The 56,158-nt window shown below is 58.6% G+C and carries 56 protein-coding genes (1 of these 56 cut by a window edge); 28 read left to right on the top strand and 28 right to left on the bottom strand.

What is annotated here, in order from left to right:
- Positions 1 to 25, bottom strand: the 5' end (the start) of a protein-coding gene (locus tag I2G40_RS03830; RefSeq protein ID WP_195544237.1) for an N-acetyltransferase. Its footprint begins 464 nt before the window's first position; only the first 25 of its 489 coding nucleotides appear in the window; it begins with the start codon at positions 23 to 25; its stop codon lies off the left edge, out of view.
- Between the two features lie 77 nt (positions 26 to 102).
- Between I2G40_RS03830 and I2G40_RS03825 the strand changes: the two genes are divergently transcribed.
- Positions 103 to 399, top strand: coding sequence for a hypothetical protein (locus tag I2G40_RS03825; RefSeq protein ID WP_195544236.1), 297 nt, complete (start codon positions 103 to 105; stop codon positions 397 to 399).
- Positions 400 to 447: 48 nt separating this feature from the next.
- Here I2G40_RS03825 and I2G40_RS03820 read toward each other — a convergent pair whose 3' ends face one another.
- Complete coding sequence (locus I2G40_RS03820; protein WP_195544235.1) at positions 448 to 1,152, bottom strand: class I SAM-dependent methyltransferase; 705 nt, start codon at positions 1,150 to 1,152, stop codon at positions 448 to 450.
- 63 nt (positions 1,153 to 1,215) lie between these two features.
- Positions 1,216 to 1,359, bottom strand: a complete 144-nt coding sequence (locus I2G40_RS03815) for a hypothetical protein (RefSeq protein ID WP_195544234.1) — start codon at positions 1,357 to 1,359, stop codon at positions 1,216 to 1,218.
- A 228-nt stretch (positions 1,360 to 1,587) separates the two neighbouring features.
- On the opposite strand from I2G40_RS03815, the gene I2G40_RS03810 reads away from it, so the two are divergent.
- Positions 1,588 to 1,989, top strand: coding sequence for a hypothetical protein (locus I2G40_RS03810; protein ID WP_118081369.1), 402 nt, complete (start codon positions 1,588 to 1,590; stop codon positions 1,987 to 1,989).
- Between the two features lie 128 nt (positions 1,990 to 2,117).
- Here I2G40_RS03810 and I2G40_RS03805 read toward each other — a convergent pair whose 3' ends face one another.
- Positions 2,118 to 2,933 (bottom strand): putative RNA methyltransferase, encoded by an 816-nt coding sequence (locus tag I2G40_RS03805; protein ID WP_195544233.1) that lies wholly within the window; start codon positions 2,931 to 2,933, stop codon positions 2,118 to 2,120.
- Between the two features lie 178 nt (positions 2,934 to 3,111).
- On the opposite strand from I2G40_RS03805, the gene I2G40_RS03800 reads away from it, so the two are divergent.
- A complete protein-coding gene (locus tag I2G40_RS03800) occupies positions 3,112 to 4,494 on the top strand; it encodes an MATE family efflux transporter (RefSeq protein WP_195544232.1) in 1,383 nt (460 codons plus the stop codon).
- 27 nt (positions 4,495 to 4,521) lie between these two features.
- On the opposite strand, the gene I2G40_RS03795 is transcribed toward I2G40_RS03800, so the two are convergent.
- The gene (locus tag I2G40_RS03795; protein WP_195544231.1) at positions 4,522 to 5,388 is read right to left on the bottom strand and encodes a LysR family transcriptional regulator; all 867 of its coding nucleotides are present in this window, start codon (positions 5,386 to 5,388) and stop codon (positions 4,522 to 4,524) included.
- 158 nt (positions 5,389 to 5,546) lie between these two features.
- Here I2G40_RS03795 and I2G40_RS03790 point away from each other — a divergent pair, with 158 nt between their 5' ends.
- Positions 5,547 to 6,449, top strand: a complete 903-nt coding sequence (locus I2G40_RS03790) for a DMT family transporter (RefSeq protein ID WP_195544230.1) — start codon at positions 5,547 to 5,549, stop codon at positions 6,447 to 6,449.
- Between the two features lie 88 nt (positions 6,450 to 6,537).
- On the top strand, positions 6,538 to 7,263 hold the full coding sequence (locus tag I2G40_RS03785) for a uracil-DNA glycosylase (protein ID WP_195544229.1): 726 nt from the start codon (positions 6,538 to 6,540) through the stop codon (positions 7,261 to 7,263).
- Between the two features lie 50 nt (positions 7,264 to 7,313).
- Here I2G40_RS03785 and I2G40_RS03780 read toward each other — a convergent pair whose 3' ends face one another.
- From I2G40_RS03780 to I2G40_RS03770, 3 genes are all read right to left on the bottom strand, one after another.
- Positions 7,314 to 7,994 (bottom strand): SDR family NAD(P)-dependent oxidoreductase, encoded by a 681-nt coding sequence (locus I2G40_RS03780; RefSeq protein WP_195544228.1) that lies wholly within the window; start codon positions 7,992 to 7,994, stop codon positions 7,314 to 7,316.
- Between the two features lie 9 nt (positions 7,995 to 8,003).
- Positions 8,004 to 8,726, bottom strand: a complete 723-nt coding sequence (locus I2G40_RS03775; RefSeq protein WP_229090641.1) for a VUT family protein — start codon at positions 8,724 to 8,726, stop codon at positions 8,004 to 8,006.
- A 155-nt stretch (positions 8,727 to 8,881) separates the two neighbouring features.
- Positions 8,882 to 10,495 (bottom strand): peptide chain release factor 3, encoded by a 1,614-nt coding sequence (locus I2G40_RS03770; RefSeq protein WP_055286676.1) that lies wholly within the window; start codon positions 10,493 to 10,495, stop codon positions 8,882 to 8,884.
- Positions 10,496 to 10,967: 472 nt separating this feature from the next.
- On the opposite strand from I2G40_RS03770, the gene I2G40_RS03765 reads away from it, so the two are divergent.
- From I2G40_RS03765 to I2G40_RS03755, 3 genes are read left to right on the top strand one after another with little or no spacing between them, the layout of a single operon-like run.
- Entirely contained in the window at positions 10,968 to 11,348 is a 381-nt protein-coding gene (locus tag I2G40_RS03765) for a GntR family transcriptional regulator (protein ID WP_195544227.1), read from the top strand.
- Between the two features lie 23 nt (positions 11,349 to 11,371).
- Entirely contained in the window at positions 11,372 to 12,253 is an 882-nt protein-coding gene (locus I2G40_RS03760; RefSeq protein WP_195544226.1) for an ABC transporter ATP-binding protein, read from the top strand.
- 11 nt (positions 12,254 to 12,264) lie between these two features.
- The gene (locus tag I2G40_RS03755) at positions 12,265 to 12,948 is read left to right on the top strand and encodes an ABC-2 transporter permease (RefSeq protein ID WP_195544225.1); all 684 of its coding nucleotides are present in this window, start codon (positions 12,265 to 12,267) and stop codon (positions 12,946 to 12,948) included.
- A gap of 87 nt (positions 12,949 to 13,035) precedes the next feature.
- On the opposite strand, the gene I2G40_RS03750 is transcribed toward I2G40_RS03755, so the two are convergent.
- The 3 genes from I2G40_RS03750 to I2G40_RS03740 all read right to left on the bottom strand — a co-directional run bounded on the left by I2G40_RS03750 (position 13,036) and on the right by I2G40_RS03740 (position 15,461).
- Entirely contained in the window at positions 13,036 to 14,340 is a 1,305-nt protein-coding gene (locus I2G40_RS03750) for a chloride channel protein (RefSeq protein ID WP_195544224.1), read from the bottom strand.
- A gap of 125 nt (positions 14,341 to 14,465) precedes the next feature.
- Positions 14,466 to 14,999: an LOG family protein gene (locus I2G40_RS03745; protein ID WP_195544223.1), complete on the bottom strand. Its 534-nt coding sequence runs from the start codon at positions 14,997 to 14,999 to the stop codon at positions 14,466 to 14,468.
- A 36-nt stretch (positions 15,000 to 15,035) separates the two neighbouring features.
- Positions 15,036 to 15,461, bottom strand: a complete 426-nt coding sequence (locus I2G40_RS03740; RefSeq protein ID WP_117746142.1) for a potassium channel family protein — start codon at positions 15,459 to 15,461, stop codon at positions 15,036 to 15,038.
- Between the two features lie 198 nt (positions 15,462 to 15,659).
- Here I2G40_RS03740 and I2G40_RS03735 point away from each other — a divergent pair, with 198 nt between their 5' ends.
- Genes I2G40_RS03735 through I2G40_RS03725 form a run of 3 tightly spaced genes read left to right on the top strand, consistent with a single transcriptional unit; the run spans position 15,660 to position 18,985 of the window.
- Entirely contained in the window at positions 15,660 to 17,318 is a 1,659-nt protein-coding gene (locus I2G40_RS03735; protein WP_195544222.1) for a substrate-binding periplasmic protein, read from the top strand.
- A 19-nt stretch (positions 17,319 to 17,337) separates the two neighbouring features.
- Complete coding sequence (locus I2G40_RS03730; protein ID WP_195544221.1) at positions 17,338 to 18,465, top strand: ATP-binding protein; 1,128 nt, start codon at positions 17,338 to 17,340, stop codon at positions 18,463 to 18,465.
- A gap of 40 nt (positions 18,466 to 18,505) precedes the next feature.
- Positions 18,506 to 18,985, top strand: coding sequence for a pyridoxamine 5'-phosphate oxidase family protein (locus I2G40_RS03725; RefSeq protein WP_195544220.1), 480 nt, complete (start codon positions 18,506 to 18,508; stop codon positions 18,983 to 18,985).
- 95 nt (positions 18,986 to 19,080) lie between these two features.
- Here I2G40_RS03725 and I2G40_RS03720 read toward each other — a convergent pair whose 3' ends face one another.
- Together I2G40_RS03720 and I2G40_RS03715 are read right to left on the bottom strand one after the other, a co-directional pair.
- Entirely contained in the window at positions 19,081 to 20,295 is a 1,215-nt protein-coding gene (locus I2G40_RS03720; protein ID WP_195544219.1) for a MalY/PatB family protein, read from the bottom strand.
- Between the two features lie 112 nt (positions 20,296 to 20,407).
- Positions 20,408 to 21,145, bottom strand: a complete 738-nt coding sequence (locus I2G40_RS03715) for an SAM-dependent methyltransferase (RefSeq protein ID WP_229090639.1) — start codon at positions 21,143 to 21,145, stop codon at positions 20,408 to 20,410.
- 141 nt (positions 21,146 to 21,286) lie between these two features.
- Here I2G40_RS03715 and I2G40_RS03710 point away from each other — a divergent pair, with 141 nt between their 5' ends.
- The 3 genes from I2G40_RS03710 (at position 21,287) to I2G40_RS03700 (ending at position 23,511) form a co-directional block, all read left to right on the top strand.
- Entirely contained in the window at positions 21,287 to 22,114 is an 828-nt protein-coding gene (locus I2G40_RS03710) for a TipAS antibiotic-recognition domain-containing protein (RefSeq protein ID WP_195544217.1), read from the top strand.
- Between the two features lie 51 nt (positions 22,115 to 22,165).
- A complete protein-coding gene (locus I2G40_RS03705) occupies positions 22,166 to 22,411 on the top strand; it encodes a glutaredoxin family protein (protein ID WP_195544216.1) in 246 nt (81 codons plus the stop codon).
- Positions 22,412 to 23,244: 833 nt separating this feature from the next.
- Positions 23,245 to 23,511, top strand: a complete 267-nt coding sequence (locus I2G40_RS03700) for a ribbon-helix-helix protein, CopG family (RefSeq protein WP_195544215.1) — start codon at positions 23,245 to 23,247, stop codon at positions 23,509 to 23,511.
- Between the two features lie 149 nt (positions 23,512 to 23,660).
- Here the strand turns inward: I2G40_RS03700 and I2G40_RS03695 are convergent, their stop codons facing one another.
- The 5 genes from I2G40_RS03695 to I2G40_RS09885 form a co-directional block, all read right to left on the bottom strand.
- Positions 23,661 to 24,614, bottom strand: a complete 954-nt coding sequence (locus I2G40_RS03695) for a tRNA dihydrouridine synthase (protein WP_195544214.1) — start codon at positions 24,612 to 24,614, stop codon at positions 23,661 to 23,663.
- A 53-nt stretch (positions 24,615 to 24,667) separates the two neighbouring features.
- Positions 24,668 to 27,922, bottom strand: a complete 3,255-nt coding sequence (locus tag I2G40_RS03690) for an ABC transporter ATP-binding protein/permease (RefSeq protein WP_195544213.1) — start codon at positions 27,920 to 27,922, stop codon at positions 24,668 to 24,670.
- Between the two features lie 253 nt (positions 27,923 to 28,175).
- Positions 28,176 to 29,147 carry a TlpA family protein disulfide reductase gene (locus I2G40_RS03685; RefSeq protein ID WP_195544212.1) on the bottom strand — a complete coding sequence of 324 codons (972 nt, stop codon included), beginning with the start codon at positions 29,145 to 29,147 and terminating at the stop codon, positions 28,176 to 28,178.
- 29 nt (positions 29,148 to 29,176) lie between these two features.
- The gene (locus tag I2G40_RS03680) at positions 29,177 to 30,079 is read right to left on the bottom strand and encodes a 4Fe-4S binding protein (protein WP_138374944.1); all 903 of its coding nucleotides are present in this window, start codon (positions 30,077 to 30,079) and stop codon (positions 29,177 to 29,179) included.
- The gene (locus tag I2G40_RS09885) at positions 30,072 to 30,143 is read right to left on the bottom strand and encodes a CD1871A family CXXC motif-containing protein (protein ID WP_254179316.1); all 72 of its coding nucleotides are present in this window, start codon (positions 30,141 to 30,143) and stop codon (positions 30,072 to 30,074) included. Before I2G40_RS09885 ends, I2G40_RS03680 begins: the two co-directional genes overlap by 8 nt.
- Before the next feature lie 147 nt (positions 30,144 to 30,290).
- On the opposite strand from I2G40_RS09885, the gene I2G40_RS03675 reads away from it, so the two are divergent.
- The 4 genes from I2G40_RS03675 (at position 30,291) to I2G40_RS03660 (ending at position 37,726) form a co-directional block, all read left to right on the top strand.
- Positions 30,291 to 30,983: a response regulator transcription factor gene (locus I2G40_RS03675; RefSeq protein WP_138374943.1), complete on the top strand. Its 693-nt coding sequence runs from the start codon at positions 30,291 to 30,293 to the stop codon at positions 30,981 to 30,983.
- Entirely contained in the window at positions 30,980 to 32,131 is a 1,152-nt protein-coding gene (locus I2G40_RS03670; RefSeq protein ID WP_138374942.1) for a HAMP domain-containing sensor histidine kinase, read from the top strand. Before I2G40_RS03675 ends, I2G40_RS03670 begins: the two co-directional genes overlap by 4 nt.
- Before the next feature lie 67 nt (positions 32,132 to 32,198).
- Complete coding sequence (locus I2G40_RS03665; protein ID WP_195544211.1) at positions 32,199 to 33,203, top strand: helix-turn-helix domain-containing protein; 1,005 nt, start codon at positions 32,199 to 32,201, stop codon at positions 33,201 to 33,203.
- Between the two features lie 155 nt (positions 33,204 to 33,358).
- On the top strand, positions 33,359 to 37,726 hold the full coding sequence (locus I2G40_RS03660; protein ID WP_195544210.1) for a hypothetical protein: 4,368 nt from the start codon (positions 33,359 to 33,361) through the stop codon (positions 37,724 to 37,726).
- Between the two features lie 112 nt (positions 37,727 to 37,838).
- Here the strand turns inward: I2G40_RS03660 and I2G40_RS03655 are convergent, their stop codons facing one another.
- Complete coding sequence (locus I2G40_RS03655) at positions 37,839 to 38,846, bottom strand: hypothetical protein (RefSeq protein WP_195544209.1); 1,008 nt, start codon at positions 38,844 to 38,846, stop codon at positions 37,839 to 37,841.
- A 415-nt stretch (positions 38,847 to 39,261) separates the two neighbouring features.
- Here I2G40_RS03655 and I2G40_RS09750 point away from each other — a divergent pair, with 415 nt between their 5' ends.
- From I2G40_RS09750 to I2G40_RS03635, 4 genes are all read left to right on the top strand, one after another.
- Positions 39,262 to 40,644 carry an ATP-binding protein gene (locus I2G40_RS09750; RefSeq protein ID WP_040358713.1) on the top strand — a complete coding sequence of 461 codons (1,383 nt, stop codon included), beginning with the start codon at positions 39,262 to 39,264 and terminating at the stop codon, positions 40,642 to 40,644.
- Between the two features lie 157 nt (positions 40,645 to 40,801).
- Positions 40,802 to 42,799 (top strand): DNA gyrase/topoisomerase IV subunit B, encoded by a 1,998-nt coding sequence (locus I2G40_RS03645; protein ID WP_138374938.1) that lies wholly within the window; start codon positions 40,802 to 40,804, stop codon positions 42,797 to 42,799.
- A 45-nt stretch (positions 42,800 to 42,844) separates the two neighbouring features.
- Positions 42,845 to 45,085, top strand: coding sequence for a DNA gyrase subunit A (locus I2G40_RS03640; protein WP_195544208.1), 2,241 nt, complete (start codon positions 42,845 to 42,847; stop codon positions 45,083 to 45,085).
- A gap of 248 nt (positions 45,086 to 45,333) precedes the next feature.
- A complete protein-coding gene (locus tag I2G40_RS03635; protein ID WP_195544207.1) occupies positions 45,334 to 46,428 on the top strand; it encodes a P-loop NTPase family protein in 1,095 nt (364 codons plus the stop codon).
- Positions 46,429 to 46,535: 107 nt separating this feature from the next.
- Here the strand turns inward: I2G40_RS03635 and I2G40_RS03630 are convergent, their stop codons facing one another.
- The gene (locus tag I2G40_RS03630) at positions 46,536 to 47,066 is read right to left on the bottom strand and encodes a flavodoxin family protein (protein WP_195503676.1); all 531 of its coding nucleotides are present in this window, start codon (positions 47,064 to 47,066) and stop codon (positions 46,536 to 46,538) included.
- Between the two features lie 321 nt (positions 47,067 to 47,387).
- Here I2G40_RS03630 and I2G40_RS03625 point away from each other — a divergent pair, with 321 nt between their 5' ends.
- The gene (locus I2G40_RS03625) at positions 47,388 to 48,308 is read left to right on the top strand and encodes a hypothetical protein (protein ID WP_195544206.1); all 921 of its coding nucleotides are present in this window, start codon (positions 47,388 to 47,390) and stop codon (positions 48,306 to 48,308) included.
- Between the two features lie 242 nt (positions 48,309 to 48,550).
- Here the strand turns inward: I2G40_RS03625 and I2G40_RS03620 are convergent, their stop codons facing one another.
- Together I2G40_RS03620 and I2G40_RS03615 are read right to left on the bottom strand one after the other, a co-directional pair.
- The gene (locus I2G40_RS03620) at positions 48,551 to 48,730 is read right to left on the bottom strand and encodes a hypothetical protein (RefSeq protein WP_195544205.1); all 180 of its coding nucleotides are present in this window, start codon (positions 48,728 to 48,730) and stop codon (positions 48,551 to 48,553) included.
- A 196-nt stretch (positions 48,731 to 48,926) separates the two neighbouring features.
- Positions 48,927 to 49,253: a winged helix-turn-helix transcriptional regulator gene (locus I2G40_RS03615; protein ID WP_195544204.1), complete on the bottom strand. Its 327-nt coding sequence runs from the start codon at positions 49,251 to 49,253 to the stop codon at positions 48,927 to 48,929.
- A 151-nt stretch (positions 49,254 to 49,404) separates the two neighbouring features.
- On the opposite strand from I2G40_RS03615, the gene I2G40_RS03610 reads away from it, so the two are divergent.
- Entirely contained in the window at positions 49,405 to 49,758 is a 354-nt protein-coding gene (locus I2G40_RS03610; protein ID WP_195544203.1) for a cupin domain-containing protein, read from the top strand.
- Between the two features lie 246 nt (positions 49,759 to 50,004).
- Here the strand turns inward: I2G40_RS03610 and I2G40_RS03605 are convergent, their stop codons facing one another.
- Genes I2G40_RS03605 through I2G40_RS03585 form a run of 5 tightly spaced genes read right to left on the bottom strand, consistent with a single transcriptional unit; the run spans position 50,005 to position 52,913 of the window.
- Positions 50,005 to 50,481: a flavodoxin gene (locus I2G40_RS03605; RefSeq protein WP_229090638.1), complete on the bottom strand. Its 477-nt coding sequence runs from the start codon at positions 50,479 to 50,481 to the stop codon at positions 50,005 to 50,007.
- Positions 50,482 to 50,495: 14 nt separating this feature from the next.
- A complete protein-coding gene (locus I2G40_RS03600) occupies positions 50,496 to 51,365 on the bottom strand; it encodes an aldo/keto reductase (protein ID WP_195544201.1) in 870 nt (289 codons plus the stop codon).
- A gap of 4 nt (positions 51,366 to 51,369) precedes the next feature.
- A complete protein-coding gene (locus I2G40_RS03595; RefSeq protein WP_195544200.1) occupies positions 51,370 to 51,696 on the bottom strand; it encodes a carboxymuconolactone decarboxylase family protein in 327 nt (108 codons plus the stop codon).
- Positions 51,697 to 51,709: 13 nt separating this feature from the next.
- Positions 51,710 to 52,141: a cupin domain-containing protein gene (locus I2G40_RS03590; RefSeq protein WP_195544199.1), complete on the bottom strand. Its 432-nt coding sequence runs from the start codon at positions 52,139 to 52,141 to the stop codon at positions 51,710 to 51,712.
- 22 nt (positions 52,142 to 52,163) lie between these two features.
- Positions 52,164 to 52,913 carry a dihydrofolate reductase family protein gene (locus tag I2G40_RS03585; RefSeq protein ID WP_229090637.1) on the bottom strand — a complete coding sequence of 250 codons (750 nt, stop codon included), beginning with the start codon at positions 52,911 to 52,913 and terminating at the stop codon, positions 52,164 to 52,166.
- A 105-nt stretch (positions 52,914 to 53,018) separates the two neighbouring features.
- On the opposite strand from I2G40_RS03585, the gene I2G40_RS03580 reads away from it, so the two are divergent.
- Positions 53,019 to 53,486, top strand: a complete 468-nt coding sequence (locus I2G40_RS03580; RefSeq protein WP_195544198.1) for a MerR family transcriptional regulator — start codon at positions 53,019 to 53,021, stop codon at positions 53,484 to 53,486.
- A gap of 436 nt (positions 53,487 to 53,922) precedes the next feature.
- On the opposite strand, the gene I2G40_RS03575 is transcribed toward I2G40_RS03580, so the two are convergent.
- A complete protein-coding gene (locus I2G40_RS03575) occupies positions 53,923 to 54,024 on the bottom strand; it encodes a TetR/AcrR family transcriptional regulator (RefSeq protein WP_229090636.1) in 102 nt (33 codons plus the stop codon).
- A gap of 195 nt (positions 54,025 to 54,219) precedes the next feature.
- On the opposite strand from I2G40_RS03575, the gene I2G40_RS03570 reads away from it, so the two are divergent.
- Genes I2G40_RS03570 through I2G40_RS03560 form a run of 3 tightly spaced genes read left to right on the top strand, consistent with a single transcriptional unit; the run spans position 54,220 to position 56,098 of the window.
- On the top strand, positions 54,220 to 54,948 hold the full coding sequence (locus I2G40_RS03570) for a lantibiotic protection ABC transporter ATP-binding protein (protein ID WP_195544197.1): 729 nt from the start codon (positions 54,220 to 54,222) through the stop codon (positions 54,946 to 54,948).
- Complete coding sequence (locus I2G40_RS03565) at positions 54,945 to 55,715, top strand: ABC-2 family transporter permease (protein WP_195544196.1); 771 nt, start codon at positions 54,945 to 54,947, stop codon at positions 55,713 to 55,715. Before I2G40_RS03570 ends, I2G40_RS03565 begins: the two co-directional genes overlap by 4 nt.
- A complete protein-coding gene (locus I2G40_RS03560) occupies positions 55,715 to 56,098 on the top strand; it encodes an ABC-2 family transporter permease (RefSeq protein ID WP_195544195.1) in 384 nt (127 codons plus the stop codon). The genes I2G40_RS03565 and I2G40_RS03560 overlap by 1 nt, the downstream gene beginning before the upstream one ends.
- Positions 56,099 to 56,158 lie beyond the last annotated feature (60 nt).

The following is a 56,158-nucleotide window of genomic DNA, read 5'->3' as shown; positions in this document are numbered from 1 at the left end:
CGGTATCGAGGGTTTTTCTGATCATCACGCGGCGACCTCACGTTTATTGGTATCACTTTGATTGAGCAATGATACCAACGTTTGGAGAAGGGCGCGAAGCAGATGGGAAGCAAAAAGCGAGCCGCCTGGTCAAAGGCCAAAAGCGAGTTTTTGAGCGCTGCTACCGGCGGCGATATGAGCGACCTGTTTGCACGCGAGGACGAGCGCCGCGACGCCCTGGACTCCGAGCGCGATGAAGCCTGGCGCTACAAATCGTGCGAGCGCAAAAACCGTTACGACACGCGCGCCGAGGCCGAGGCAGTTATGGCCGACTGCGAAAACCGCGGACGCCGCGGGCTGGCCTGCTACAAATGCGAATACTGCGGCGGCTGGCACTTGACGTCGCACCCTTGGAAATAGGCGCCGCATCGGCACGGCATTGACGGAGCGCCAGCCATCGCACGCAAGCTACGGGCGCGGCGGCACCAACACATCGTAGCGAACGGCCTTGCCCGCAAGTTGATAGCTCGGCTTAACGCCGGCAAGCAGCGGCCCCTTCACCGGCCGCTTGATAACGACCTTGCGCGGGCGCGCCGCAAGCGCAGCTTCGACCAGCGTCTCCTCATCGGCGCACGGCTGCTCCAGATGGTGTAAGAGTTGGAACTTCTTTTTCACCGCCGCGCTCTTGGTGCGTTCGGGAAACATGGGATCCAGATATACCACGTCGGGGGCGGCAAGCTCGCCCCGCCCGATCAGCTCAGCCGTATGGCGAAGGCCGGCAATGCTGTCCTCGCCCGCATGTAAGCGCATGCGCGACACGGCAGCCGCAAGCGCCGGATCATCTGCCGCGCGATCCAGGGCATCCTTGAGGAGCGCCGCGATCACGCAATCCTGCTCATACAGATCGACGGTAAAGCCCGCGGCCGCCAACAGCAGCGAATCCTCGCCAAAGCCTGCCGTAGCGTCAATCGCCCATGGTCGCTCGATGCCCTTTGTGCGCGCAGCCTTCACCAACAGCTCTTGCTGCAGACGGCCCTGCTTGAGTCGCGGCAGCATGCGGCCAAAATCGGCACGCAGCTCCATCGTGCCGTCGGTGAGCGTGAGGCCCTCGGACTTCCCGGTCAGCTCAAGCCCCGCGGCCCGAGCAACAGAAAAGGGATCGACGACGCCCATGGGTACTCCTTAACAATCAAAACGAATACGTGAGCGCCGTTTATGTCGGCACCCAACCGTCCGCTATTGTCCCACATGCGACATGGCCCACAGCATCGCAATGCAAAGTACCGCCATCAATCCCGTGCACACGGCAGCGATCACGGAATCGCCCATGCGCCTTCCCAACGACCGCGGCTCACGCACTTGCCCTGCTCCGTACATCATGACTCCTCCTTGAGACCAGCTCCTTGTTACGGCCTCATCATCGCAGCGCCGCACATGGGCTGCCATCGATTTGCCTTACAGCTGGCTTTCCTTTTTGAAAGGTTGGACCGTGCAGGCAAGAGACGCTTTCAAACGCATGCATCGCCCCGTTGAACTACAATGTGCTTCACCATATGTGCAGCACTTGGGGTGCGCCAGGTTGGCGTACTCGTATCGAAAGGACCAGCCATGAGCTCTGCTCGTAAGACTCTCAAAATCCTTGCCCTCGTCTACTTTGTTTTGGGCATCGCCAGCCTCGTCATCGCCGGCGTCGGCATCGCGACCGGCAACCTCGATTCCACGTACGGGTCGAACGCCATGCTCGCCGCGGTCGTGCTGGTCGCCAAGGGCCTCATCGATCTCGCCGCGGGCGTTGCGGGCATCAAGGGCGCCAACAAGCCTTCGCAGGTGGATGGTGCGTTTAAGCTCGGCATCGTTGCCGCAATCGCCACGATTGCGCAGGCCGCGCTCACGCTTCCCGCGCTCGGCGGCAGCTCCGTCAATATCGTCGCCTTTGTCATCGTGGTCTACGACCTGTTCTTTGTTCAGCAGGCACACGCCGTTAAGGCCGAGAACAAGGACCGCCTGTAAGCGCTCGCTTCTCATAACCTCTGCAGCCAAGCAACTAAAAAGGGCCGATCGCGCATCTCCGCGGTCGGCCCTTTACGTTTGCCCAGACAAAACCTACCAAAACAAACCTGTCCCTTTTTGGCAGGTTGTTAGCTGTGGCGGTACTCGGCGATGATGAAGTCGATGTCGGTTTGAAGGGTGTCCAAGTTTGCCAGGCGCTCTTTATCGGCAGGGCGCGTGCGGTAGTAGTACGGCGTCATCTGGAACACCGCCTCGATGTCGGCCTGGGTTTGGAGCGTAATGTTCGCAGACACCCGCCGCGTTCCGACCAACTCGAGCTCGGTGGTCTTCGGCAGCTTCTCATCGTTAAGGTACGGCGTGTCGTAGAGTACCTCCTTGAGCCCAAACAGATGACGGGCACCCGGCACCACGGTGTAGAGCGAGCCCTCTGGCGCCAGCACGCGAGAAAACTCACGCTCGTTAAAGGGAGCAAAGAGCTCGGTCACCATATCGAAGGTGCCATCGGCCACGGGGATGTCCTTCATGTTGGCCACGAAGTAGGTCGCATCGCCGCGCTTGGCGGCAAGGCGCACCATCTCTTTGCCCAGGTCAAAGCCGTAAGCATCCACGCCCGGCACCGCACCCATGGCGCTGGTGTAATAGCCCTCGCCACAGCAAATATCGAGCAACGTCATGGGGCAGTTCGTAGACGCGGCACGTCCAGACACCCGCTCGCGCACCAGCTCGACCATCGCATCGCGCAACGGCGCATAGTAACCGCGGTTCAGAAAGTCGCGACGGCTGCGTGCCTGCGACTTGGGATCGCCCATGGAGTCGCCGCTCTTGGACGAGCGCAGGAGATATAGATAGCCCTCGCGCGCACGGTCAAACCGGTGCCCACCCGCGCATGCAGCACCGCGTTCGTCATCCACCAGCGGCTCATGGCAAACGGGACACAACAACATGGCAACTCCTTAGCGCGAACAACACAACGCCCACCATTGTCGCACGCCTTCCCCGCCTAGTCATTGGGGACGTTCTTGAATGAGTAATCGTTTTAGAACGTCCCCAATGACTAGTCGATTAGGAGTATCATCGTCTGCGCAAATAAGCACAAAAGAGCATGTTAGAGATTGAGAGCGTATGGCTGACACCGTATCTAAGCACATTGACATGACCACCGGATCGCTGTGGCGCAATGTTCCCCTGTTCGCCTTCCCCGTGGCCGCCACGAGCATCTTGGAGCAGCTGTCGAACCTCATCGCCACGGTCATTATCGGTAACTTCTCGGGTGACCAGGGAACCCTCGCCATGGCGGCGGTCGGCTCCAATGTTCCGCTTACCAGTCTTATGCTCAACTTGTTTATTGGCATGTCGCTTGGCTCCAACGTGGTCATCGCCAACGCTATCGGCCGCAACGATCAGAACATGGTCAAACGCGCCGTCCATACCTCGATTTTAATGGCGCTCGTGGGCTTTGTCGTCATTGCGCTGGGCGAGATCTTTGCCGAGCCCATGCTCGCCGCGCTCAATGTTCCCGCCGAAACCATGCCGCTCGCTTCGCTCTACCTGCGCGTCTTTTTGCTCAGCATGCCCTCGATCTTGCTCTACAACTTTGAGGCCGCGATCTTCCGCTCCGTCGGCATCACCCGCATGCCGCTGCAGGCACTTGCCGTGTCCACCGTCCTCAACATTGGCCTGGATCTCATCTTTGTCCCCATACTCCACTGGGGCGTCGCGGGCGTCGCCATCGCCACCGCTATCGCCTACACTGTCAGCGCCGCCACGCTCTTTATCCGCCTGCTCAAGACCGACTCCGTCGTCCGCGTCACCCCGCGCGACCTGGCTATCGACCCCGTCGCCCTCAAGCGCATCGTCAAGATCGGCCTGCCCGCCGGCATCCAGAGCGCCGTCTTTGCCGTCGCCAACATCATCATCCAGTCTGCTATCAACAGCCTGGGCACCGAGGTCATGGCGGCATCGAGCGCCGCTATGAGCTTGGAGTACGTATGCTACAACCTGCTCAACAGCTTTAGCCAGGCTTGCACCACCTTTGTGGGACAAAACCACGGTGCCCGCCAGATCGACCGCTGCACCAAAACGCTCAAGGTCTGCCTGGTCGAAGGCGGTATCGTTGCACTCACCACGATCATCGTTATTGTCGGCCTGGGACGCGAGATCTTGTCGCTGTTCAACAGCGATCCCAACATCGTCTCGATCGGCTATATCCGCGTGTGTTCGATCTTCCCGGCGTACGCCTTTAGCATGTTCTACGAAAACATGTCCGGCTACCTGCGCGGCTTTGGTATCTCGCTCACGCCCGCCCTCATCACCATGATCTGCGTCTGCGGCATCCGTTTCTATTGGGTGTTCTGCGTGTTCCCGCACTTCCGCACCTTTGCGAACATCATGATGGTCTACCCCATCAGCCTGGGCACCACGGCGTTCTTTATGGTCGTGGCGGTACTACTTTGCCACCCGGCACGCACCTATCGCGCCACCCAAGCCAAAGCGACAGCCCGCTAAACACCGCACTCAAAGCCACGCCAGTCATTAATTGACAATATGCGAGCTCATATAGTCGATAAAGCGCCTCGTGGCGATGGGCATGGTATCCCAGCTGCGCCAGGCTGCCACTACGTCACGCGAGGGAGCGTGCACGATGGGCCGCACGCGAATATCGGCTCGCATGCCCTCCACAGTACGACGGTAGAGCATGCTCACGCCTAGACCCTCCTCCACCATCGCCATGATGGTGTAGTCGTCGGTGACCTCGCTCGTCACGTGCGGCGACAAGCCATGCGCCGCAAATGCATCGAGCACCAGGCTCTGTTCGCCCTCATCCAGCAGCACAAACGGCTCGGACGCTAGGTCGGCAAGCGTCACCTTTTCCTTTGCTGTCAGCGGGTGCGCAGTCGGTAACAGCGCCACCAGTTCGTCGTGATAGACCACGCGCTTCTCGAGCCCTGCGGTAAACCCACGCGCCGTAAAGCAAAAGTCAACCACGCCATCGTGCACCCACTGGGCGTTGCGCGTGTAATCGCCCTGCTTGAGGGTAAAGCGTACGCCCGGGTGCAGCGCCCCAAAGTCGCGGATCACGCGCGGCAACACGGTTCGACTCACGTTGGTAAACGTTGCAATGCGAATATCGGTCGACGAAAGCCCCAGCAGTTCCTGGCGCTTGCCCTCGAGCTCGGCCTCGGCGGTCACGATCTGGCGCAGGTACGGCAGATATTGCTTACCGTCGCGCGTAAGCGAAACGCCCTGCTTTCCGCGCTCGATAAGCGTGGTACCCAGCTCGCGCTCGAGTGCCTTGACGGCCTGGCTCACCGCACTTTGCGTATAGCCCAGCTCGTCCGCCGCGCCCTTAAGACTGCCGCAATCGACCACCATACATACAATCTGATACCGCGATGCCATCGTGCCTCCACATCGATGTAGCTGTAAAACGTTTTGCCAGGACTTTTCCCGCCAACATTAGCATTTCTTAATCATACTGAAGATACATTCGCTTTACTACATCCACATCTGGGAGCAGAATCCTTTTTGCGAAACCGTTCTGTAACAAAAGGAGTCCCATGGATCGCAAAAAAGCAATCGCGCTCTCATTTTCCGTTCCCGTCGCATGGGGCTTTTCGTACCCTCTCATGAAGATCGGCATGGACAGCATGAACGCCACGAGTATCGTTGCGCTGCGTTGCATTATCGCCTTTGTGGTCTGCCTGCTGCTCTTCCACAAGCGCGCGTTGCACATCAACCGCGACCTTATGGTCCGCGCCGCCATCATCGGCGCCATTATGGCAACCGAGCTCACCTGCATGTGCCTGGGCTCCAGCCTCACTTCTGCCTCCACCGCCGGCTTTTTGCAGAGCCTGACGGTCGTGATCGTGCCGTTTGCCAACGCCGCCCTGCTGCGTCGCGCCCCCGAGCGCAAGGTGCTCGTCGGCACGGCTATCGTCACCTGCGGCATGCTGCTGCTCTCGGGCGCCGACTTCACCAGCCTGAACCCGGGCGCGCTCATCATGCTGCTCTCCGCCTTTATCTATGCCAGCCACATTATCGTGGCCAAGCGCTTTGTCGAAGAAGTCGATCCGCTTGCTCTGGGCGTTTGGCAGCTGGGCTTCGGCGGCTTGTTCTCGGGCATCGCTGCATTCACCTTTGGCGGCTTCACGCTTCCCGGCACGCCCAGCGAGATCGTCGTTGTCGTCGCGCTCGCACTCATCTGCTCCGCCTACGGCTTTATCACTCAGACACTCGTGCAGCCCCACGTGCCCGCCGAGACCACCGGCTTCGCCTTCTCGCTCGAGCCGGTCTGCTCCGCCGTCTTTTCGTTCTTCTTGGTTGGCGAGGTCCTGAGCCCCATCGCCTTCTTTGGCGCCGCCCTCATCCTCACCGGCGTCATGGTGGCAACCGTCGAGCTTCCGCGCCTTCGCGCACATGGACAGGCTCGCATGGCAGGGGCGCCCGAGCGCGTCTCGTAGACCCCACTCTTCATACAGCCGTAGCATAAAGGCAACCGGTGCGCCTTTACAATAGATGCAAACAGAGCATCTGCCATAAAGGAGCCCCATGGACACCGCAACTTGCGATCGCAACATAGCAACTTGGTTGGGCGATGCGCCACAGCCGGTACGTGACACTACGAACCAGCTGCTCGAGCGTATCGCCCTTTTGCGTGCCGAGCAGATCATCTACCCGGCACAAGACGACATCCTCAATGCCCTCGCCTACACGCCTGCAGACCAGGTCAAAGTTGTCATTTTGGGTCAAGACCCCTATCACGGACCCAACCAGGCCATGGGACTGTCGTTTTCGGTCCCCGCGACGCAAACCAAGTTGCCGCCGAGTCTGCGCAACATCTATAAGGAACTCAAAGCCGATCTGGGTTGCCCCATTCCCGCCACGGGAGACCTAACACCATGGGCACAACAGGGCGTCCTGCTCCTCAACACTACGCTCACCGTGCGCGAGCATGCCGCCAACTCGCACGCCAAGCTGGGCTGGAGCACCCTGACCGACTACGTTATCGAACGCTGCTGCCAGCTGCCCCAGCCGGTAGTCTTTTTGGCATGGGGTCGCTTTGCCCAGCAAATGGTCGAAGGCAAGCTCGTCGCAACTGGTGCGGGCAAGGCAACCGGCAAGTTCTGCCTGGCCTCTACACACCCCTCGCCGCTTTCGGCCAACCGTGCCACGGCAGAACTCCCCGCCTTTATGGGGTCGCGCCCCTTCTCGGCAGCCAATCGGCTACTCGAACAGCACGGCTCGACCCCCGTCAGCTGGACTTGCCTCGACTAATAATCGATACATCAAAAACGCGCCCGACGGCTTTCCATCGGGCGCGTTTCCTATTCGGGCCAAATAAATTGTGTACGGCCGGCCTCGCCGCCATCGATCAACAGGCTCTGCCCGGTCATAAACCGGTTGGTCACGCCCACAAAGTAGATCCACTCGGCGATCTCTTGGGCGGTGGCCCAGCGCCTAAGCGGCGTGAGCTCCATAATCTGGCTCCACAGGTGTTCGTCTTCCATCACGCAACGGTTGAGCGGCGTGATAACGCCACCAGGGTCCACACTGTTGGCGATGGCCTGCGGTGCTAGGCGGTTTGCAAGGTTCTTGGTGTAGGCGATAACGCCGCCCTTGCTGGCGGCATAGGCGGGAAACTCCGATCCCGTATGCCCGCTCGCCGACCCCACATTGACCACGGATCTGATAGCCGGCGCCGGCTTGGCGGCAAGCCCCTCCCCCACAAAGGCGTAGCACTCGGTCACGTTGATGGTGCCACGCAGGTTGGCGGCGATATCATCGGCCGAATCCTGCGTACCGGCAACGTTCACGATTACCTGGGGCTCAAGATCGCCTGGAAACGAGTCCGGCTCGCGGACATCAACGATCAGATGGCGGTAGCGCTCGTGTTCGATCGCCGCCGGCAAAAGATCAAAGCCCACGACCTCGTGGCCCTCGTCTAAAAAACGCTGCACGCATGCGGCTCCGATACCGCCCGAAGCGCCCGTGATCAAAACCCGCATACTTGCTCCTTAGGCGGTTGCGTGGCGCTCGAGGTACTCGGAGCCCACGTTCTCGCGCTCCCAGCCGCGCACGACCTTGTAGCCCACGGGGCTCAGGAAGACCTCGCACAGCAGCTCGGCGACAGCGCCGGTCAGCGAGCACATAAGAACTTGCACCCAGGTCCAACCAAAGAACGTGTGGCTCACCACAATGGCAAAGACCAGGTTGTCGATAAACTGGCCAACACCTGTGGACACATAGGAGCGGAAGGCGAAGCTCGCAAAGTTATTCTTTTTGAGCATACGGCCGAGCGACTGGTTGAGCGTGGAGTTAACCACGGCAGAAACGAGCATTGCCAGCGAAGAGCCCAGCACCACGTACCAGGTGCCGCCGATGGTGGCGTTAAGGGCAGTGTTGACCTCGATCATACCCGTGTCGTAGTAAGCACCCCACATGCCGGGCGTGAGCGAGCATGCCCAAAAGCACAGGCTCACGGCAAGGTTGACCGCCAGTGCGAGGATAGAGATTTTGATGGATGCCTTGGCGCCAAAGCGCTTGCAGATCATGTCCTGGCACAAAAACGAAACCCAGCTCACCACAAAGCCGCAATCGAGTGCCAGATACGGCAGGCTGATAAGCTCTTTGTTGGCCAGCAGGTTCATCATGATGACGCTTACGAAAAACAGCGAAACCGTTGCCGCGGGAATGCTCCGCAACAGGACCTTGTAGTCCTCCATGACCTTCTTGATCATTATGTACTCCTTTGGTTTTAGGTTTAACGAGCAGGATATCGGACCCGAACTGCTCGGACGTCCCGGTCTTGAGACGACGTGGGTATGATAGCCGCTCGCGCGGCATAAGGCAAACAAACGGCGCGGCAGCCCCACAGGACCACCGCGCCAATGCGTTAAAAGGCTACGTTGCCAAACTCCGACAGGATCAGGTCGGGGTTGTGGTCGGTTGCCCAATCCACGTTCCACGGGCTCGTGAACAGCAGCAGCTTACCGCCGCGCATATCCTCGACACGCAGCGTGTCGCGCGTGAGCGAAAGGCCCGGGATATCGATAGTGTCGGGGTCGTTCTGGATCCAGCGGATGTCCGTATAGGGCAGCGGCTGGCGACGAACCTCAACACGGTACTCGGCCTTGAGGCGGCGCTCGAGCACCTCAAACTGCAGCACGCCGACCACACCCACGATGACGCTCTCCATGCCGGCACCCAGCTCGCGGAAGATCTGGATGGCGCCCTCCTGGGCAAGCTCCTCCATACCCTTGACGAACTGCTTGCGCTTGAGCGTGTCGACCTGCGTAATGCGAGCGAACATCTCGGGGGCAAACGTCGGGATTTGCGGATACTGCACGTGGCGCTTGCCGGAGCACACGGTGTCACCGATGCTAAAGATACCCGGGTCGAACAGGCCTACGATATCGCCCGCGTACGCCTCGTCAACAATCGCGCGGTCATCGGCCATCATCGACGTACCGGTGGCAAGCTTGAGCTTGCGGTTGCCCTGCACGTGGAAGGCATCCATGCCGCGCTCGAACTTGCCCGAGCAAATGCGCACAAAGGCGATACGGTCGCGGTGATTCTTGTCCATGTTGGCCTGGATCTTAAACACAAAGCCGCTAAAGTCGTCGCGGCAGGGATCGACCGGTTCGCTGGTGAGCGTATCGGTATAGGCGCGCGGCGTCGGGGCCAGACGCAGGAACTCCTTGAGGAAGGGCTCCACGCCAAAGTTGGTGAGCGCCGAGCCAAAGAACGCCGGGCTCAGCTTGCCGCAGGCCACGGCATCCAAGTCGAGCTCGTCGCCGGCACCATCGAGCAGCTCGATGTCGTCCATCAGGTTCTTATGGTTCTCCTCGCCGATGAGCTCATCCATGGAAGGATCGCCCAGCTCGGCCTCGACCTCGGCGACCTTCTTGGTGGCGTTGGCGTGGCCGTCGCCCTCAAAGGCAATGACGCGACGAGTCTGACGATCGAACACGCCGCGGAAGTTGCGGCCGCTGCCGATCGGCCAGTTCATGGGATACGTATTGATGCCCAGGACATTCTCGATCTCTTCCATGAGCTCAAACGGGTCGCGAGCCTCGTGGTCGAGCTTGTTCACAAAGGTAAAGATGGGAATGTGGCGCAGCGTGCAGACTTTAAAGAGCTTTTTGGTCTGGGCCTCGACGCCCTTAGCGCCATCGATGACCATGACCGCGGCGTCGGCGGCCATAAGAGTACGGTAGGTATCCTCCGAGAAGTCCTGGTGACCGGGTGTATCGAGGATGTTGACGCAGGCGCCGTTGTAGGTGAACTGCAGCACCGAGGAGGTAACGGAAATACCGCGCTCCTTCTCGATGTCCATCCAGTCCGAGACGGCATGCTTGGCCGAGCTCTTGCCCTTGACCGAGCCGGCGGTCTGGATACTGCCGGTATAGAGCAGCAGCTTCTCGGTAAGCGTGGTCTTACCGGCGTCCGGGTGGCTGATGATCGCGAATGTGCGGCGCGACGAGATTTCATCCGACAGGCTTGCCATGCGGATCCTTTCTTGCATTGAGTGCATTACGTCGATGTAACCGCACTATTGTAGCCGCGAAATCCCGCCATAGGGCACCTATCAGGACAAATTCATCAGTTGGGGCCTAGGGTAGCAGTCGATGGCGGCACTCCGCAGCAGTTTGTCTCGATCTGTAACATCTAGACGGTTTTTGAACCTCTACCTGTTACAGATTAAGACAAACAGGTGGGCGTCCCAGAAAGATCTCGATCTGTAACATCTAGCAGCCAAAAACTTCTCCAGTTGTTACAGATTGAGACAACCAAATGGGGTCCGCTAGCAAAATCTCAATCTGTAACAGGTAGCCGTCCAAACCGGTTCCAGATGTTACAGATTGAGATGAATGAACGAGCGGACAATCCCTATTTACCTCTTGCATAGCTGTGCATAGTGTATATATACTGTGCTTACCGGTTATATACACGTGTAGCCCATCAGCTAAGGAGCCGCTGTGGACATTATCCTATCCAATTCGAGCGACAAGCCCATCTACGAGCAAATAGCTTCGCAAGTCAAAGCTCAGATTCTATCGGGCACGCTCGCTGCGGGAGCCAAACTCCCCAGCATCCGTGCACTCGCGAGCGATCTTGGCGTGAGCGTCATCACCACCAAGCGCGCCTACGCCGACCTGGAGCAGCTCGGGTTTATCTGCACCGTGCAAGGCAAGGGCTGTTTTGTCGCCGACGGCAACCAAGAGCTCTTGCGTGAAAACCAGCTCTGCCATATCGAAGAGCTGCTCGCGAAAGCGGCAAGCCAAGCCGAGGCCCTGGGCGTCACGCGCGACAAGCTGCACGAGATGCTCGACCTGGTAGCCCCCGAAACCATGCAGTAGCCATCTGCAAGAAAGGCTATACCATGCAAAACCTTTTAGAACTCAAAGGCATCTCACGCCATGTGAGTGACCGTTTTTCGCTGCGCGACGTCACGCTTGCCGTGGAGCCTGGCCAGATCGTCGGCTTTGTGGGTGCCAACGGTGCCGGCAAAACAACGACGATTCGAGCCGCGCTTGGGCTTATCAAACTCGATGCCGGCGAGGTACACCTGTTTGAGCAGCACTGTGGCGCCGACGCACCCGGTGAGGCGCAGCGCTGCCTGCGTTCCCACATCGGTCTTGTCCTGGACACGTGCCCCTTCCCCTCCACGCTCAAGGTGGGCCAGATCGAGTCGCTCGTAGGCCCAGCGTACCCCACGTGGGACCGCGAAACGTTCGCCCGATTCATCAACCGATTTGGCCTCGATCCCAAGACAAAGGTCAAGGACCTCTCCCGCGGCATGGGCATGAAACTGCAGCTTGCCTGCGCACTCAGCCACAAGGCCAAGCTGCTCGTTTTGGACGAAGCCACCGCGGGCCTCGATCCCATGGCACGCGAGGAGCTGCTTGATGAACTGCTCGCCTTTGTTTCCGGCGGCCTGCACAGCGTGCTGCTCTCGAGCCACATTACGTCCGACCTCGATCGCGCTGCCGACCGCGTCATCTGCATCGATAACGGCTCGATTGTGTTTGACCTGCCGCGCGAGGACATTACCGACCGAGCCGGCATCGCCCACTGCACCCAAGCACAGGCCGCCGAGCTTATGGCTTGCGTCGAAGGTGCCCGCGCCGCCCGCCATGCCTACAGCGTGAACGTACTCGTACCCAACCGTCGCGAAACACTCGAGGCCTTCCCCGAGATTCCCTGCGATCGGGCAACCATTGATGACTATCTGCGCCTCATGCTGAAAGGGGCTTCGAAATGAAACGGGCCTTTATGTCCGAACTCGCCATCGTTCGCACGCTCATCCCGAGCATCGCGGGCGTCGGCCTGTTTATCTTCGTCGTGCTGACTCTTGCCAACGCGTCGGATGGCGATTCCGGCATGAGCGCTGGCGCCTGCGCGGTCAGTGCCATGTCGCCCATCATGGTCATGAGCTCGCTGGCCGGCTTCGACAATCAAAATGGCTGGGAGCGCTATCGGGCAACGCTGCCCTTCTCGCGCAAAGACATTATTTGTGCACGCTACCTGAGCGTTATTGTCTTCTCCGCCGTCATGGCATGTGCAGCTACGCTTTTGCGTATCGTCGCCATCCCGCTCTTCAACAGCGCGGGCATTCCTTCGACGGGACAGACGGTCTTTGAAATCGCAATCGCCTCGGCAGCCTCGATGCTCATTTCCCTCATGATGGTGTTTTTGGCGCAGCCGCTGTTCTTTCGATTTGGACACATGGAGGCGCTGCGCCTATCCGTCGGCCTGTTTGCCATGCTCGGGTGCCTTACCATGGCAACGTTGAGTTCCTCCAACCCCATCAGCAACTGGCTCATGTCGATTGCCGGAGCGAATCCCGATCCCGCCGTCCTTGGCTGTCTGTGCGCAGGAATTGCCGTACTGGCCCTCGCGCTATGCGTAATCAGCTGCACCGTCAGCACCAAGGTTTATCGAGTACGCGATCTGTAGCCACGCGAGTCTCAATCCACGAAGGACGCGATCGCCCCCCCCCGCAAATCCGTGACAAATGGCATGTCCTCGGCGTGCGCCACCGCGCTACTTGCGCAGCGGCTTGGGCAGCGGAATGCCGGAAGCGATAACGGCGGCGATGATCATGCAGACGATACCTTTGAGTGGGAAGCACATGAGCAGCAGGCCCACGACCATGACCGGCTGGCGCATGACCGCACCCATCGTCGATGCCGTGCAGACGGCGACGCAAAAGACCGGATCTGCGCCGGTGAGGATAGCAAGGCCATAGCCCAGGCTTACGCCCGAGAAGATAACCGGGAAGAAGTGGCCGCCGCGCCAGCCCAGGTTGATGAGGGCGGGGGTCAGCATGGCTTTGACAAGACCGGTCGCGATAAGCACGCCGGCGGGAATGGTCAGGTAGGTTTCCATGAGCACGTCGGCCTGGGTCTCGCCGGCAAACATGGTGTAGGGCAGGACCGTGCCGCAGATGGCGAGCGCCAGACCGGCCAGCATGGCTTTGACGACAGGACGCTCCCCTATTGCATGAGACAGCGCCTCGCTTGCGTGCTCGGAGACAAAGTACAGCCAGCCGCAAACGGTGCCGACCAACGCCAGCGGAATGAGCCAGGCAAGTTCCAGGTTGCCCACCTCGGCGGACTCGAACCTGGGCATGCCCATGCCGCCGCCCACAAGCTGGCCAAGCAGCAGGTAGGTGCCCAGACCGCCGGCAATCGCGATGCCATAGACCACGGTCTTTTGCACCTTGGGTAGCTTGATGGTGATCTCGCCGGACGTGGACTCATCGTCGGCGTCTTCGCCCTGGCCGTCGGCGCTACCGGCAAGCGGTGCTACAAAGCCAAAGACGGGCGCGGTAAAGAGCGCCGTCAGGGCAGCCTGGGTGCCCAGCAGCGTGAGCTCCCTAAACTCGGCGCCAAAGCAACGCATACGGTCGCCGACCCAGCTGCACAGACCCGCGATAACACCGGTCAGACCGGCCTCCGGTCCAATGCTGCCGCCAAACAGCAGCGGCAGCAACGCCGCGAGCGAAAGCTTGCCCAGGTTGTCGTACGGGTAGCGCCCGTCTTGCTTAACCTTAGCCATCACCTGGTTGAGGTCATCGGTCTTGGCGCCTGTCATCTTTTCGTACAGACCGATTAATAGGCCGCCCAGCAGGCAGACAAAAAACGGGTACGGCAAAAAGCCAAACGGGCCGCTGGCGAGCTCGGGCGAAGCGACGCCCAGCGCGTGCGGAATCTCGGTCCACAGATAGTCGATACCGTGCTCCATCGCAAAAAAGAACAGCCAGACCGCGGCACCTGCGAACGCACCGGTCACAGCAACGCTAACTAAAAACAGCGCGCGGTTTGTGGGTTTGGCAAGGTTATCCATCGGGTCCTCCCGCGGTCAAAGTCGACATAGTTATGTTTTATTGTAGAGCGAGCGTTGCCCGAACGAGCCAACCGTCTGCGCCGCAAACGGCACCATTGGGAGCCATAGCGGGACAGGCTCAAGACTCATCCGTTGATAATCGAGACAATCTCGCGCAAATCGTCGGCAAAGTAGATGCCGTGCTGGCGCCTCGGGCTCGAAAGCCCTTTATCAATCATGTGCCCGAGCAGCGCCTTGAGGTCGTTGTAGTAACCGTCCAGGTTATACAGGATGCACGGAGCGCTCAGGTGCCCCAATGACACCGCGGACATGACCTCGGCAATCTCCTCGAGCGTGCCCGTGCCACCGGGAAAGGCGATGAACGCATCGCCGAGCTCAATCATCTTGGCTTTGCGCTCGGCCATATCACTCGTCACGATGAGGTCGTCAATGCCGTCGTGTTGAAATTCGGCCTCTATAAAAAAGCTCGGCTCAACACCCGTCACGTGTCCACCTGCCTCGAGTACGCTATCGGCGAGAGCGCCCATCAGTCCCGACTTGGACCCACCGTACACGAGCGCCTGGCCGTTGGCGCCAATCCAGTTGCCCAGCTCCTGCACCGCGGGCAGAAACGCCGGGTCATTGCCGACGCTGGCACCCAGATACACGGTGATATTCATATTCAGTCCCCCTCATTGTGACGCGCGGCGCCCGCTCTAGCGTTGGCGGCGCCGATATTCGCGCACGCGGCGCGACAGATCGGCGAGCTGGTCGCGATCGAGCTCTTCCAAATGCTCAAGATCGTCCATAAAGCGCGCCATGGTGTCCTTTTGACGCATCTTGATGAGCGTATTGCAGTAGTTCACCGCCACGCCCGTGAGCATGGCGATGTAGAAGATGCTAATAACGCTCAAGACGACGGTAATAGCGCGGGCAACCGGTGTTTCGGCCGGAATGTCGCCAAAGCCGATGGTCGAGACCGTCTCGAAGCTAAACCAAAGTCCATCGCCAAAGGTGAGGGTCGTAGGCTCGGACAGCCAGACAGCCGTCGAGCACAGCAGGTAAAAGATAAGAAACAGACCCGTGATGCGCGCAAAGCCAGCCTGTCGCAGCACATCGGCAAGCGTCCTCAACTTGTTCATCGCGACCCCTTTTCCCAGACGCTCAATCACGTTCGCCCGGTATTGTCCCACAACCGGCAGCCAGGGACGTTCCTTTTGTGCCGGCAGAAAGGGACTGTCCCCAGCTGCCGGGCGGGAGCGTTTAGCGGTACAGCTGCCAACTGGGCAGGCTGAGCTGGTATCCTTATGCGGTAATGTCTCGATTCGTTAGGATTGCATGTGAGAGCTGCCACTGCCCTTCGTTCAGTTATATGTCGCGCCCTGACCATTGTGCTTGCCGCGCTTGCCGTGCTGAGTTCAATCGCGCCTGTTCAGGCTTTTGCCGATGACTCTAGTCAGCCAGTCAAGACGGTCCGCGTTGGTTGGCTCGTCAACAACGAGGGCTTCCAGGACGGCACCCCCGGCGAGCGTCTCTCGGGATGGGGTTACGAGTACCTCCAGACCCTGTCGTACTACACGCCCGGCTGGCGGTACGAATACGTCTCCGGCACCTTCACCGAGCTTTTGGACATGCTCGAGGCGGGCGAGATCGACCTCATGCCCAACATCTCCTACTCCGAGGAACGTGCCCAAAAGCTGCTCTTTTCCTCGAACCCCGAGGGCACCGAGCGCTACTTCATCTACGCCAAGCCCGATCGCGACGATCTGGCCAAGGGTGACCCCCAAGCGCTCCAAGGCCTTACCATCGGCTGCAACCCCGGCGTTATGCAAACCTTCGTTGGCCAGCAGTGGCTCGCCAACGAAGGCATTACCTGCACCTATAAAGAAATCAACACTGGCGGTGCCCTCTTTGACGCGCTCGCAAACAACGAGGTCGATGCCATCATCATGAACGACACGACCTCGTCACCCAGCGCCTCCCCCATGTTCTACATTGGTTCGAGCGACTACTATTTTGCCGTCCCCAAAAGCCGCCCCGACCTGATGGACGACATCAATGCCGCCATGTCGGCAATCGCCCGCGTCAACCCACGCTATATCGACGAAGTCAAATCTAACTACTCGGCCCAAAACAGCGGTTCATCATCGCTCAACGGCCCCGAACGTTCCTGGCTCAAAACAAATGACAACACCATCACGCTCGGCTACATTACGGGCAGACTCCCCTACTGCAACGAAGACGAAAACGGCGAAATGGAAGGCTCGCTCGCATCGCTTGCGACGACGTTGCACGATAAATTTGGCATTACGGTCAAAACCGTCGCCTTTGATAGCTACAAGATGATGTCAAAAGCCCTGTCAAAGGGAAGCATAGACGTTGTGCTGCCGGTATACCGAGATTACTGGTTTGCCGAGCAATCAGGCGTTGTGCAGTCGATATCGTTGGGGACCATATCCCTCACCGCCATCCACACCGGCAGCGACCTGAACAAAGACCTTCAGAACATCGCCTGTACCAAATCATCGTTTGTCAACAAAAATGCACTTGAAAGTCTGTTCCCCACAGCGACCGTGACCGAATACCAATCCGACGATGAAGCGTTCGACGCCCTCAGGAAGGGAATGGCGCACTGCATCGTCGCTCCCAGCTCACGCATAAAAACCATCGGTGACCGTCATGATCTCAAGGACTACGAGACGGTCGAGCTCCCTGACACCTGTGAGCTCTCGTGCTGGATTTCGCGCGGAAAGCCCGAGCTGCTGGGAATCATCAACAAGGGCATCATCAATGCCGGAGAATCGCTCTCCGCAAGCAATTACTCCTCCACGTCGTACACGACCCAGGAATCAGACACGCTTCAATTCCTTTTTCGCAACCGCACCGCCATTGCCGCTACCCTCATCGGTATGTTGTCGGTCGGCATCGTCCTGCTCATCTGGGCGCTCGTGCGCGCTCGAACCGAGCGCAAAAAAAGCCGACGCTGCCAACGCCGCTAAGACGGCATTCCTCACGCGCATGAGCCACGACATCCGTACGCCGCTCAACGGTATCCTGGGCCTTATCGAGATTGAGGAATTGAAGGAAGGCGATATCAAGGTCGCCCGCGAGAGCCGTGCCAAGGCGCGCGTTGCCGCCAATCACCTGCTCTCGCTGATCAACGACATCCTCGAGATGGGCAAAATCGAAGACCGCAAGCTAACACTGGAGCATGCGCCTTTTAACCTCAAAGAGCTCTGTGACAATACGCTGGTTCTGTGCAAGCTCCGCGCGTCCAGTAACGGCATCACCATGCAGGACAATAGTCTGCCGTACGCCACGGGGCCATACATGATCGGCAGTCCCACCCATATCCGACAGATCATGATCAACCTGTTAGACAACAGCATTAAGTACAACAAGCACGGCGGCTCCGTCACCTTTAGTTCAAAGACCAAGCCACTCGATAACGGGCGCGCACTCTTTTGCTTTAGCGTTTCGGATACCGGCATTGGCATGACTCCCAAGTTTTTACAGCATATCTATGAGCCGTTTGCCCAAGAAGGTGACGATGCGCGCAGCAAGTTCCAAGGAACCGGCATGGGCATGCCAATCGTCAAGTCGCTTATTGAACTGATGGGCGGCACCATCGAAGTCACCAGTGAGCTCCATGTGGGCACCTCGTTCTACGTGGAGATTCCGCTCGATATCGACGAGAATCCCCAGGCGCGGGCGAATACGGTTGAGAGTGCGCCCGACTGCTCGCTCACCGACATGAACGTGCTGCTCGCCGAAGACAACGAATTGAATGCCGAGATTGCCCAGACGCTGCTAGAATCCGAGGGCGTCGTGGTCACCCGCGCCGCCAACGGCAACGAGGTCGTCGATCTGTACCTATCGCATCCCGCCGGCAGCTTCGATGCGATCCTGATGGACATTATGATGCCGGACATGGACGGCTATGAGGCAACCCGCGCGATTCGTCTGAGCGAGAAGGTCGATGCAGCCGATATCCCTATCATCGCGCTCACCGCCAATGCCTTTGCCGAGGACGCCAAGGCGGCACACGATGCTGGCATGAACGCCCATCTGTCCAAACCGCTCGACTTTAACAAGCTCAAAAACATACTCGCCCGCATCAAGAAAAACGGATCCGTTTCGCTATAGTTTTTGCAGCAACCACGCACGACCAGAAAGGAAGCCAACGATGTTTAGGCCCTTACGTCGAAAGAAACGCGCCATCACTGACGAGGAAGCGCGCAAGTTGCTCGCCACCTGCAAGCGCGGCGTCTTTGCCGTCAACGGCGATGATGGCTACCCCTATGCCATTCCCGTCAACTACTTCTTTGACGCCGAGCACGACAAGATTTATTTCCATGGCGCCAAAGCCGGCCACAAGGTCGACGCACTCAAACGCGATGACAAGATCTGCTTTACCGTTTACGGTAACGAGTGGTATAAGGACAATGACTGGGCTCCCTACGTTATGAGTACCGTGGTCTTTGGCCGTTGTCGCCTGGCGAATGACACCCCCGCGTTTATCGAGGACAAAGTCCGCCAGCTCGCCCTTAAGTACTACCCTTCTGCCGAGGAAGTCGAAGAGGAAATCGCCAAGGACATTAAGGGCGTCCAGCTCTACGAGATTACGATTGAGCATCTTTGCGGCAAGCAGATTCAAGAAAAATAAACCTCCGCAGCAGGTCTGCGCCCAATGGTTACAGACGCATTACCATGCGGGGCCTTCTAGCCGACTTGGCAGAAGGCTCCGCATGCAGTGCGCGCTTACCGTGCATTAAAAACGTAGCGGTCCAGGCGGTCGCACGCTTCCCTCACGCGCGAAAGCGGCAGCGCCAGATTCACGCGAATGTGGCGGGGCCCGTGGAACGGGCGGCCGTCCTGATACCCCACGCCCACGCGCCCCCCCTCGTCGAGCAACCACTGAATATCGCGGCCATGCTCGCGGCACCACTCGGTGCAGTCCAGAAACACCATGTACGTGCCCTGCGGACGCGAATAGGACACGCCCCCAAAATGCTCGTCCACGTAATCGCAGAAGTACTCGATATTGCCGGCAAGCACCTGGTTGAGCTCGTCCACCCACTCGTAGCCTTGCGGCTGGTAGGCACCGATAAGCGCATGCATGGAGAGGACATTCATCTCGTTGTAGTGGGTCTTGTTAGACACAGCGCATATGCGGTCGCGCAGCGTCTCGTTGTAGATAATGTGGTAGCTGCCGACCAAGCCCGCCAGGTTGAACGTCTTGCTGGGCGCGTAGAGGGCAACCGTACGCATGCGGGCATCCTCGCTCACCGACTGCGTCGGGATATGCTTGTGCCCCGGCAGGATGATATCGGACCAAATCTCGTCCGAGATCACCACACAATCGTGCTGGCGATAGATGTCCATGGCGCGCTCGATCTCGTCGCGCTCCCATACGCGGCCGCAGGGATTGTGCGGCGAGCAGAACACCGCGGCATGGATGTGGTTTTGGGCGAGCTTGTGCTCCATGTCCTCAAAGTCCATACGCCACACGCCTTGATCGTCGAGCTTAAGCGGGCTGTGGACAATACGATAGCCCGCGGCTTCGATGGATTTGGTAAAGCCGATGTAGGTGGGGCTATGGACCAGCACCGCATCGCCCGGCTGGACATACGCGCGCAACGTCGACACGACACCGCCCAGCACGCCGTTTTCGTAGCCGATATGCTCCGGTGCCAAGCCCTCAACGCCATTGCGGCGCCTCTGCCATTCGATGATGCGATCGAAATACTCGGGACGCGGATTGAAGTAGCCAAACATGGGGTGCTGAGCGCGCTTGATGATGTACTCCTGGACCGTGGGCACCGTGGCAAAATTCATGTCGGCCACCCACATAGGGATGCGGTCGAAGCCCTCGTCGGGTGCGTTCGGAGCCATGCCGGGGATCTCGCCCCAAGAGTCAACGGCGATGGAGTCCATGCCGTGGCGGTCGATGATTGAAGTGAAGTCATATTTCATGCTGGACTCCCGTGCAGAGCGGAATGATTCGGTAGGCGTTATTGTCCACCAGCGTGGGCGGTTTTGGCGCGGGGTTTGGCGCTTAATTTGACGGGTGCGGACGAATGGCCGGTTAGTCTCGCGCGTCGTTGACGGCGACTACGGTTAGCTGGGTTTCATCGACCGTAAACGATATGTCGAGCCCGGCGTAGGCCAAGTGGTAAACGCGGTTTGGCTCGTGCTTGCTGCCCGCGCGGCGCGGATCTTGGCGAAGAACCTCGACCAGACCGGGGAGCTTTGCGGGCGGGACCATATCCTGCAGCGCCTGCGGGAACTCGACGTCGAGCTCTTGCCACGGAGCGTCCTCAATCCAGCCGCCGGTCGCATCCGGGTGACAGTCGGCAAATGGAATGTAGGGCTTAATGTCGTAGATGGGTGTGCCGTCACGCAGGTCGGCCCCCAGCACATGAATGATGGGGCCATTGTCGGTGAGCTCGACGCGATCGAGCTTGACGCAGGTAAGCCCAATGGGATTAGGGCGAAACGGACTGCGCGTGGCAAACACGCCCACGCGCTCGGCTCCACCCAGACGCGGCGGGCGCACGGTTTTCGACCACCTGGCATTGGTGCCGGACCTGTCTTGCGACTTGGCATCGGTAGCTATGTCCTTAGCCGTACCGCCGGGCGTTCCGTTTTCAAAGCGCCACAGCAGCCACAGGTGAGAGAAGAAGTCCAGACCCTCAACCGCTGCATTGGAGGCAAATTCCGGCTCAAAAACGATGCGTCCCTGCAGATGAGGCGCCAAAAAGCTGTTGCGCGGAATGCCGAACTTCTGCGGCAGGTCGGTATGTATGCGTGCGATAGGTTCCATGCCGGTCATTGTACGGCATGGAGGCGTGGGGCGCAGCGCGCAATTCTTCGCCGCGGTCCCCCGTCGTGCAACCAACGGTTGCTTGGAAGGGCGCCTGCCGCCGCGTATGCTTAAGCCATCAACCAGCAGAAAGGAGCCGTTATGGCCTTTGCAGAAAAGCTCATCGCCGTTCGTCGCGCCCATCACCTTACCCAGGAGCAGCTCGCCGCTAAGCTCTTCGTCACACGCCAAGCCGTCAGCCGTTGGGAACGCGGCGAGGTCACACCGGGCATCGACATGATGAAGCTCATTGCCGCCGTGACCGGCGAGCCCCTGTCTCACCTGCTCGAAATGCCCGAGCACTATTGCCAGAGCTGCGGCATGATACTCACGCCCGGCGACTGCGGCACCGATGCCACGGGCGCCGCGACCGATCATTACTGCAAGTGGTGCTACGACCACGGCCAGTACGCCTACGACACCACGATGGAGGCAATGATCGAGGACTGTGCCCCGCGCCTGGCGCAAAACACCGGCATGTCGCTCGACGAAGCCGTCTCGCTCATGGGCGCCGTCCTGCCGCAACTGGAGCGCTGGCGCTCCGTGCAGGAAAACGAAGAGCGCTACGGCGCCGAGGCACGGGCGCGCTATGGCGACGAGACCATCGACGCGGCAAACGAAGCGCTGCTGGACATGGACCCCGAGACATGGAACGACATGAAGGAACTTGAACGCGCTATTCTGGGCCAGCTCTCGATTGCCATGGGCATTGGCGACCCAGAGAGCAACGAGGCCCGCAAGCTTGTCACGATGCACCGTCGATGGATTGGCCTTAACTGGGGACACGAGCCCCAGAACGAAGCATACCTGGGCCTCGCCCACGGCTATCTTGCCGACCAGCGCTTTGTTGACTACTACGACAAGCCCTGCGGCACCGGAGCCACGGCGTTTCTGGTACAGGCCATCGAGTCGTCACTGGCCCGCGCATAGACCGCGGCGGCTTTGGGTATTTCAATCAAAACCTCAACCGATTGGAGACCTATGGCTACTGATCATGAGCTCACGCTGTACGTTATGACCGGCTGCCCGTACTGCATAAAAGTCAAGCGCTTCCTGGCCGATAACGGCGTGACCATTCCCGAGCGCAATATCTCGACCGATTCCGATGCCGAACAGACACTCATCGCCGTCGGCGGAAAACGCCAGGTTCCCTGCCTGTTCATCGACGGCAAACCACTCTACGAATCGAGCGACATCATCGCGTGGGTGCAGGAAAACCTGCTCTAGTACGCACGCTCTGTCCGTCCAGGGCCCCAACCCATACGACCCAAACATGTACGCCAGCATCCAAAGTCGACATTTTTCGACATCTTTGGATGCTGGCGTACAGCTTTTTGGTAGTCATGGACGCTCTTGGCCGGCTAATTGTTTGAGGAGACCTTTGGATTATGGCTGTTTGACGCCTCTGGAAAGGTTTCCGAGAGGGCTGTGGTCAAAAAAGGGCAAATATGAGTACTGCTACCTGTTTAGTAGCAGCGATTTTGATCACTTCAGGAACTATTCAACGTTCCACTCGTCCGCAGACGACGTTATTTCTCCTCATATGTTCAATAAAAGTAGCTCTTAATGGGAACAAATCTCATCAGGAGCTACAATTTATAGCAAATAAATGCAACTATAATGGCAACAGTACTCATATTTGCCCTTTTTTGACCACGACCCTCCAGAATAGCCGCTGAGGACGACACTAAATGACAAAATCCGGCACTTGGACGTTCTTATATGATTAGCCATTGAAGGACACCTAACGACTACTCCCATTCGCGACACACTGTGTCGCGAATTAAGCTGGTCCCATTATCGAAGACCAGTGAGAGCTCCTGCCCAGAATCTCGATAGCTTAATAAAGCGCTCCCCTCCGGAAGTTCAATGAGCATCCAAATTCCAGGCTGAAAAGCAAAGGAGTATCGAAGCCGTCAATGCTCATTTTCTATCGAACACGCGGGTCAAAACAAGCTAATTAGCCTGATAAACTGTTTGTTTTTTTGTCTACAAGACTGTATACAAAAAGATTATCCGTTGACCTGTGCTCGACATTATGCCGATCGATAGGAGACGCTATGGACGCTAAGCAGCTCGAAAAAAAGATGGGGTTTGCCCCCGGAGAGTTGGAGAAAGCCGCAGAGGCATACGAAAAAGATGAATGGCCGAAGGGTCGCACCATCAAGCTGGGAAGGCCGTCGATCTCCGATGAGCCAAGCGTTGTTTTATCGGCACGTGTGGGCGAATCGGTCCTTGAAGCCTTTGACGCAAAAGCAAAGCGCCATGGGCAAACACGCACGGAGCGACTCAGGGAGCTCATCACGCTCGATGCAATGATTGCCTAAACTCAACTCCCCCGCCGACCCAAACATATACGCCAGCATCCAAAGTCGACATCTTTCGACATCTTTGGATGCTGGTGTACAGTTTTTGCGGGTAGTCATCGGGGACGTTCTTAAATGACTAGTCGCTAAAGAACGTCCCCGATGTCTAACTAGCCGCGGAAGCGAGCTATGGGTGCGAGTGGCTGCTCGCGAAAGACCCGCTCGACGGCGGCGCGGTATTCGTCGACCTTTTTGGTCTTACGTACGAGCTTGTGAACGGTAGCGGGGTCGACGAAAGCGCACTTGGCGTAGAACCACCACTCCTTCATACGAAAGACCGCGTTACCGCCAATCTCTTCTGCATAGGCCGCAAACAGCGTGTCGTGGAAACGCTGCAGTTCGGCTGCCGTGGCAGCAGGGCCGCCCTTGACCATGCGAGCGAGAGCGGGATTCGCAAGCAAGCCACGCCCCAGCATCACATGGCGTGTCCCGGGATAGGCCTCCACCAGCGCATCCATATCCTCAAGATCAAAAATATCGCCGTTGTATGCCACCGGAAACGGCGCGCGTTCCAGCGTCTCGCCATAGAACTCTTTGCGCGGTGAGCCTGTATAACGGTCCTTCTGTACGCGCGGATGCACGATCAGCTCTGTTAGCGGCATGCGGCAATACAGATCGAGCACGCGCTCATACTCGTCGTCGTCCTCGAGCCCCAGCCTAGTTTTGACCGATACCGGCAACGGCGACCGCTCGCACACATCGCTTAAGAACGCCTCGAGCTCGTCGAGATTGCGCAAGAAACCCGAGCCCTTGCCCTTGGCGACAACCGTTCCCGAAGGGCAACCCAAGTTGAGATTGACCTCGCGGTAGCCCATGTCGGCGAGCACCTGTGCCGCCCACACAAACTCGTCCGCGTTCTTGGACATCAGCTGAGGCACTACGTTGAGCCCCTGGTTATTGGCAGGATCGATCTCCTTAAACGCCTTGCCGCCAAAGCGGTTTCCCACCCGCGGCGGCGGCAAAAACGGCGTGTAATAGCAATCGAGCGCGCCGAAGCACTCCGCATGCACGCGACGGAACACATGCCCGGTAATCCCCTCCATAGGGGCCAACGATAGAATCATCTACTCTTCTCTCATATCAACGAACGTGACAAAGGGGCTGTCCCTTTGTCACATTATTCGGAGCGCAGGGCTTCGACGGGGTCCTTCTTGGATGCGCTGCGGGCAGGCAGCAGGCCGGCAACGACCGTCAACAGCACCGAAATCGCGATGAGCACCAGCGCATCCCGCACGGGCAAGCTCATCAGATTGGGTACCTGTTTGGCAGCAAGCGCCCAGGTATTAACCGGAAAACTCACGAGCACCACGACGATAATGGCAAAGACGCCGGCGATGAGGCCTTCGATAAAGGTCTCGGCATTGAATACGTTGGCCACGTTGCGCTTCGACGCGCCGATCGCGCGCAGGATGCCAATCTCCTTTTTGCGCTCCAGCACGCTGATGTATGTGATGATGCCGATCATGATGGAGCTCACGACCAGGCTGATACTCACGAATGCGATGAGCACCAAGCTGATGGTGTTCACGATGCCGGTCACCGAGCCCATGATGATGCCCATGTAGTCGGTGTATGAGATTGCCTGTTCATCGTGGCCAGAGGCTTTGACCTGCTTGTTGTACGCGTCGATGTGATCGAGCACGCGCTCCTTGGCCTCAAAGTCGCGCGGGAAAATCTTGACCGAGATGGGGTCTGCCTCGTCCGCATAGCCCAACGTGGTCAGATTGTTGTCGTAGGTGAGCTTCGAAGCCTTGGCATAGCTCATCATGAGCGAACTCAGGTCCTCGGCGTCCATGTTGAAATGGATGGCACGAGCAAAGGCGCTCGCATCCACGTGCATGGCGCTCGTCAGGTTGGCAAAACTCGAAGACATCTGCGTCGCCATCTGGTCCATAAGCCCCGCTGCGCCCGCCTTGAGCTGGGACGATACCGTCGACGCTATCTGCTCGCTGATTGCCTTCATCACCTGATCCATAGCCTGCTGCAGATACGGAGCCAGCTGCTTTTGCACATAGTCGGTCATCGCCTGTTGCAGGCGCTCGGCCAGGGCATCGCCGCCGAGCGCCTTCAATTGAGCCAGGCATTGCTGGGCTGCGGCATCATGCTCAAGATACGTCGAGAATGCGGCAGCGAGCTTTGACGCGTCTTTAAGATCTTCGGGCGACAGCGCCTTAAACTGATCAGACTGCAAAAAGCCCTCAAACAGCTGGTTGGCTAGTGCTCCCACCTGCTGCATTTGCTCGGGCGTGAGTTCCAGACCGTCAAAGATACCCGAGAAATCTGGGGTTGGCGCTTTTGCCATGATGCTGCTGAAGTCGATGTCCTTGCCAACGCCCGAAAGGTCAATGTCCAGCCCCGACAGATCGATGCCAGAAAGGTCCATACCGCCGGCCGCACCCGAGAGTGCAGACGCATCAAACGAGAACGCGCTCTTGAGCGCCGCCTCGTCCACGCTGAACATGCTGCTCAGATCCACGCCTTGTTTGGCCTCGCCTTGCAGTTCGTCGAAGGTTTTGCCCGTAAAGACATCCATCTCGGGGTGAGCAAGCTGCTCCTGCACAATCTGCGAATTTGCGGCGCGTTCCATAAGCTGACGAGTCAGTGCATGCGTATAGGCAATGCCCGGGGTCAATGCGCTCGCGTTGGCCGTCTCGTTAGGTCGCACCACGCCCACAATGCGCACGTCAATACCGTCGGCAACCTTGGCCGTCATAAAGTCGGCATCGTCAGGCATGTCAGTCCATATGCCGGTCTCTTCGTTTTTGCGATACGCATCGGCCGGCGACAGCACCTTAAACGTCGTGGACAGCGCATCGTCGTAGGTAAATTCGGTGCCGGTCTCGGGCGTTTCGACCCCACCGTCAGCCGTCATAGCGCTGTTTACCAGATCGTTGAGCTCATTGATATCCAGCGCACCGATGCTGTAGAGCGTGTAGTCGCCCACCGTGCCACGGCTCGAAAGCACCATCACGGCTTCGTTAGCAGACGTAGGCCAATGCCCCGCCACGACATCGTACTGGCTGTCGAGCAGGCTCTGGTCGTCGATCATCTCGTTAAAGACCGAGGTTCCCATGGATTCCATGCTCACCGTTGCCGCCGAGCTCGCGCCTCCGCTCATGGCCTCGGTCATAGCGTTGGGCACCAGCCGAACAGGCTTCTCATCGCCCTTGCCGGCACGATAGACAACCGGCGATACACCGTAGCCGTACTGAATGGCGTTGACCTCTTTATCGATGCCGTCGCCACCGGCATCGAGCCATGCCTTAAAGCTTGTCATGTCGTTAGACTTAACGCTCGCAAACATATCCTTTACGGCCGTGACCACAGGAATCTTATCGGTTCCCTTAGCCTTGCCGCCGGCACTGTCGTCGGACGAGCCCTCGTTCTTGGACATATCGTCGTCCGTGGCCCCCTGTCCGCCCATCATGGACGACAGGTCGTAATCCTGCTTGGAAATGGTGAGCGGGTAGCTCGAGAGCGTATCCTCCTCGACCTTTTTGATGTAGCCGTTTACGCCGTTGGACAGCGCCAGAATCGCCGCGATACCGATAATGCCAATCGAGCCCGCAAAGGCAGTCATGGCCGTGCGGCCCTTCTTGGTCATGAGGTTTCGGGCAGAAAGCCCCAGCGCCGTCACAAAGCTCATCGAGGTTTTGCGCGTAGGCTTTGCCTCGCGACGCGCGGCCTTGGCAGCATCGAAGGGATCGGAATCGTCGGTGATCTTGCCGTCCGCCAGATTGACGATGCGCGTGGCATATTGGTACGCCAGCTCGGGATTGTGCGTGACCATGATGACCAGGCGGTCGCGCGCCACGTCCTTGAGCAGGTCCATGACCTGTACGGATGTCGTTGAATCCAAAGCGCCGGTCGGCTCGTCGGCAAGCACAATCTCGGGATCATTAATCAGGGCGCGGGCGATGGCCACGCGTTGCATCTGCCCGCCCGAAAGCTGGCTCGGGCGCTTGTTAACGTGCTCGCCCAGGCCAACTTTCTCCAACGCCTCGCGCGCACGTTGACGGCGCTCGGCATGCCCCACACCCGTGAGCGTGAGCGCCAGCTCAACGTTTTCCAAAATGGTCTGATGCGGAATGAGGTTATAGCTTTGGAACACAAAGCCGATGCGGTTGTTGCGGTAGGCATCCCAATCGCGGTCGCGGAAGTCCTTGGTCGAGATACCGTCAATCAGCAGGTCGCCAGAATCAAAGTGATCCAGTCCGCCGATAACATTGAGCATCGTGGTTTTACCCGAACCCGAGGGACCCAGAATGGCCACGAACTCGTTATCGCGAAAAGACAGGCTCACGCTGTCGAGCGCCACCTGCGTAAACGACTGCGTGACGTACCTTTTGCAAATTCCTTTGAGCTCCAGCATGGACGGCAACCTCTCCCACGCGGGCGCACTTGCCCGCTCTCCCCCGCCGTTCGTATTCGACGCGTTTGTCCTACTCTATCCCCATTTTTTGCCGGAGCCAGTGAGGAATGTAACGAACCGCGCCAAAAAACGAACGGGATGGCGCCCAAAAGAAGAGGTCCCGAGCGGGACCTCTATATGGTGGAGCTTATCTTGAAAAGCAGCGGACTACTTCGCACAACGGCACACGATCCTCGCTATGCTTTACGCGTTTTTACTGCTCGCTATTCGCAATCGCCTGGTCGATAAGCTTGTCGAGTGCTGCACGCTGCTCGGCGGAGCTGATGGCGCCCACGATGGGCTCCCCTACGATGTTGCCATTCTGATCGATGACATACGTTGTCGGGAACGAGAACAAATTTGACGTAAACTTACCGGCCTCGCTATCCGACTTGAACCAGATGTTCTTATATGTCACGCCCTTCTTGCTCAGCACGTCCTTGGCATCTGCAATCTCACCCTTGTTGCCATCAAGCGTAAAGGAATTGACGCCCACGACCTGGCCGCCCTTCTTGGCAAGCTCCTTATTCAGGTCCTCAAGGTCGCCCAACTCACCCACGCACGGCTTGCAAGTGGTGAACCAGAAGTTCATGACGGTGACCTTGTTCTTAGAGAACAGCTCGTCGCTGCTCACGTCGTTGCCATCCAGGTCTTTGCCCGTAAAGCTGGGGAACTTCGTCGCCTCGCTCGAAGCATTGGCACCAGCCGTCATGCCAGCGGTCGAAGCGTCGACGCTCTCGCCTGCGCTCGGCGTGCTTCCACAGCCGGGGAACTCCTTCTCCAAGCTCTCGAGCTTGTCCTCGATCTCCTTGATCTGCTGTGCACCGGCCTTGAGCGTCTTAAGCTCATCCGCCGTAAACTTATCCTTGGCGCCGTCGATGGTCTTGAGCAGGAAATCGCCGTAATTGCTGCCGTCCTCAATCATTGTCGAGTCTTTATTTGCCGCATTGAATACCTTTTCCCACAGCGCATTATCACTCGAAAAGATATCGTTCTCCTTCTGCATGAGCTTCGCATACAGCTCGGCGGCCTCGTCGGCATTGGCCGGCTTCTGCGCAGTGAGTTCTGCGATCTTAGGATCGGAGCTCGCAGATTCGCTCGCATTGCCACCGGGCGCCGAACATGCCACAAGGCACAAGGCCAATACCGGCACCATAAACAGGGCCGCAATCTTAGAAAGCTTCATAGTCATTCCTCCGTTTTGTCGAAGCTTGTTTACTTTTTATCGGCGGTCAAGGGAAGCTTTTCCGCCGACACATCCAGGCCATAGCGATAGCTGATGGCATCGACAGGACAGGCCCCGATGCACTTTCCGCACCGGATACATTCGGCATGATTGGGCGCGCGGACCACATCAACGTCCATCTGACAAACCCTTGAACACTTGCCGCACGAGACGCATTTGCACGCGTCAACCTGAATCCCCAACAAGGACACCCTATTCATGAGCGCATAGAATGCGCCGAGCGGGCAAATCCATTTGCAGAAGGGGCGATAGAACAAAACGCTCAGCACTACTACGGCAATGAGAACGGCAAGTTTCCAGGTAAAGAGCTGCCCCAGCGCAGATCGAATGCCGGCGTTGGCAATGGCCAGCGGAATGGCGCCCTCGAGCACGCCCTGCGGACAGATGTACTTACAAAAGAACGGGTCGCCCATGCCCACGTCGTTAACCACCAAGACGGGCAGCAGCACCACGGCAAACAGCAGCACGACGTATTTGATGTACGTGAGCGGCTTAAGCTTTTTTGTGGAGAACTTTTTGCCGGGAATCTTATGAAGCAGCTCCTGAAGCCAGCCAAACGGACACAGAAAGCCACATACAAAGCGTCCCAGCAGCACGCCGAGCAAAATGAGCGTACCGGTAACATAGTAAGAAAAGTTGAACTTGGATGAACCTACCACCGACTGGAACGACCCGATGGGGCACGCGCCCGATGCCGCGGGGCACGAATAGCAATTAAGTCCAGGTACGCAGACTGTTTTCCCCGCGCCCTGATAGATGCCGCCTTTGGCAAAGTTTGGCAGGTGAATGTTGGTGACCAGCGTCGCCGCCGCCTGAATGAGTCCGCGAAATCGGGCCAAAACATGCGACGCGGTGTTTGCTCTTTTATCCAATTCCGATACACTCCAAGCACAGCCTAATCGCTTTGGCCAGCACGGCATCCGCCTCGCCACGCATAACACCAAAGCACACCATGGCAATTCCGACGATCAACAAAGCGACCTGTACCATGGGTTTTACCGCTTTGAACAACTCGACCACTCCTTTCGTTACGCGACCATTGGACCATATCGACTATAAAATCCGTGTTAAGCGCGATTTGAAATGTGCAAGGAGACTGTTATGCGTATTTTGATCGTCGAGGACGAGCGGGCGCTGTGTGACGCAATCGCGCGCAGCTTGCGAAACCTGGCATACAGCGTCGACTGCTGTCACGACGGACGGGAGGCGCTCGACCTGCTGGGCGTCGAAGTCTTTGACCTCGTGGTACTCGACCTCAACCTTCCCCGTATCGACGGCATGACCGTACTCAGGGAACTTAGGAAAACCGACTGCGAGACCAAGGTGCTGATTCTGTCCGCGCGTGGCGAAGTATCCGATAAGGTCGACGGACTCGATGCCGGCGCCAACGATTACCTCACCAAGCCGTTTCATCTGGACGAACTTGCGGCAAGGATCCGCAGCCTTACCCTCAGGCGCTTCGCACAAAGCGACATAGTATTAACCTGCGGAAAACTCAGCTTTGACACCAAGGCGCGCATCGCTTCCGTGGGCAGCGAGGCCTTATCTCTTACACGCAAGGAAACGGGAATCTTGGAATACCTGATACTTAATCAGGGGCGACCGGTAAGCCAAGAGGAGCTTATCGAGCACGTTTGGGATAGCACCGTGAACAGCTTTAGCAACGCAACCCGCGTTCACATCTCGTCGCTCCGAAAAAAGTTGCGCAGCGCTTTGGGATACGACCCGATTCGCAATCGGATTGGAGAGGGCTACGTTATGGAGGATAGCGAATGAAAAGGCTTTCGCTGCAATGGCGCATAACGATCATGACGGCGCTGCTGACGTGTGCGGCGTGCGTGCTGACGAACTGCCTGGTCGGCTATACGGGCATGCGCTATATGGATGCCATCGGCAGTGACATCTCGGCCTTTAACGCTGCCGGCGCGGATTCGCCCCAGGTGTTCGACCCAACGAAAGCGACCCCCGATGACAAGGTCACGATCGTCGTAAACGACGCACAGGAATCTTTTGGCACGACAGCTTGGTACATCACGGCTGGAGTCACACTCCTTGGCGGCGTGCTGGCATACTTTGTGAGCGGCCGTGCACTCAAACCGCTACGGGCTTTTGCAGCCCAGGTTGAGCGCGTGCAGCCTGACAACCTAAGCGAAATCAGACTCAGTGAAGATGTGCCCACCGAGCTACAACGATGCAGCGCCTCTTTCAACGACATGATCGCCCGTCTTGGCGAAGGGTTCTCTGCACAGCGTCAGTTTACCGGCAACGCCGCACACGAGCTGCGCACCCCGCTCGCCCTTATGCAAGCACAGATTGAACTATTCATCTCCGAGCACTCCGGTTTGCAACCCGAAACAGCCGAGCTGCTCGGCCTGCTACAAGAACAAACCGAGCGCATGTCTCGAATGGCCAAGGTATTGCTCGAGATGAGTGAGCTCCGCAGCGTCCCTTGCGAGGACGATGTGGAACTTGGTCCTTTGTCCGAAGAGGTCCTCACCGACCTTGCGCCACTTGCCGAAAATAAGGGCATAGCCCTCAATTGTGCTGGAGACGCTTTAGTAATCGGGAGCGACACGCTCCTCTATAGGCTGGTGTTTAACCTGGTCGAAAATGCCATCCGTTACAGCCGCACCGGCTCGACTGTCAACGTCTCCATCTGCGACAACGACAGCCATGTGTTCCTGCGAGTCGAGGACCAGGGCCCGGGAATACCCAAGCAGTACCGTGAGAGCATCTTCCAGCCGTTCTTTCGTCTAGACAAATCCCGCAGCAGGGCATACGGCGGCGCAGGACTCGGACTAGCGCTCGTTTGGGAGATTGCAGCGCTTCACGGTGGCACGGTAGAGGTCGAAGAAAGTTCCGAGAACGGTACTACCATACTCGTAAGCCTTCCAAAACGATCCGCAGCGTTAACCGAACAGTAAAACGAAAGGGGTCCCGAGCAACAGGAGTACAATTGCTGCATTGTTGCCAGCTGTTGGGAGATGGAAGATGGACTGCGATGGCTACCCATGCGTTCCCATGCCGTTGATGTGCACCGCCTTTGTGCCGGGGCAGATTGACGCTGCGGTTGCAGGCATTTCCGACCCCGATTCACGCACCATCGCCACGGCAGAAGCGCTGTACTTTCGCGGACAGGCCGCCCTCGCTGCCAAGACGGCGCGCCCCTATCTTGACGCCACCGATCCCGCGCTGTGCTATTCCGCATGCTTTATCTGCGGATACGCCAGCCTGTCGCTCAACCGTATCGCCGACGCCCGCCGGTGCCTTGCTGGCATCCTCGATACGCCGGCTGACGAGGAGTCGCCCGCCGTCCACGCCACGCATATCCTGTTCGCCTCGGCCGCGAGCGTCCTGCTGCACTTGCCTTCCCCGTATTCCGCCGAAGAGTTTTATCCGCTTGCGGCGCATCTGCCCGAAGGTCTGCGCCTGTTCGCCAGCTACGTGATGGCGCATGCCCTGTACCTGCGCGGCGAATATGGCCGCAGCCTGGGCATGGCGGAAAACGCCCTGATCATGAAACAGGGAAGTTATCCCATCTCGGAGCTGTTCCTGCACTTGGCAGCTTCCATGGCATGCATGAGCCTCAAGGACATCGACGCCGCAAAAACGCACTTCGGAGTTGCTTGGAACATTGCGCGTCCCGACGGCCTTATTGAGCTCATTGGCGAGCATCACGGCCTTTTACAGGGGCTTATCGAGGCATGCCTAAAAACGCAATACCCTGACGACTTCGCGCGCATCATCGAGATCACGTACCGCTTCAGCTACGGCTGGCGGCGCATCCACAACCCCGATTCGGGCGAGGACGTTGCCGACGATCTAACGACCACGGAATTCACCATGGCCATGCTCGCCTGTCGTGGGTGGACCAACGCCGAAATCGCACGCCATATGGGAGTATCGCCGGGCACCGTCAAAAACCGCCTATCCGGCGTATACGCAGAGCTTGGCATCGGCACACGCGCCGAGCTGGTCGCGCATATGTTACGTTAGCGACCGGACTACCAAGCGCATCGAACGCGTTCCGGAACCCGGCGCTTCGCTCGATCAATTTGGACATTTTGACCCTTGAACGGCACTACCGCCACGGGGCGCCTTCTCGCAAAATTGGATTATTTCCACCGATACTTGCGGGATGGGAGCCCAAGATGCTTGATCGCCGTTCGTTACTTGTCGCCGGAGCGTCCTCGTTAGCGAGCATTATGATGCCGCGCGTGCCGGGAAGCGCAAACGCCTTCATATTGCCGTTCGCACCCACCGAAGCCCATGCCGACGAAAAAGACCCCTTCAGGGTGCTCGTTCTCTCGCGCACCATGTTCGGTGTGGTCGTGGTCGACGTCGCCAACAAGAATACGCCCATCACGGGTGCCCAGGTCACGCTCATATCGCGCTATGCCGCAGGCAAGCAGCTCACCGCCACGACCGATGACGAAGGCACGGCCATCTTTGAGGTCGCCCCTCTTTCAGAAGGCTACGTGGACGAGGCAACGCTTCTCGACGCGTACGACTTTAACGGCGGCATCTCCATTAGCATGGCAGGCTACCGCGATGTCGAGATTCCCCTTGCGCGTATCCAGGGCGGCACCGCTATTACCGCACCCACACGTCCGCTCTCCGATGGCGAGCCGTACTTTCGACAGCTCACGTTCGACGAATGGGACATCCAGTACGCCGACGCCACGTTTATGGCAATGCCAGCGGACGAAGCAGCAAACGACCAGCCCGACACGCACGCTTTTACCGTGCAGGCTCATCTGCCGCAGGGCGGGCAGGCAACGTTGCATATCAATAAAGTGATGCCCTCTGCGGGCAGCTCAACCGAAACCGTCACGCAGATCGGCCAGATCAAGGCCAGCGCATCGGGCGCGGATAATCTGGCGACGTTCACGCTCGAAGACACGTTCCTCGATGCAGCTTCGGGCCTTCTGGAGGAAGGGTGCAAGCTGCGCTTTATGCTCGACTACCAGGGCAAAACCTACACGCTCTCATCCCCTATGGCCGTTGTCACCGCGCCGGCCGCAAAGGCGGAATCGGGCTCGACCACCATCATTCCCACCACCATGGACCAAGAGATCACTCCGTTTGATTTCCCCGCGGCGTTTCCCGGTATCGGCGGCAATAAGTTCACGTGCTGGATGCCCACATTTCCCATTCTGTTCGATTTCTCGTTTGCTGGATACGTGCTGTTTGGCGGAGGGTACAAACCAGCTAGCTATATGAACGATTCGGGCAACCCTGATCCGGAATACTGGAAGAAATCGCCGCGCGAGTCGGGCGCCAAGCAGGCAAACCGCTACCTCGACGAGATGGAGGGGAAGTGGAATCAGTACAAGAGGATGAGTGCCGGTTCGGGCACCGATCCAAGAAACACCAAGCTCCTTCGCCACCATTGCACGCCGCTGTTCACGATGGATATCGCCACACAGCTGTACGGCTCGCTCGCCTACGATTGGGTGGGCAAAACCTGGGGTAACAACAACGACCCCGCATACGGCAATATTAAGGCCCTCTTCCAGGTAAGAACCGACCTCAATTGGACCGAGCAGTTTACCCTAGGACCGGTGCCATTTTTCCTAAACGTCAACCCCTGGGTGCTGGCAAAACTGGCGCTCGCCGTGGGTGCCCACACGCACGGCAGCGGCGCGGCGTTTTTTAAAAACATTTCGCTCGACTATTCAAACACGTCGGGCTCGTTCACCATCCAGATCGGACTCGCCGTCACCTTTGGCGCCGGCGTTGCAGGCGTCGCTTCGTCTGCCGTGCGCGGCGCCGCATCCCTCACGCTGTTCATTGGGTACGAGAAGGCGGATGGACACCAGCTTCCGCGACTGCGCGTAGGTGCAGACGTCGATGTCGATGTGATACTCCAGTTCGTAATGTTCAAGTGGACCACCAAGGCTTGGTCGGGGTCGTGGCCCACACTCATCGATTCGTGGAATATGTCGGTGAACAATGGCGACCAGTATGCGCTCCAGCGCTCTGAGCTCGCATTGGGTGGAGATACGCCTTACACGCTGGACGCCCGCTTCGGCACGCCCGGCAACATCGAGGCGGGCGGCGTTCCGCAATTTATCGCATCGGCCACCATCGTCACCAACGCCGAGCTGCTCGCACGCGCCGAGGTTAAGGCCACTGCCGTAAACGCCGCGCCTGTCGTGCGCGATTGGGATCGGGCGGTCACGCGCATTGAGCTCGAGGCGGATGCAGAAAGCGACGACACGGGACAGATCGAGCATTTCGTCCATGCACTGATAGAGAACGACGAAAACGCCGCGCCGATGTATGAGTACACCTACATCGGTCAGGCAACGAACACCGTTGCCGACCCGAACGCCGATTCTGCCGGCGTGTCGGAGGACGAGCGTGGCGGCATCAAGCCCTCGAGCGACAACGTGCTGTTTGCTGGCGTGCTCAGCGAAGCCCACATGAAGCTGGCAATGATTGCCGGCGTAGAATGCCTGTTCCGTATCGCCTCGGTGCGCTACGGCGACAATGGTCGCTCGCGCCTGGTGGTACACACAAAGGCAAACGGGACGTGGTCCGCTCCCACGCCTGTGGACTTTCCCCTTGGGTTTGGCGAGGGCGACGTGGAGCGCGACAGCATATACGATTACGACTTCGACGTAGTGGAATATACGGACGGAAGAGGAAACCAGGACGCCTACGTGCTGCTGGTCTCGGGCGAGCGCCCCGCCGGCGACAACACCCTTTTCGATACGGCGAGCACATCCGGCATACTGTCCGTTGTGCGCCTGCGCATAAGCAACGACGGAGTTCGCGTGATATCGCACACGTCGTGGCGCAGCATCTCGCGCGGCCGCCTTCAGGAGGATGGCTACCATTGCCTGCAGTGCCCACGCATCACGGTGGGCAAGACACTTGTCGACGGGCGCCTGTCGGGCGCCTACCTCCACCGCCGCGGAACCACCGCAGAAAAGACGCTCGGCAGCGAGGCCGAGGTTGCGCTGGAGTGCTTTACCCTGTGGTCGGACGTTTCGGGCGACAGTCTCACGTTCCGTCAGGTCCTCCGCTTTCCGCAGACACCGTCGAGCATCGAGCTCGGCGCGCCCGAGAATATCAACGGCAAAATGGTGGTGCCCATTGCATACGAGACCGCAGGCGGTTGTGGCTGTGCATCGTACGCCGTGATCGGCCAGTCCATTGCGAGCTGGGGCGTTATGTCGCCAGATGCCACAGTACCCCACGCGGTGCCGTGGCCGCAGCACACGGGCTTTTTGGCTACCGTCAACGAGCAACTGCAGCATATTACTTGGACGCGAGGCGCATCGGCATTTGCAACGCAGCCCGTGGGTGCCGCAGGCTGTGGCCCGGCATCGTTTAGCGTAAGCAACAACGGCAGGTGCGTGCTCTATGTAGAGAACACCGATGGCAAGGTGGGGCAAACCTACGACGAAGAAGGCAACCCGGTAGCAGTGATGGGCAAGCACTTCCGCATCTTCGCCAGCACCTTGGCAGGCGATCTGTTTACGGAGCCGTTCGTGATGTGCGAGCTGGACCATCCCGTCGATCAGATAACGACATTTTTGACGTCGGGGAGCATGCTCTCCGCGCTCGCCACGCACATTGTGAGCGCGGAGAAGAGCGAGGCAGAACTACACGGCATCGAAGTGCCCTTGGTGGCGTGTGCCACTCCGACGGGCGCAGTCGCTACCTCGGGCGCGGTGGTGCCCGGAGCAGCAGGCGAATCCTTCATGGTCACGGTGCGAAACGACGGCAACACCTTGCTGACCGCCGGCACAATCGATCTGTACCGAGAGGGCTCCAGCCAGCCGTTCTCCAGCGCATCCATCGGGTTCGGAGCGAACACACGCATGGCATCGATCTACGATCCAGAGCTTGCCGAGGACGCTTCGGTCAACGACATGGCACACGTGAAGTACGCGCTCGAAACGCTGGGCACACCTTTTGCAACGCACCCGCTGGTAGCCGACAGTGGCAACGCCGTGCTGGCACCGGGTTGCACGGCACAGTTCCGCATGAGCTTCGCTATCCCCGAGAGTTGGAGCGACGAAGTGGGCAAACGCGTAACGCTGTATGCGAAGGCGCGTAATCTGGTGGCGCTCGATCCCGTAACGCTCGAGGAAATTCGACCGGGCGCAAACTCGGCGCTGGGTGCCGTACTGCACGAGCTTCATGTGCCCGACGCGGCATGCGAACGCTCAGAAGTTCAGGTCGGCGTATGCGACAGCGCGGATACGACAGAACTTCACGACGCCCCGATGACAGCAGACGACGATGGCGGCTCGAGTGGCGGCGGTACCGACGAGGGCGGCGGCTCCGGCGGAAGGAGCTCCGGCAGTGGCAAGGACCACAGCAATAACAAGCGCTCCGGAAAAGCGGGCGCGCTCGCTGGCACGGGCGATGTCAATGCTCCCCTTACGGCAGCCGCTACAGCACTCGCCGCGGCAGGCGCCGGCCTCATCGCCTACAGCGCCCGCCGCACGGCGCTCGAAAAAGACACCGCCAATGAGGTCAATTCGGATAGGTCTCGCTAGCTCCTAGTTACTTTTGTGAGAGACGCCGACTCGGCTCATCGAACACCAAAAGGGGCTGGCCCCGATAACTCGGAGCCAGCCCTGAGTCGCCTGACATGGGAATCGCAACCCGCTACTTGAGCTTCAATGCCTCCATCATGGGCGCGGCGGCGTCCCAATCGATCTTCCAGCCAATCGACACGCGGACGGTCTCGCCCGTCGCGGGAGCCGTCGCAAACAGCGTATGGCCGTTGTCGGGACCGGTAAAGCGCAGCCACGTTATGCCGTTGTACTCGACCTGGTCGGTTGTTGTCTCCTTGCCTTCGTAGACCTGCTCTAGGCTTGCAACCTCTTCCTCCGGCGAGCGCGGGAAGATGCTGATGTTCAGGCGTCCTCCAGTCTCGTCGTGGAAGAAGTTTGCCTTTTCGCGCTCTTCGTCGGACGAATCCAGCGTGTACCCATCGGCGGCCTCGATGCTGTACGATGCGCAGTCGATGCCCGTTAAATCTGTCTTCTCGCCAGAATCGGCCACGCCGCCGGCCGCCTTGAACTCCTTGGTCTCGCATCCCGTGGTGTCAAAGTGCATGGCCTCATGATTCTTGGCGGGGGCATAAGCGTCTACGAACTCGACAGTGATGGGCCCGTAGTACGCCGTCTTGGGCGCCCAGAAATACACGTACTCAACGGTCTCGCCCGGGCCGATACCTGGCCTCTCGGAAAGGTCGATGCCCTCGTGCAGCTCATCGGGAGCCTCGCTTGCAACGTAGTCGAGCACGGCCGCCTTGCCGGAAGTAAACAACGGGTCGCCTGCCTCAAGATCGCCCTGAGCAGCATGCACGTTAAAGGAACTGAACGTCCTGTTCTTTGTGTTGTTGTTGGTGATCTTGATGTGCAGGTAAAAGCCGTCCTGCAGCTTGGCATCGCCGCGATAGAACGTACCGTGAGCCACCGACTCATAGGTAATGCCTGCCACCTCGACCGTCTGCGAATCATAGGCCCTGGGCTTTTCCTGCACAGGCGCGCTGCCGCCCGAACCGCCAGGCGAGCCGCTCGGAGCACTACCGCCACAGCCGGCCACTGTACACGCCAGCACGGCCGAAAGCGTCACGGTGGGAATTCCTAACAGCAGTTTCTTTGTCATGGGCCTCATCATTCTCACCGCTCCTTTCGGCTTGCAGCTCATCCATTGCCCGAGTCCCAAGTCGACCCCGTGGCATCGGCTTCCACTATGAGCGTATGACGAAACACGGCGCCGGCGAAGTGACCCGTGGCCCAAATAACGACCCACCAGCGTTCCTTATGGGCCAAAAGAACTCGCACATGCACGCCCCCGGCCCATAAAACGAGACGTCTGTCCCAATGTTCGATTCGATCCAACAATCCGCACGACACGTTTTCGACAACGTATCCAACCGCAAACGCAGCAAGACGCATTCGGCCGCCTTCAAATTTACTCGGGCAGAACCGACTCGGTTTTGTCCGAGTAAACTCGAGCATAAACTGATCCATGCGATACAATTAACTCGGACAAAACCGAGTCGGAAGGAACCGAGTAAGTGGAATTTATTGGCAGGGAGCGTGAGCTCGCCCGTATTAAGAAAACGCTCAAAGCACCCGAGCAGCGCAATGTTCTCATTTACGGCAGGCGTCGCGTCGGAAAAAGTGAGCTCATCAAGCAGGCGCTAACCGATTTGTCGGACGTCGCAACGGTCTATTACGAGTGCCGCCAAACCTCCGAGGCAGACAACCTCGAGAGTCTGTCCGTCCTTGTTGCTGAAGCGCTGAGCTTTCCTCCGCTCGCCTTCACAGGCATCCGCGAGCTCATCGAATTTCTGTTTGCCCAAGCTAAAGACAAGAACATTACCCTCGTTCTCGACGAATACCCCTACTTGAGAGATGCGGTTAAAGGCTTAGACAGCATTCTTCAGACCTCAATCGACGCCCACAGGGAAGACTCACGTTTAAACATTGTCCTGTGCGGCTCCTACGTTGAGATTATGAAATCCCTCATCGAGCATGAAAGCCCCCTCTACGGGCGAATTGATCTCGCGCTTGAGCTTAAGCCCATGGATTACTTTGACGCTGCGAAGTTCTATCCCGCGTTCTCGCCCGAGGACAAGGTGCGGCTCTATAGCGTTTTTGGCGGTATCCCCTTTTACAATCGCCTCATCGATCAATCCCAAAGCGTACGCGACAACATCATCGAGCTCGTCACGGAACCTGGCGCCCGCTTAGAAAGCGAGGTGCCGTCCTATCTCAACGCCGAGATCTCGAAGATGACCAACGCCAACGAAGTTTTCGGGGCTCTCGCACAAGGCTACTCCCGTTGGGGGGACGTGCTGGCACAGTCGCACGTCTCGAGCGGTCCGGCCATGGCAGACGTGCTCGACAAGCTCATGTCACTCGAAATCGTCCAAAAGCGTGCACCCATCAACGACCCTACGAACAAGCGCAAGTCTGGCTACTTTGTAGTGGATCCGCTTTCGCTCTTTTACTATCGCTATGTTTTCCGCAATGCCTCAGCGCGTCAGCTGCTCGACCCGGAAGTCTTCTATGATCGTCACGTCTTCCAAGACTTCGAGGAAAACTACGTTCCTCATATGTTCGAGGAGATCTGCCGTCAATACCTCGTGCGGCAGAACAGGACCGGCAAGATCGAACCGGCTTTCGACGCCATAGGCAAGTACTGGTACGACGACCCCGCAAACAAAACGAGCGGCGAATTCGATGTGGTAACGCAAGACCCCGAGGGCTACGCATTCTACGAAGCAAAGTTCCGCAAATCCCCCATCACGCAAAAAATGGTCGACGAGGAAATCGCCCAAGTCGAGGCAACGGGACTCAAGTGCCATCGCTATGGATTCTTCTCCCGTTCGGGCTTCGAAGCTGGCGAAAGCGATCGAACCGTCTTCATCGACCTGCCGCAGATGTTTGGATAGGACAGGACAGGTCCCTCCCGCATTCCAAGCATTCATTATCTAATCGAACGGTTGTTCGATGGATTTCGTGTTGGTTGGAATCGTCTGTGGGCTGGGCTATGCTACCTTGACTATCTATATGACTTAAACGCAGCAAAGGAGCACCGAGAGAGCGAGTATGGCAAAAAACACCGCAAACTATGGTAATGACAGTATCCGCCAGCTCAAGGACGAGGAGCGCGTACGCCTGCGCCCCGCCGTCATCTTTGGCTCGGACGGACTCGACGGCTGCGCGCATGCCGCCTTCGAGATCCTGTCCAACGCCGTTGACGAGGCGCGCCAGGGCTACGGCAAGCTCATCACCCTTACCGCCTTTCGCGATGGTTCCATTCAGGTAGAGGACAACGGCCGCGGCTGCCCGCTCGACTGGAACCCCTCCGAGAAGCGCTTTAACTGGGAGCTCGTCTTTTGCGAGCTCTACGCAGGTGGCAAATACAACAACAACCAGGGCGGCGACTACGACTTCTCGCTCGGTACCAACGGCCTGGGCTCGTGCGCGACCCAGTACGCCTCCGAATACATGGACGTCACGGTTTGGCGCGACGGCAACAAGTACTCCCTGCACTTTAAAAAGGGCAAGGTCGTTGGCGCCAAAAAGAAGGCACTCGAGATTGAGCCCAGCGACGAGGACCGTACCGGCACCACCATCAAATGGCGCCCCGATCTTGAGGTCTTTACCTCCATCAGCATCCCCCACGATTGGTATCGCGAGACCATGCGCCGCCAGGCCGTGGTCAACGCCAACGTGACCTTCCGCCTGCGCATTGAGGGCGACGATGGCGAGTTTTCCGAAGAGGACTTTTGCTATCCCAAGGGCATCGAAGACTACGTGCTCGAGAAGGTCGGTACCGACTACCTCACCGAGCCCTTCTTTATCGAGGCCGACCGTCGCGGTCGCGATCGCGAGGACCTGCCCGACTACAATGTAAAGATCACCGCGTGCATGTGCTTCTCGCGCACCATCATGATGCAGGAGTACTACCACAACTCATCGTGGCTCGAGAATGGCGGCTCGCCCGAGAAGGCCGCCCGCAGCGCTCTGACCAGTGCCATCGATGCTTACATTAAGCAACAGGGCAAGTACAACAAAAACGAGAGCGGCATTAAGTGGCAGGACGTCCAGGACTGTCTGGTGCTGGTGACCAACTGCTTCTCCACCCAGACGTCCTATGAAAACCAGACTAAGAAGGCCATCAACAACCGCTTTATCCAGCAGGCTATGACGGCCTTCTTTAAGGAGCGGCTCTCAACCTACCTAATCGAGAACAAAGACGCTGCCAACAAGATCATGGAGCAGGTGCTCATCAACAAGCGTTCGCGCGAGAACGCCGAGAAGACGCGTCAGAGCATCAAGACCAACCTACAGCAGAAGACCGACATGGCCAACCGCGTGCAGAAGTTCATCGACTGCCGCTCCAAGGACAAGAGCCGCCGCGAGATCTACATCGTAGAGGGCGACTCGGCAGCAGGCGCCATTCGCACCTCGCGCGATGCCGAGTTCCAAGGCGTTATGCCCGTCCGCGGTAAGATCCTCAACTGCCTGAAGGAAGACTATCCGCGCATCTTTAAGTCCGACATCATCATGGACCTCATGCGCGTGCTGGGCTGCGGCGTGGAGATCAAGGACAAGCGCATCAAAAACCTTGGTGCCTTTGACCTGGACAACCTCAACTGGAACAAGGTCATCATCTGTACGGACGCCGACGTCGACGGTTATCACATCCGTACGCTCGTGCTCACCATGCTCTACCGCCTGGTGCCCACGCTTATCGACGAGGGTTACGTGTATATCGCCGAATCGCCGCTCTACGAGATCAACTGCAAAGAGAAGACCTACTTTGCCTACACCGAGCTCGAGAAGAACGGCATCCTCAAGGAGATTGGCGACCAAAAGTGCTCCATCAACCGCTCCAAGGGTCTTGGTGAGAACGACCCGGACATGATGTGGCTCACCACCATGAACCCCGAGACGCGTCGCCTGATCAAGGTGGAGCCCGAGGACGTCACCAAGATGGAGACCATGTTCAATCTGTTGCTGGGCAACGACGAGGCAGGCCGCAAGCGCCATATCTCCGAGCACGGCAAGGAATACCTGGACCAGCTGGACCTGCAGTAACAGCAAATCGATAACGACGGCCCATAAGAAGTTCAAGAGGATATCGTGGCAAAGAAGAAGACGAAGAACCAGCCAAAGAAAAAGCAGGTCAACGCCGAGAACGTCATCGGCCTGCACTCCGAGGTCACCGACCAGCCGATCACGCAGACGCTCGAGGTCAACTACATGCCCTACGCCATGAGCGTCAACGTCTCGCGTGCGTTCCCCGAGATCGACGGCTTTAAGCCCTCGCACCGCAAGCTGCTCTACACCATGTACAAGATGGGTCTGCTCAAGGGCGAGCGCCAGAAGAGCGCCAACATCGTGGGCCAGACCATGAAGCTCAACCCGCACGGCGACGCCGCGATCTACGAGACGATGGTGCGTCTGGCCACCGGCAACGAGGCGCTTCTTGCCCCCTTCGTAGAGTCGAAGGGCAACTTTGGCAAGTACTATTCGGGCGACCTGAGCTACGCCGCCTCGCGTTATACCGAGGCCAAGCTCTCCCCCATCAGCGCCGAGATCTTCAAGGACATCGACAAGGACCCGGTCGACTTCGTCGACAGCTACGACGGTGCCATGAAGGAGCCGCGCCTGCTGCCCACCACGTTCCCCAACATCCTTGTCTCGGCCAACAAGGGCATCGGCGTCGCCATGGCGTCCGACATCTGCGGCTTCAACCTCAACGAGGTCTGCACCGCCACGATGCACTACCTGCAGGATCCCGACTGCGACCTGCTCGAGTACATGCCCATGCCCGACTTCTCGACCGGCGGCGAGATCATCTACCGCCGCGAGGAAATGGAGAAGATTATTGAGACCGGCCTGGGCAGCTTCCAGATCCGCTCCCGCTGGCGTTGGATTCCCGAAGAGCGCATCATCGAGGTCTACGAGATCCCCTACACCACCAAGATCGATGTCATCATCGAACGCATCGTCAAGCTCTCCAAGGAAGGCAAGGTCAAGGAGATCGCCGACATCCGCGACGAGACAGACCTTTCGGGTCTGCGCATCGCCATCGACCTTAAGCGCGGCGTCGACCCCGACAAGCTCATGGCCAAGCTCTATCGCTCGACCACGCTACAGGATTCGTTCTCGTGCAACTTCAACGTGCTCGTCGATGGCTATCCCCGTGTTATGGGCGTGCGCCAGATCCTGCACGAGTGGGTCAAGTGGCGTATTGAGTCCACACGTCGCCGCATTAACTATGACCTGGGCAAAAAGTCCGAGCGCCTGCACCTGCTGCACGGCCTCGAGGCGATCTTGCTCGACATCGACAAGGCCATCGCCATCATCCGCGGCACCAAGCTCGAAGCCGAAGTCGTGCCCAACCTTATGAAGGGTTTCGACATCGACGAGACCCAGGCCGAGTTTGTTGCCGAACTTAAGCTCCGCAACATCAACGAGGAGTACATCCTCAACCGCACCAAGGACATCGCCAAGCTCGAGGGTGAGATTGCCGAGCTTGAGGAGATTCTCTCGAGCGAAGACAACATCAAGAAGGTCATCAGCGATGAGCTGGCAGCAGTCAACAAGAAATATGTGATGCCGCGCCGCACGGGCAGGATCGAGCCCCATGAGGTCGTCGAGGTAAGCCTGGAGCCCGAGGTCGAGGAGTACCCGGTGACCATCATGCTCTCGCGCGATGGCTACCTTAAGAAGATGACGGACCGCGTGCTCAAGAAGGCGACCACGCTCAAGTACAAGGACGGCGATAAGCCCTTTATCGAGTTCCCGTCCTCCAACACCCACGAGCTGCTGGTCTTTACCAACAAGAGTCAGGTATACAAGTGCAAGGTCGCGACGTTTGAGGATACCAAGTCGGCCCAGCTGGGCTCGTACCTGCCGACCGATCTTGAGATGGAACCCGACGAGAGTGTCATCTGGGTCATCGACCCCGAGGACTACAAGGCCGACGTGCTGTTTGTCTTTGAGAACGGCCGCGTGGTGCGCGTCGCGCTTTCTGGATACGTCACCAAGACCAACCGCAAACGCCTCAAGAACGCCATCTACGGTGGCAGCAAGCTGCTGTATGCCCAGGTGCTCAACACAGATCGCGACATCGCGCTGGTCTCGAGCGACTATCGTTTGATGAACTTCAACACGTCGCTGCTCAAGACCAAGACGACCACCAACACGCAGGGCGTCCAGGCCTTTACAGCCAAGAAGGGTCGCTTGGTCACCACCGTCGGCACGACCGAAGAGATCCTTGGCGCCGGCGTCTCGGCCGAGAAGTTCACCGCGCAGAGCCTGCCCTCCGCCGGTGCCCTCATGAAGGAAAACGACATGCCGAGTTTGTTTGACTAGGTACCACGGCAACGAGACCGTTAGATACTTCGCAAAGCGACGAGGCCCGGAGCGCAACGACATTGCGCCCGGGACTCGTCGTTTTTCTTCTCAACTATTTCTTAACGCAGATTAATTGATTTCTGCTTATTTTTCTGCGTTAAAAAATGTCAGCGTCACTGCTTCGATGCCCTTTGGTCGGTCGTTAGCAAAACTTGCAAAAATTAGCAAAACTTGCAAAAATTAGCAAAACTTGCAAAGGAGACACCATGGAGTACAGCAAGAACCCCTTTACCCCGACGTTCGGAAGTATCCCTCCCTTTCTAGCGGGTCGCGAGCATATTCTGCGTGACATCAACCGTGGTTTTATCAACGGCCCGGGAGATCCAAACCTGTCGACTATTTTTACGGGCGCAAGGGGAACGGGCAAGACGGCGCTTCTCTCGCTCCTTTCAGAAACGGCGCTTGAACACGGTTGGATCGCAGCAAATGTCTCCGCCATGCCAGACATGCTCGAAGATATTATCGAGCGAACCAAAGAAGCCGCAGATAGCTACCTCTCACAGCCTCATGCGCGCATAAACGGCGTTCAAATTGGTCCAGTGGGCATCGATTGGACATATGCTCAAGAGGTCCAGGGCAACTGGCGCACACGCATGAATGGCATCTTTAAGCAACTCGAAAAACATGACATCGGACTTCTCATTACCATCGATGAAGTCACCGTCGATCTCGAAGAAATGCTTCAATTTGCCTCTGTTTACCAGCACTTTGTACGCGAAGGTAAAAAAGTTGCCCTACTCATGGCAGGACTGCCCTACAAAGTATCGGCGTTGCTGCGTAACGATTCCGTCTCGTTCCTCAGGCGTTCCCAATATCATCAGTTAGGACGAATCACTGACGTTGAAATTGCAAACGCGTTTCGCAAAACCGTTGAGGCCGGAGGACGTTCAATCACACCAGAAGCGCTCGAGAATGCTGTGAAGGCCGTCGACGGATTCCCCTACATGATGCAGCTCGTCGGATATCGCACTTGGGATGTTTCGGAGAACTCGCCCCAAATCAGTGCATCCGATGTCCAGCAGGGTTCCCTACTCGCACGCATGGAGCTGCGTGATCGCATTCTCGAAACGACCTATCGAGAGCTTTCCGATAAAGACATTGAGTTTTTACTCGCGATGCTGCCCGATTCTGGCCCCAGCAGGGTCTCGGAGATAGCCAAACGCATGGGCGTCGCTAGCAACTACGCAAGCCAATACAAACGCCGCCTTCTCGAGGACGGCGTCATCGGGGAACGTGGGCGTGGTCTCGTTGGCTTTGACATCCCCGCATTCAGGGAGTTCCTGAGCGAGAAAGTCTCCTAGCACGCGGAGATTGTCCATAAGGACATCAACGCATGGCAATCAGTAATCCTCTTGGTAAGGGAAGTAGGCTTTCCGCCAACGCTGATTGCCATGCGTTCTTCTTGTCCTTAGGCGAGTTTGCGAGCGAGCTCTCGCACCTCTTCCAACTTGGGCGAGGAGACCATGCTGTCACGCTCGGTCATACCGCTGATGGTGACAATGCCCTGGTCCTCCCACTTGCAGTACGCACAGGTTGACTTGTACATAGCGATCGCCGCATCATAGACGCCCTCGCTATGGCTATCGAGCAAAAGGGCCGTCTTGGTGAACGGGAAGCCCGTAGCACCGAAGGCATACAGGCGGTCGATGGCGGCCTTCTCCTGCGCAGTGATATCAAACCAGTAGATAGGCGAAGCGAAGACAACCATATCGGCGCCTTTCAGTGTCTCGAGCACACCGGCCATGTCGTCCTTCTGCACGCAGGCACCCTCATGGGCAAAGCAGTACTGACACCCCAGGCAACCAGCAATCTTCTTGCCGGCAACGCGGATGACCTCGACCGTATGGCCGGCCTCGCGCGCGGTCTCGGCAAACGCCTCGACCATGGTGTCGGTATTGGCGCCCTTGCGCGGGCTACCGCTCAATACAACGATATTCATAAGAATCTCCCTTCTTCATGCCGCAGGCGCGCGGCATACATTTCGTTGTAACCAAAACGGATGGAGCTATTCAGTCGTCTGCAGGCCACATCTCTCGTCAGTGTTCTCTAGACATAATCTCACCGCCTGATAACTCCTCGACTGTCTTGACTCTCTCTCCGAAAATTGAACAGCAAATCGTTGCTCGCAAAGTATCGACTGTGAGAAAATTAGCTTGAGCTTTCTCCCTGCTCGCATAAGCGTTCGCGTGAAAGAGCCTAGCCGCATCGGCCAGGCGCAATATAGATCCGCGGAAACCGGCCTACGAACAAGGAGCGTCTTATGTATGGACAGCATGTTGCACCGCAGACCCATAACAAACGGACTGGCCTGTCTATCCGCGACGTCAAGCGTCATGCAGACGCCAGAATCGCCGCCTTCGGAGTAAGCATTCTTGTGGCAGGACTGCTTTTGCTACCCTGCGCAGCACTGGCGACAGAAATGCCCGAAACCGATGTCGCAGCACCCATTACCTGCGACGAAGCCAACGTAGAAGGCAGCCTCACAGCTACCACCGTTGTCGACCATAACTATGACCTGGAGCTCCCTCCTGCCTTCATGTTGGTCCAGAATGAGGCGTTTGCATACGATTTCCCCGACAAACCCGAGGACTTCATCTACGGGCTTAACGACACCGTCCTTCTCTTCAAGATCGACACCGATACCGAAAGCCTTATAAAAACCGAGAACCCCAAAGAGGCCAGCGTCTCTATTGCCCTGACCATGATCGACAATCACGTTAGAGCAACCGCAGTCTTTACAGGCGGCTACGCCGACGACCAAATCCCTTACAGGCTGAACCTCATCAGCTCAACCCAACTTGGCACACACGTTGACCGCGACTTCGACAGCGGGCAGGGGATTGTGCACGAGACGCGGCACGATTACTACATCCGCTACGTCTTCGACAGCGACGTGCACTTGATTGTAACCGATACGAGCGGTTCCAAACCCGATCCAAGTGTTAAGCCGAGCCCAGAGGTCAAACCCGAACCGGAAACCAAACCCGAGCCCACACCGCAGCCCAAAGCAGAAAAGCCCGCGGCAAATCCCGTTTCCACCAAGGCAGTAGCGGCGGTTAAACCAGCCGGGACCACCCTACCCGCGACGGGCGACAACGGCGCGATGGCTGTCGCCCTGAGTGTTGCCGGTGGCGCAGTTGCAGCAGTTGGCATTTCCGCAACAAGGCGTCGCAGCCGCTAGCTAAAACAAATACGCCATTCACACAGGCAAACAACCAAGGTCCAACGAAAACAGTCCAGTCATCCGACCGTGCCGCACTCCAGTAGTTCGCAGAGGATATCAAGGAGGTGGCCCAGGCTTCCCTTGTCGCCCTCGAGCTGTGCGACAGGCAGATCAGGTTTGGGAAGTAGAACGGCCCTTGCGCGAGGCATGGATCGGGCAAGTTTGACTTTTATTCCCAGGGCCAAGCAGGGCCGGAGGTTTTATTGGCGGCTCTTGCGGGCGGCGCGAGTTTTGGCGAGGACGTAGGCATCGGGATCGTCTTTGAACCAGGGGCAACGGCGCACGCCGGAGACCATATGGCGGTGGGGGCAGCCGCCCATGCACATGGGCAGAATGTGGTGCGCGGATGATTGGGCGCGCCGCAGGCTGAGTGAAGCCATAACAACACTTCGCGCATCGAGCAGTTTGAGCCAGCGTGCGCATGTCGGCGCCATACCGGGAAGGGAGGGCCTTCTTGTGGGGCGGACGACCCCATTGCAGTCTCCTTCCGCTCTATAACTACGGAATCGACGGCAGCCGCAGGAGAATCGCTATCGTACTCGTAGCGGCTCTCCGCCCCCCTAAGCAGCGTGTCCGCTACGAAACGACCGTCTTGTAATAGGCGCCGAAGTCTGCGAGCGAGTCCATGATGGGCATCATCTGGCGGCCGAGCTCGGTAAGGCCATACTCAACGCGGGGAGGATTCTCGCCATAGTCATGGCGAAAGACCAGTCCATCATCCTCCATCTGCCGCAGGCTGTCGGTAAGCACCTTCTGAGAGATCCCCCCAAGGTTGCGGCGCAACTCGTTGAAACGCCAAGGGCGTACGCGCAAGTTACGGATAATGAGCAGCTTCCACTTGCCGCCAATGAGCGCAACCGCCGTTGCGACCGGACACTCCGGAAGCTCCTCTTTCGCCATCATGGGAGACCCAACCTCCTTGACCATACCGGTTTCATAAAATAGTACGCAGTTACAAATATGTGCGTACTCGTATTTGCATGCGCTTTCGCGTTGAATATATCTCACGCAGGAGATGCCTGCAAGGTAAATCAACCCCAAGAGAGGAACCATTATGGCTAATTATGCAAAGACCCACATCGGTAATGAGAGCCGTGTCGAGCTGCACGAAGTGCTCAGGCTTACCGGGGCAGAGGTGAGTGTCAACAATCTTCCCGCCGGCGCTGGCGTTCCGTTCGTCCATGCACACAAGGAAAACGAGGAGATCTATGACGTGCTCGAAGGCGCGGGCTCGGTCACGATCGACGATGAGGAAATCGAGCTTGCAGCCGGCGACTGGCTGCGCATTTCCCCCGCCGCACACCGCCAGTTCCGCGCCGCGTCCAACTCGGGTATCACATACGTCTGCATCCAGGTCAAGCAGGGGTCCCTTAATGCCTTCACGGCCGACGACGCTATCATGTTCTAATTCGCAATCGATGCGCAAGGGGCCAATGAAGCCCCGTCCGTTGGCCCCTTGCGCAAATCTGCTGACGCAAAACTACCCCACATCCCGGCCGGCTTCACGCAAAAGAGGCGGAGGCACGCTTTGTCGGTTCCGGAAATAAAAGCCAAGACAGTTACAATATAATCACTTCAAACTCAGGGCGTTGAGCTTTCGTTTTGCCCCAAACCCTTGCCAGCTCTGTGGCGGATGCCGAAAGCTGCAGATCGATTATCTGCGGATTGTATTAATCCATGCCTGAATATCTTTCTCAGAAGTACGGAGCATGGATTCATCGAACTGCACATCGAGGCCCGGCTTCACGATTGCGCCTTTGCAGGCTTCCCCAAAGTCCTTCAGCGCGTGTCCCAGCCAGCCGCCATTGGTGGCAAACGGATACACGATCTTCCCGGTCAGGTCAGCCCGCTCCAGGAAACTGCGCATGGCGGGCGCAAAGGTGTACCACCAGACAGGAGAACTCAGGATGATGGTGTCGTAATCTCTCCAGCCAATGTGCAGCGGCTTCAGTTCCGGGCAATAACCCTCGGCAATCTCACGCTGCCCCTGATTGACGACTTCATCATAATCGCCATCGTAGGGAACAACCGTATCCATACGAGCAATATCCCCGCCGATTTCTCTCTGGATCATCTCGGCGATGCGCTTCGTATTGCCTCCGTAGGAGTAGTACAGAATCAAGGTTTTCATTTCACGCATTCTCCTCATGCAAGAGGCTTTCCGCTGAACACGGGAAATGCGCTGAATTCACCATAGTTGGCGATGCGCTCCATGTTCTTGAGAGTTTCCATGTCTTCCTCGGAGATCGCGAAATCCACGTCCGCGTTGCTTTCCATGTGGGCGGGATCTGCCGTCTTGGGAAGCGCGACGGCTCCAAGCTGAAGGACATAGCGGATGCAGAGCTGGGCGGCAGATACGCCGTACTTCTCTGCCATCTTAACGATCGCCGGATTCTTCAGGGCCTCGCCGTGGGCGATGGGAGAGTATGCCTCCACTTGAATGCCCTGCGCCTTGCAGAAGTCCACCAATGCCGAATCGGTGTTGGTGATGTGCAGGAGGATCTGATTGACCATGGGCATCACGCGGCAAGAGCTCAGGAGGTTCTCAAGGTCATCTTGCAGGAAGTTGGACACGCCGATTACCTTGACCTTGCCCGCCGCCCGCGCATCCTCCAACGCACGCCAGACCTCCTTGTTCTCCTCGAAATAGCGCTTCTCCACACGGAACTCGCTCCACGGCTGGGGAGAGTGGATGATCATCTGGTCGAGGTAGCCGAGCCCCATCCTCTCCAGCGTCTCATCGATGGACTTCGCCGCATCCTCGTAGGTCTTCAGCTCTGCCGCGATCTTGCTGGCGACGAAAAGTTCTTCCCGGCGAACGCCGCAGGTGCGCACGCCCTCGCCGACGCCGCGTTCGTTTCCGTAGGCCTGCGCGGTGTCGATCAGGCGATAGCCCAGCTTTACCGCCTCGCGAACGGCTTCCGCCGCCTCGGCATCGTCGATGAACCAGGTGCCCAGTCCCAGCTTGGGAACCTGGACTCCGTTTGCCAACGGGTAGGTTTCATTCAAGATCATCGTTCTACTCCTCGCCCCAGACATCCTTTGCCATGCGGAAAACCGCCCACGCCTTGGGCCAGCCGCAGTAGAAGGCTGCATGGGTCACGACCTCCGCGATTTCTTCTTTTGTAATACCGTTCTTCTTTGCCTCCGTCAGGTGATAGCGGAAGCTCTCATCGGTAAGCCCCTGAGCCATCAGCGCGACGACGGTCACGAGGGAGCGGTCGCGGAGGCTGAGCTGCCCCTCTCGGCTCCAGACCTCTCCGAAGAGCACGTCATCGTTCAGTTCCGCGAATTTCGGGGCGAATTCGCCCAGGGCATCTCTGCCTGCCGTCTGCTTGACTGCCATGTTTCGTTCCTCCCTACAGCCTTGCGTACTCTTCGTGGGATACCGGCTCGCACCACTCGTTCTCGCAATTCTCGCCGGGAACCTCCACTGCGATATGGCTGAACCAGCTGTCCTTCTTCGCTCCGTGCCAGTGCTTGACGTTGGCGGGGATCATCACGACGCTGCCCTCGTGCAGGCTGACGGCGGCCTTGCCTTCCTCCTGGTACCAGCCCTCGCCAGCCGTGCAGAGCAGGAGCTGACCGCCCCCTTTGTCCGCGTGGTGGATATGCCAGTTGTTGCGGCATCCCGGCTCGAAGGTCACGTTGGCGGCGAACAGGCCGCCTTCCGGATCGGTCAGCGGATTCAGGAACGAATCGCCGGTGAAATACTGGGGATAGGCGTTGTTCGCCGTTCCCGTGCCGAATGCGTTGACCTTCTCGAACTGCTCTTTTCGTTCATACCTCATAATTGAAACCTCCTGCTTAGGATTATCGATTCACGCCATAGCGCAGCCAGACCGCCCCGCCGTCCATGGCCTTCGCCTCTTTCAGCGTGAAGCCAAGGGCCTTGCTCTCCGAAATGCCTTCTGCGGCTCGGAAAACCGGCGGCGTATCCGGGCTCCCGTCTGCCGCCGCCGCCAACACGATGCTGATCTCATCGCACATCCCCGCTTGCAGGAACGACCAGTTCAGCACGCCGCCACCGCCCAGCATCAGGGTCTCGATGCTGAATTTTTCTTTCAGCTTGGAAAGGGCCAGGCCGTGATCCAGCTCCGTTTCTCCCGCGATGATGTACGAGATTCCCAGCTTTCTCAAAAATGCCCTGTAGGCGTTGCCGACCTGCTCTGTCAGCACCTCGACGACATGGGCGGTGGTGTCCACATAGCGCAGGGCGCTGCTTTTCCACCCCAGCTTGCCATGGGGGTCCACGGAGACATAGAACATTCCGAAGTCCGGTTGCGCGATGAAATCACCTGCCGGAACGGCCGGCGCATCTTCGTCCAGGTCCGGCTTCCTGTAGAAGGTGAAGTTATCGTCCGTCGTCACCCTGCCGGACAGCCAGCCCTGGTGATGGTAAAAGGGCTCTTTCCCGAAGGCGATGTCATAGACGCATCGCCCGCCGCTCTGCCCTGCGGCGTTCCCATGTAACCGCCCATGATCTTTCCGTCCAAAGCGCACATCATGTGGCAGAAAACATACGGCCTGTTCACGTTCGATTCCCCTCCTTATGATTGACAAACATTCTGTTTGGAAGCATGCTTCCTTTGAACTTCATGTGCATCCTAGAACTTGAAGTTAACTTTAAGTCAAGGGGATTCTGGAATAATTCGGAGGGGTTTTCAGATGGTCTATACGGTGGGAGAGATGGCGAAGCTGCTGGGGGTTGCGGCGTCCACCTTGCGCTACTACGACAAGGAGGGGCTGCTGCCCTTCGTGGAGCGCTCCTCCGGTGGCATTCGCATGTTCCGGGAATCGGATATCGAATGGCTGCAGGTGATCGGCTGCATGAAGAAAGCCGGGATGTCCATCAAGGACATCCGGCAGTACATCGAGATGGCGCTGCAAGGAGACGGCACCATCGATTTGCGCCTTGCCATGTTCCGGCGCCAACAAGAAGTTCTGAAACAGCAGATGGCGGAATTGCAGCACACCATGGAGATGGTGGATTACAAGTGCTGGTATTACGAAACGGCGAAGGAAGCGGGTACGGTCGATGCCCCGCAGAAGATGGAGCTTGCCGAAGTCCCGGAACGCTTTCGGAAGATTAGGCAGGATCTGCGCACTGCGCCGGGGACTGCGGCAACGATATAACAAGACTGCTTAGGCAACGGCAGTCAACCGCTTGATAATCACGGTAACTTTACCGTTCAAAAAAGTACTACCAACAAACGACCACCCCGGCTATCCGCTGTTCGCGGAAGAGCAGGGGAGCTCTTGTCGCCGGGATGGAACCTTTTCAACTCGCAGAATAGCAGAATCGCCTCGCAAGCCAGAATCAGCACGGGACGGCAGCGGGCAGAACCGCCACCGCTTAATTACCCTCACGCTGTCACTGGCAGCCCTGATTAAATATGCTAGGTATCTCGGGATAATGCTATCGGTCGCATACGCGCAAGAGTGTCCGCTGATTGCAGCCGGTTGTTCCCCTTCCTACGCCAATGGTGTGCAGACATCTTCGATATTCTTGCTCGTTCTGGCGAAAATCGCGTCTCCAGGGTTTGCCTTTTTCGATTTAGCGTATTGCTCTTCAGATCATCGTGGTGTGCTCGTAGCCGCGCTCCACGAGGAGCCGATCGGCAACGTCGAGAATCTTCTCGACCGTCTCCTCCGGGTACTTATTGCGTGCCACGGGCACCTCCGTCCTTGTTATCGCGATAAACATACCATGAGTGGCGTACGGGTCGAGAAGGGCTGGCGCCAAAAGAGCCCAACGGCCGTTACGGCTTCGTTAGAAACGCGCCCCACCATGGATGGTGAACCCGAAAGGTAAGGCGCGCGGGCACGGCGACTCGGCCCGCGCACCCGGAAGAGAAAGGACGAACCCATGGGTTACATGCTCGAGACGCGCGGGCTCACCAAGCGCTTCGGCCGCGGCGACCAGGCGCAGGATGCCGTGGCCGACGTGAGCCTTCATATCCGCGAGGGCGAGGTGTACGGGCTGCTCGGCCCCAACGGCGCCGGCAAGTCGACAACGCTCAAGATGATCTGCGGAATGCTGCGGCCGACGGCCGGGGAGATCCTCTTTGCCGGGCACGCCTGGCGCCGCGAGGACCTCTACGCAATCGGCAGCCTCATCGAGGAGGCGCCGCTCTACCCCAACCTCACCGCGCGCGAGAACCTGCGCGTGCGCACCACGCTGCTGGGCCTTCCCGAGAGCCGCGTAGATGAGGTGCTCGCCGCCGTGGACCTCGCGGACACCGGGAAGAAGCGCGCCGGGCGCTTCTCGATGGGCATGCGGCAGCGCCTGGGGCTCGCGCTGGCGCTGATCGCCCGGCCACGCCTGCTCGTGCTCGACGAGCCCACCAACGGCCTCGACCCCATCGGCATCGAGGAGCTGCGCGACCAGATCCGCGGCTTCGCGGCGGCGGGCACGACGGTGATCGTCTCGAGCCACATCCTCTCCGAGGTGCAGCAGATGGCGGACACCATCGGCATCATCTGCGGGGGGCGCCTCGCCTACGAGGATGCGCTTCGGCCCGGGCAGGACCTCGAGGAACTCTTCATGAGCTTCTGCCGGGAAGGGCGACGAGCACGCGGGGAGGTGGCGGCATGACGGGCGAGAAAGGCGGCCTGCTCGCGGGCCTGCGCGCCGAGGCCCTGAAGTCGCGCCACGCGGCACCGGTTCGCCTGGCCGTGCTCATGGCGCTGCCGATGCCACTGCTCGGCGCGATGCCCTACCGGGGCGTGCAGATCTTCAGCGCGTGGAACTACTGGTACGCGCTCTTCCTGCCCGTGGCTCTCTCGCTCGTAGTGGCTTGCGTCGCGCGGGCGGACGCGCGCACGCGGATGCGGGGGCTTCTGGGCCTGGGCTTCCCGCTTAGGCGCGCCTGGTGGGCCAAGGCGCTCTGGTGCCTCGCGCTTTGCACGCTCTCGAACCTCGTGGTCTTCGGCATCTACCTCGCGGGATCGGCGTTCTCCTCGCAGGGCCTCACGGCCGCGGGCACGTTCACGATGCTCCTCTGCGCGCTCGCCAACACGGTGACCGCGGCGTGGATGATCCCCGCAGGGCTCTTCCTCACGGCGCGGCTCGGCATGCTCGCGGGCATCTTTTGCCCGCTCGCCACGCAGCTCGTGGGTGGGTTCGCCTGGTCGCTGATGCCGCTGCCGCAGCTCTTTCCGCCGTCGGCGAGCATGGTCATCCCCACGAGCTTCATCCCCGTGCTGCCGAGCGGCGAGCCACTCGCGGCGGACATGGCGCTCGGCGGGGCGCTCGCGGCGGACGGCATGCTCACACTGGCGGGCCTTGCGGTCTGCGCGCTCGCGTTCGCCGCGCTCACGGCGGCGGGCGCGGCCTGGTTCGCGCGCTCCGAGGAGAGGTGATGGCCGTGACACGACTCTCCGACCCGACGCCGCGTATGACTCTCCCGCGAGCCCTGCTCTCCGAGGCCCTGCGCCTGGCGCGCTCCCCGCTCGCGGTGGTGCACCTCGTCTGCGGCCTGGCAGCCGGTCTTGCCTGCGGCGAGTACTTCTCCATAGTCCGATGGGACCCGGCGCTGGGCGCGGACGCCTACGTCCAGTTCCTCGGCGCCCTCATGCCGCTCATGTCCGCCATCGTCTGCGGGCTCGCCGTGGACGAGGAGCGCGCTGCCGGGCGCCTCGCCAACCTCACGGCGGTCCCCTCGCGCGGGCGCGCCGTCGCGGCGAAGCTGCTCGCCCTTGCGGCGCTCGGCGCGGGCGCGCTGGCCGTGGATTGGCTACACTGATGTGGACAGTTCCGGGAGGGGCGCAGGAGACGGGAGGGCCGTATATGAGGGACCCCAGGC

This window comes from Collinsella aerofaciens, assembly GCF_015558785.1.
In the GTDB taxonomy this organism is placed as follows: domain Bacteria; phylum Actinomycetota; class Coriobacteriia; order Coriobacteriales; family Coriobacteriaceae; genus Collinsella; species Collinsella aerofaciens_P.
This window is presented reverse-complemented; position numbering and strand designations above follow the sequence as displayed.

What these genes read in the sequence shown, in the direction of transcription:
- I2G40_RS03665 (WP_195544211.1), top strand. Translation starts at nt 32,199, where the DNA reads ATGGACTGCGATGGCTACCCATGCGTTCCCATGCCGTTGATGTGCACC.
- I2G40_RS03770 (WP_055286676.1), bottom strand. Translation starts at nt 10,495, where the DNA reads ATGGCAAGCCTGTCGGATGAAATCTCGTCGCGCCGCACATTCGCGATC.
- I2G40_RS03630 (WP_195503676.1), bottom strand. Translation starts at nt 47,066, where the DNA reads ATGAATATCGTTGTATTGAGCGGTAGCCCGCGCAAGGGCGCCAATACC.
- I2G40_RS03580 (WP_195544198.1), top strand. Translation starts at nt 53,019, where the DNA reads ATGGTCTATACGGTGGGAGAGATGGCGAAGCTGCTGGGGGTTGCGGCG.
- I2G40_RS03745 (WP_195544223.1), bottom strand. Translation starts at nt 14,999, where the DNA reads ATGAATATCACCGTGTATCTGGGTGCCAGCGTCGGCAATGACCCGGCG.
- I2G40_RS03750 (WP_195544224.1), bottom strand. Translation starts at nt 14,340, where the DNA reads ATGGATAACCTTGCCAAACCCACAAACCGCGCGCTGTTTTTAGTTAGC.
- I2G40_RS03780 (WP_195544228.1), bottom strand. Translation starts at nt 7,994, where the DNA reads ATGCGGGTTTTGATCACGGGCGCTTCGGGCGGTATCGGAGCCGCATGC.
- I2G40_RS03715 (WP_229090639.1), bottom strand. Translation starts at nt 21,145, where the DNA reads ATGGAACCTATCGCACGCATACATACCGACCTGCCGCAGAAGTTCGGC.
- I2G40_RS03590 (WP_195544199.1), bottom strand. Translation starts at nt 52,141, where the DNA reads ATGAGGTATGAACGAAAAGAGCAGTTCGAGAAGGTCAACGCATTCGGC.
- I2G40_RS03600 (WP_195544201.1), bottom strand. Translation starts at nt 51,365, where the DNA reads ATGATCTTGAATGAAACCTACCCGTTGGCAAACGGAGTCCAGGTTCCC.
- I2G40_RS03675 (WP_138374943.1), top strand. Translation starts at nt 30,291, where the DNA reads ATGTGCAAGGAGACTGTTATGCGTATTTTGATCGTCGAGGACGAGCGG.
- I2G40_RS03820 (WP_195544235.1), bottom strand. Translation starts at nt 1,152, where the DNA reads ATGGGCGTCGTCGATCCCTTTTCTGTTGCTCGGGCCGCGGGGCTTGAG.
- I2G40_RS03645 (WP_138374938.1), top strand. Translation starts at nt 40,802, where the DNA reads ATGGCAAAAAACACCGCAAACTATGGTAATGACAGTATCCGCCAGCTC.
- I2G40_RS03605 (WP_229090638.1), bottom strand. Translation starts at nt 50,481, where the DNA reads ATGAAAACCTTGATTCTGTACTACTCCTACGGAGGCAATACGAAGCGC.
- I2G40_RS03560 (WP_195544195.1), top strand. Translation starts at nt 55,715, where the DNA reads ATGGCCGTGACACGACTCTCCGACCCGACGCCGCGTATGACTCTCCCG.
- I2G40_RS03815 (WP_195544234.1), bottom strand. Translation starts at nt 1,359, where the DNA reads ATGATGTACGGAGCAGGGCAAGTGCGTGAGCCGCGGTCGTTGGGAAGG.
- I2G40_RS03725 (WP_195544220.1), top strand. Translation starts at nt 18,506, where the DNA reads ATGTTTAGGCCCTTACGTCGAAAGAAACGCGCCATCACTGACGAGGAA.
- I2G40_RS03635 (WP_195544207.1), top strand. Translation starts at nt 45,334, where the DNA reads ATGGAGTACAGCAAGAACCCCTTTACCCCGACGTTCGGAAGTATCCCT.
- I2G40_RS03660 (WP_195544210.1), top strand. Translation starts at nt 33,359, where the DNA reads ATGCTTGATCGCCGTTCGTTACTTGTCGCCGGAGCGTCCTCGTTAGCG.
- I2G40_RS03720 (WP_195544219.1), bottom strand. Translation starts at nt 20,295, where the DNA reads ATGAAATATGACTTCACTTCAATCATCGACCGCCACGGCATGGACTCC.
- I2G40_RS03565 (WP_195544196.1), top strand. Translation starts at nt 54,945, where the DNA reads ATGACGGGCGAGAAAGGCGGCCTGCTCGCGGGCCTGCGCGCCGAGGCC.
- I2G40_RS03755 (WP_195544225.1), top strand. Translation starts at nt 12,265, where the DNA reads ATGTCCGAACTCGCCATCGTTCGCACGCTCATCCCGAGCATCGCGGGC.
- I2G40_RS03570 (WP_195544197.1), top strand. Translation starts at nt 54,220, where the DNA reads ATGGGTTACATGCTCGAGACGCGCGGGCTCACCAAGCGCTTCGGCCGC.
- I2G40_RS03620 (WP_195544205.1), bottom strand. Translation starts at nt 48,730, where the DNA reads ATGGCTTCACTCAGCCTGCGGCGCGCCCAATCATCCGCGCACCACATT.
- I2G40_RS03800 (WP_195544232.1), top strand. Translation starts at nt 3,112, where the DNA reads ATGGCTGACACCGTATCTAAGCACATTGACATGACCACCGGATCGCTG.
- I2G40_RS03595 (WP_195544200.1), bottom strand. Translation starts at nt 51,696, where the DNA reads ATGGCAGTCAAGCAGACGGCAGGCAGAGATGCCCTGGGCGAATTCGCC.
- I2G40_RS03760 (WP_195544226.1), top strand. Translation starts at nt 11,372, where the DNA reads ATGCAAAACCTTTTAGAACTCAAAGGCATCTCACGCCATGTGAGTGAC.
- I2G40_RS03805 (WP_195544233.1), bottom strand. Translation starts at nt 2,933, where the DNA reads ATGTTGTTGTGTCCCGTTTGCCATGAGCCGCTGGTGGATGACGAACGC.
- I2G40_RS03785 (WP_195544229.1), top strand. Translation starts at nt 6,538, where the DNA reads ATGGACACCGCAACTTGCGATCGCAACATAGCAACTTGGTTGGGCGAT.
- I2G40_RS03810 (WP_118081369.1), top strand. Translation starts at nt 1,588, where the DNA reads ATGAGCTCTGCTCGTAAGACTCTCAAAATCCTTGCCCTCGTCTACTTT.
- I2G40_RS03740 (WP_117746142.1), bottom strand. Translation starts at nt 15,461, where the DNA reads ATGAACAAGTTGAGGACGCTTGCCGATGTGCTGCGACAGGCTGGCTTT.
- I2G40_RS03705 (WP_195544216.1), top strand. Translation starts at nt 22,166, where the DNA reads ATGGCTACTGATCATGAGCTCACGCTGTACGTTATGACCGGCTGCCCG.
- I2G40_RS03700 (WP_195544215.1), top strand. Translation starts at nt 23,245, where the DNA reads ATGGACGCTAAGCAGCTCGAAAAAAAGATGGGGTTTGCCCCCGGAGAG.
- I2G40_RS03670 (WP_138374942.1), top strand. Translation starts at nt 30,980, where the DNA reads ATGAAAAGGCTTTCGCTGCAATGGCGCATAACGATCATGACGGCGCTG.
- I2G40_RS03795 (WP_195544231.1), bottom strand. Translation starts at nt 5,388, where the DNA reads ATGGCATCGCGGTATCAGATTGTATGTATGGTGGTCGATTGCGGCAGT.
- I2G40_RS03730 (WP_195544221.1), top strand. Translation starts at nt 17,338, where the DNA reads ATGAGCCACGACATCCGTACGCCGCTCAACGGTATCCTGGGCCTTATC.
- I2G40_RS03615 (WP_195544204.1), bottom strand. Translation starts at nt 49,253, where the DNA reads ATGATGGCGAAAGAGGAGCTTCCGGAGTGTCCGGTCGCAACGGCGGTT.
- I2G40_RS03625 (WP_195544206.1), top strand. Translation starts at nt 47,388, where the DNA reads ATGTATGGACAGCATGTTGCACCGCAGACCCATAACAAACGGACTGGC.
- I2G40_RS03655 (WP_195544209.1), bottom strand. Translation starts at nt 38,846, where the DNA reads ATGACAAAGAAACTGCTGTTAGGAATTCCCACCGTGACGCTTTCGGCC.
- I2G40_RS03690 (WP_195544213.1), bottom strand. Translation starts at nt 27,922, where the DNA reads ATGCTGGAGCTCAAAGGAATTTGCAAAAGGTACGTCACGCAGTCGTTT.
- I2G40_RS03790 (WP_195544230.1), top strand. Translation starts at nt 5,547, where the DNA reads ATGGATCGCAAAAAAGCAATCGCGCTCTCATTTTCCGTTCCCGTCGCA.
- I2G40_RS03825 (WP_195544236.1), top strand. Translation starts at nt 103, where the DNA reads ATGGGAAGCAAAAAGCGAGCCGCCTGGTCAAAGGCCAAAAGCGAGTTT.
- I2G40_RS03685 (WP_195544212.1), bottom strand. Translation starts at nt 29,147, where the DNA reads ATGAAGCTTTCTAAGATTGCGGCCCTGTTTATGGTGCCGGTATTGGCC.
- I2G40_RS03710 (WP_195544217.1), top strand. Translation starts at nt 21,287, where the DNA reads ATGGCCTTTGCAGAAAAGCTCATCGCCGTTCGTCGCGCCCATCACCTT.
- I2G40_RS03775 (WP_229090641.1), bottom strand. Translation starts at nt 8,726, where the DNA reads ATGATCAAGAAGGTCATGGAGGACTACAAGGTCCTGTTGCGGAGCATT.
- I2G40_RS03695 (WP_195544214.1), bottom strand. Translation starts at nt 24,614, where the DNA reads ATGATTCTATCGTTGGCCCCTATGGAGGGGATTACCGGGCATGTGTTC.
- I2G40_RS03610 (WP_195544203.1), top strand. Translation starts at nt 49,405, where the DNA reads ATGGCTAATTATGCAAAGACCCACATCGGTAATGAGAGCCGTGTCGAG.